We start from the raw sequence: 57,671 nt of genomic DNA, 5'->3' as shown, positions 1-57,671 counted from the left end.
CGCTGACCATTTCGATAAATAGCGCTACCAATATACAACTCAAATATCGCTGTTACAGTGCTAAAACGAGTTAACAAGCATGGCTAGCAAACTCGTTACACTGGCTGAAGGGCTCACTATAGCCAAAAGTTATTTGAATCGCGCCAGAAAGCACATTAAAACGCTGACCATTTCGATAAATAGCGCTACAATACGCCCAATATTGTTTTTTTAAGGTTTATCATGAGAGTTTGTGGCGTAGAGTTAAAAGGTGGCGAAGCCATCATCAGTTTATTAAGTTATGAAGGCGAAACTTATAACGTGCCGGATTGCCGTCAAAAGTCGTTCGCGATTTCAAACTCTGAAAGCACCGAAACTATGCGTGATTTTCACTTCGCATTCGGTAAGCTGATTGAAGACTACCGCGTTGATGAGATTGTTATTATCCAACGTGATCAAAAAGGTAAAGGCGCAGGTAGCGTAACAAGCTTTAAACTAGAAGCATTGATCCAAATCTTACCTGTTGCGGTATCAATTGTGTCGCCAGTTGCAATTAAAGAGCAGCTAAAGCGTAATCCTCCACAAGTAGATTTTGAAGGTCTAGATCTTAAGCGTTTCCAAAAGAGCGCATTTGAAGCAGCTTATGCCTTCCACAACATTACTATCTACAAGACTGACGAAGAGTAACTTTATCAGCAACGAGTAGAGATTAATGGGCGCACTTTGAGCGCCCTTTTTATATCTTTAAATCTATATTCGAAAGCTATCTATTTGGAAGCTATCTATTAGAAGAAATAGCTATCTATTAGAAAGCGGTCTATTGGAAGCGAATTCTAAAAGTTAATTATTGAATAAGTTAGCTTAAAGACAATATTCTAGAACCAATACCTTAAAATAAGTACAGCATGCAACCACTCAAATACCTCGCCGGCTATTCAAGCGATATCCAAGACCAAGTACAAAGCCTAATAGCTCAAGACCAGCTCGGACAATTCCTGCTTAAACGTCACCCGCAGATCCACTCAGTTCGCACAGATAAAGCGCTTTACGACTACACCATTGAGATAAAAAATCAGTATTTACGTAAATCACAACCACTGTCTAAAGTGATCTTTGATGACAAAATATCCCTAAGTCATCAAGCACTAGGCCTGCATTCTTATGTTGCTCGTAAACAAGGGGCAAAAATCAAAGCTAAGAATGAAATCCGCATCTCTTCACGGCTTAAAAAAGTACCTGAAGGCCTACTGCGAATGGTGGTGGTGCACGAACTAGCTCATTTAAAAGAGAAAGATCATAACAAAGCCTTTTATCAGCTTTGCTGCCATATGGACGGTGATTACCATCAACTGGAATTCGAATTAAGGTTACTACTGACCTTAATTGATGCGGGTAAGAATCCCTATAGTTAATTCGAACAGCCAGCATAGATAATCAGCTAACGCTGCCCGCACTTAAAATCTAAATACTTGCATCAAATGCTAACGATAATGATTTTCATTAGCCTTATTTTAGATTACACTCTAAGCCATTGAACAAATAGGCACTAGCGCAACTTTCGAGTATTCGATGATGAGTGAAGACTAATGAGCGAAGAGTTAACTAAGAAGCAGCAGAAATGTCGCCGAAAGCTGGCTAAATACCAGCAAAAACTTAATCATTACACTCAGCTAAAAGAGTGCGAAATATCCCTCAAAAAGCGTGCAGCAAAGCTGTGTAAATATCGTTTGAAAATCATCAAACGCCAGCTAAAGCTTAAGCAGATTGAAGCCAAGATTAATCAATTTTCGGCTTATACTCAACTCACTCCCGCGAATGATGCTGTCGCGAATGCGCCTATATTTGTAAGCCGCAGTGGCAAAGCCCGCTCACCAATTCCAGCAAACTTATATCGCCCCCATAAGAGTAAGCCCTGTAAAAGTTGCCCTGCTCTTCGTGGTAAAGCTTGTTTATGTGCGATGAAAGTCCAGCAACGTAAACAAGCTTAGATTCAGCCTTTGAATGAAGGCGGGTTACATTCTTTTTAACTAAGACACCCAAAATTATTCACTGCACTGGCAGCTTTAACTCGACATTGAGCTCGGTCGTTTCCGTCTCATCGAGACAGCCCATAGCTGTCGCATAATCACGCTAGCACGAGCAGAACATGGTTGACGAGGAAACTATCGGTAACTAAAGTGAATTTCATACAGCAGAAATGCCAAACATATGTTTGGTCATGAAAAAATGAGGGAGAGTTTAAGTAGGCTAACTACAATCTAGCCAGCGGTGACAATTGGCGGCGCCTTGTCGTCGCTTACGATCAAGATGTTCACAATAAGCTGTTAACTCTTGTGTGTTACCAACAGGACCTTTGAAGATTGTTGTGAACTCAGCAGTCATTTTAAGCCAGTTTTCAACAGGAATATTCAAACGATGCAGCAGTTGCCTTGAGGACTGACTGATAACCCCTCTTTTATCATGCCGTTGAATATGGCCCGTATCATCAATCAGTTGAAGGTAATCTTTAGCATTAAACATCAACCCTTTGGGCATGTCTTGATGTTCATTTCCCACAAAAGGCAGTAACGGTTCGGGTTGCTTCCCCTTCACCGCTGCTTTTATACGTAATTGAATACTCGTAAAATCTGAGGTTGCTGCTGAATCAGCCATCTTTACTCGAATAGGGTTCAAGTCAACATAGGCCATACAGGCCAAAACTGCGGCCTCATCAAGCAGTGCTTGAGACTTAAACCTGCCTTCCCAAAAGCGCCCTTTACACTTATCTTCCGCATTAGCCTTTCGGGCTATGGGTTCGTTCAACGCTCGCATAAACCACGAGATGTCCATCAACCTTATACGATACTCTTTTACCCGTTTATTGATGATGGCTTGCTGGTAGGTCTCAAGTGGCTGACCTTTAACAAAACTATGATTCAGGCTGTCACCTTTGAACAGTTTTTGCCATTGCGCAACAACCTCTATATCTGACCAAGACTTCGCTAATTCTGCATCTATACGCAAGACAAGATGCAGATGATTGCTCATTACCGCAAACGCACAGATATCAATGGCAAACACTTTTGCAAGCTGCAGCAATCGCAGCTCAACCCAGTCACGCCTATGCTCATAGGATTGACCTGTATGCTTATCAACACCACATAAAAAAGCCTTTCGAACACAGCGAGATATACAATGATAAAACGGCGTATCTTCTAAGCTAACTAATGCTTTTCTTGGGGTTGGCATAACAAACTCCTCTATTCAGCCATAACTAAAGCCTAGTAAAGGAACCGTGCATTCACAATTCTGGGTGTCGTAGTTATTTATTTTACCCATTAACAGGGCGTTATGTGATTTATAGACATTTCCGACTAAAAACCGCTAGAATGCGCTCTCGCGGCTGCACATGAATTTCAGTCAACTTTAGAGAAAATACGATGATTGTAGAAAATGTGCTTCCTGAAAATTACGCAGAAATGCTTAATGTTTGGGAAAATTCAGTCCGAGCAACTCATGACTTCATCACAGAAGAAGATATCGAGTTTTTTAAACCCATTATCATTGAGCAGGCTTTTCCTGCTGTCACGTTAAGATGTGTGAAAAATGAAAGTGATTCAATTTTAGGTTTCGTGGGTATCTACGACTCGAAGGTTGAAATGCTGTTTATCTTAGACGAGGCTAGAGGGCAAGGTGTTGGTAAGGTACTGCTGCAATACGCAATTGAGCAGTTAGGTGCAACCAAAGTCGATGTAAACGAACAAACCCCACAGGCAGTAGGCTTCTACGAGCATATGGGTTTCAAAGTCGTTTATCGCTCACCACTTGATGATATGGGAAAACCTTTTCCAATTCTGCATATGACACTTTAAAGCTCGGTTTGTCGTAACCAGTTTGTCAGAAGAAACGCCCAAGGCTAATAACTTTGGGCGTTTCCGTATCTGTGGAACAACATGCAAAAGTCAGCTACTGTATACTCCTAAAGGGGCTTTAATTGTTCATCTCGATGAATAGAAAGCTTAAGCAATGCCCATCATCATCTTTCTGACTTTCACAATCTGGCTAAACTCCGCCATCTCTTTTGAAGAAAGTTTACTCGCCATAGGTATTTTGGCTTTCATCGAATCTACTGGGCGACCATTGATATGAAATTCGTAATGTAAATGCGGCCCTGTAACACGCCCCGTATTACCCGATAGCGCGATAACTTGGCCGCGCGAGACTCGCTGGCCTTTATGGACAAGAAACTTAGATAGATGTAAGTAACGAGTGCGGTACTTGTTACCGTGCTCTATCACCACATACTTACCCGCAAAACGATGATTGGTAACCAAAGACACGATACCATCACCTGGCGCAACAATCTTCGTGCCTATTGGCAGGGCAAAGTCGGTACCGTTATGAGGTGAGTTTCTTCCCGTGACAGGATGGTGGCGATTAGGATTAAATCGAGAGCTTATACGATAGTTCTTAGTTAATGGAATGCGCTGGAAGGCGCGCGCTAAGCTCTGCCCTTTCTCATCATAGAAATTACCATCGCTATGCTGATAGGCGTTGATGCTACTCGAGCCCCTATCTATGGTCACTCCGAGCACATGGCTATTACCCGTGGCTTCCCCGTCTATAAACTGATCGTTCATCAATACCGAGAACTTATCACCGGCACGAAGGTCGCGAGCGAAATTAAGTTTCTCTTTTAATAATGACTCTACACGCTGGATCTCCGCCGCATTAAGGCCCATTTTCTTTGCCGAAACATAGAAAGAACCGTGAATTTGACCTGAGATAGCGCGGTCTCGCCAAATCCCGTCGATATTAATTTCATCAACGTTAAATGAACCATCATCAAAGCGCGTAAAAATAACCTGCCTTGCAGCGTTAAAGTAGAGCGTGAGCTTTTGCAGATCACCAGCATCATTAAGCCAAAACTGGATTTTGTTGCCCGGCCTTAGTGTATCTAATGCCAACACATTTAAGTCTGCTTCGAGCACGCGGTACATGGTTTGTTGATCCACGCCGCCTTGCTCAAATAAGCCACTCAAAGTATCGCCTTTGACGATCTCTTTTTGAAATGCGGGTTTTGGCTCTAGCAATTCAGCGCTGGAGATCTCAACACTATGAGAAAGAATGGAGTCAATATCGAGCTGAACTGGGATCCTTTGCGGCAGCAACTCTTGATGACTTGGGAATAAACTAGCAGCACCAATAATGAGTACTGAGCCTAAAAGCACTTTCCGATGAAAAGAAGGCAATCCCGCAAAACGGTTTTTAGACATATTTGAAAAAGAAAATTTACTTGCGCGCAACCTATGCCTCAACTTTCATTATTATGATTATCTATTTGACCGAAAAACCCCTTTAAATCGAGGTTTGATGCCAAGTTATATCAAAAATAATTCAATTTACAAACCGATCTACTGCACAAATTACTGACCTAGCCTAGATAGCTTCAAGACTCAAAAAATTATCCCACTGTATTTGTTCGATAAACACACAGATACAATGGGATAAATTAGTTTTACCGTAAAAAGGGATTAAGGCAGTACTATGCTTACTTCACTCCCCACTGCAGTCTTACTAATATCGATACGGGTACCTATCTGTTCCTTCATCTCAGATACATGAGAGATCACGCCTATCATACGACCGGAAGACTGCAGATCCATCAAGGTTCTTACCGCTAAGTCCAGTGAGTCTTGATCTAGACTGCCAAAGCCCTCATCAATAAATAGCGTGTCGAGCTTTATGCCACCAGCATAGGCCTGCACCACATCAGATAAACCCAGAGCCATAGATAAAGCCGCCATAAAGCTCTCACCACCACTTAAGGTCGCTACAGGTCGAACCTTTGAGGTGTAAGCATCTTCGACTTCTAACTCAAGCCCTGATGCCTTATTGCCCTTGGCCCGCTCCTCTTTACGTAACAAACGGTAACGGCCTTTACTCATCAACTGTAGACGATGACTCGCCTCAAGCAGCACGTCATCAAGCAGTACACTGAGTACAAACCGCTGCAAGCTGATTTTATTGCCGGTTTGACCATTAGCGACCTCTGATAAAGTGCCAATCACCGCATACTCATCTTCAAGTTTCTTCGCTTTGGCATCTGCCTCTTTTAACTGCAGCTGAGTTTGGGTTAACTGAGTCACTCGGCTCTGTATAATTTGCCACTCATTCTCAGCCGTTTGCCGCTGCGCTTGAGTACTCGTCAAATGCGCTTCAAGTTCTTCAAGCTGTGGCTTTACCTGCTCTGATAGCTTTTCATTCAGCTGCGTTAATCTTGTCTGGTTAACGATGCACTCTTGCTGATAGCGGCCTATCTCATCGGCTATAGTTTTAAGTGCCTCAGCTGACAACAAAGCTTGAGTTAATGCCTGTTTGTCACTAAAACCAGAGCTTGATAGCTGCTCTGTTAACTCCAACGTCGCTTTCTCACTCTGCAGCTTGGCCTGTTTCAGGCTTGACTCCGCACTAGCTAAAGCCGCTGTTTGCGAGGCGTCTTGCGCCAGTGCTTGGCTATGAGACTCACGAATGCGGTTTATGGCTTGCTGCAACACAGAGACATGGGCCTTAGCCTGCTCAATTGCCTCATTGAGCGCATTTAAGCTGCGATATTGCTCAGGAATAGCATGAGATGCTTGCTCCAATTGCCCTTGAAGACTCGCAGCCTTACTTTGTAGTTCGACAAAAGCTTCTCGTTCGGCATCTAGATTTGTTTGCAGCTGTTTTTCTTTAGCTTGCCAAGCTTGTATTTGGCTTCTAAGTTGAGCTAATTGCTGAGCAGCACTATTGGCTTGGTTAAGCTGCTGTTGCAGCTGCTGTAATTGCAACTGCATGCTCTCTATGGATTGAGCACTGCTGTCACCAAGGCGCTGAAGCAGCTCATCTACTCGCTTCAACTGCTCTTGATGCTTAGTATTTTGCCCTGAGTATTCAGCTCTGGCCTGATTAAGCGCTTCACTTGCCAACTCCTCATTACGCTGAGCTTGTTGCAACTCCTCTTCCGTTGGCAGTTGCTCTGCACTTTGAGCAGGATTTGGATGCTCGCCGCTACCACATACCGGGCATGGTTGCCCAGGATTAAGCTGTAAAGCTAAACTCGCGGCCTGACCACGGTGCCAAACGAGCTGAAGTTGTTTGTGGTTAGTTTGTGCTTCAATAAACTGAGCGCGAAGCTGCTGACCTTTATCTTTAGCGACTGCTAACGCCTGCTCTGTATGACTGGCGTCAACGCTTGCCTGTTGCCACAGCAAATGTCGTTCTATCAGATCATTTTGAACACTAACGGCTTGTTGGGCATTAGTTTGCTCACTGGCAAACTGTTCTAGTTGTGGGATAAGTTGCTCTGCGGCAGCTTTTTCTGCCGATATAGCTTCTAAGGCTTGCTTCTCTTGCAGGCCTTTTTCTTTGGCTTGGTCACGTTCATTCGTTGCCTGAGTCAACTCATTGTGTAGCGCCTCTAACCCTTGCAGTTTTGGCACTAATTGAGTGAGATTTTGCTCTGCATGTTGAGCTTTTTGGAGCTGAGCGTCTTGCTCTGGCAAGGTGTCAAATTGGTTCTGACTGCTAGCTAATGCCTGCTCACTGCCCTGCTTTGCTGCTTGCACCTGGGCAAAATGTTGTTGCGCTTGAGCCACCTCTGTATCCCGGGCAAGCGATACATCTAATACTGGTTTTAATTGCTGCGCCTTTTGACCATTATCGAGTTGGTATTGTCGCTGCTCGATAGCTAGTTTTTGCTCACTTAAGTCCACGGCAGTTTGTTTAAGTTTGTCCAGCGCATCAAAATCGCTGACTAAAACCTTAGCCGATTCAACCTGTTTATTGGCATTAATCAGTTCTAGCTGAGTCTGCTCTTTATGCGCTAAAGCTTGGGTCAGTTTTGGAGTAAGCTCTACAAGCTCATGGTTTAACGCCTCATCAGACTCAAGCTCGACATTTTGCATAATGCCATCTCGTCTTGCCCGCTGCTCTTTGACATCGTTTCTAATACTGGATGCTTGAAACTTTAGTTTATCTTCAATTTTACGATAGATTTGCGTCTGAAATAGCTGACTAAAAATCTTCTCTCTATCTTTAGAGTCCGCCATTAACAGTTCACGGAACTTGCCCTGTGGCAACACCATTACCTGACGAAACTGATCCGCATCAAGACCTGTAAGGCTTTCAATTTCAGCGGTGGCTTCTGAGACTTTACTCGCCACCAGCAAATGTTCACTGCCATCACTATCGATACGATAAAGCTGTGCTTCTGGCTTTTGCACCGTATAACCATCGCCACTTTTCTTAGCGCGTTGCTGCTCTGGTACTCGGCGAATACGGTATTGCTTATCCCCCAGCGCAAAACTAAAGGTCACTTCAGTTAACAGGCTGTCTGGTGCTAAGTCGCAGCGCATCTGGCTGCCTTCACGCTCATCTCCTGTGGTCTTGCCATACAGGGCAAAACAGATGGCGTCTAACAGCGTAGTCTTACCCGCACCAGTTGGGCCGTTGATCAAAAACAGGGGGTTAGAACCTAATGCCGAAAAGTCGGTCATTTGCGTCGATGCAAATGGGCCAAACGCTGACATTTCTAGAATAAGCGGTCTCATGATGTGCGCTCCACTTTATGTAACTCATCAATAGCGGTGATCATGGCTTGTTGCTGCGCCACTGTCATTGGCTCGCCGGATACCTGAGCAAAGAAGTCGGTAAACATATCTAACTCGCCCTTCTTAATATGGTCTCGGCTTAGCTCAACCTTACTATTGTCACTCATCAACCCTGTACGCTCTAGATGCAGCACATTTGGATATACACTTCTTAGTTTACCCATAGCATCTAAGATGGCGCACTTATCACTCAATCTCACCATCAGGTAATCTTCACGATTCACATCGGTTTTGCCCTGTTCGAGTAACTCGGCTAACTCACCTTCGATGATCCGTACATCCCGCATTGCATTTAACGGCAATAACTCAAAGCTCGCTTTACCGTCATGGTCTAATTCAACCAAGGTAACTGACTTGTTTTGATGCTGTTCACTAAAAGAATATTTCAGCAGCGAACCCGAGTATCTTACATGTTCAGCGCCCTTATATTGCGGGCCGTGTAAATGCCCTAACGCCGTATAGTTAAAAGGAGTGAACAATTTTGGCGAGATCTTATCGGCGCCGCCAATACTCAGTGGACGCTCAGATTCAGACTCACTGCCGCCATCGAGAAAACAATGACTGACCACGACTTTAGGTAAGCCTTTACTATCGTGCTGTTCAACCTGCTCAAGCAGTTTCGCCATCGCTTCTTCGTGAGTGCTCGCCTCACAATCAAACACCTGACGTACAGTGGCGGGATCGGCATAAGGCAGGCCATAGAACATAGCACTACCCTGCTTACCTTTAAGTTCAATAGCCCTCACCTCTTGAGTTAACGGGCCGATAATATGCAGGCCGCTGTCATTCATCTGTCTAGAAGCAAAACCTAGGCGCTCGTGACCGTCATGATTACCGGCGATCATGATAAGTGGGATCTTTAACTCATTCACCAAACGGTTAACCACGTCATCTAATAAGGCGACCGCATTGGCTGGCGGAACCGATCTGTCGTAGATATCGCCAGCGACAACCACCGCATCGACGCTATGCTCAGTCGCGAGTTCGATAATTTGATTGAGAACAAAGCACTGATCATCGAGCAGGCTCTGGTTATGAAGCTGTCTGCCGATATGCCAGTCAGATGTATGGATAAATTTCATGCTTTCTCGTTTAACAATGAGGAGGGAATACGCGAGAGTGCCAAAAAAGACTTTCCGTTTTGATACTTTTCATTTAAGCAATAGTAAGAAAACTCTGCCGATTTAACAATAGTGTCGAACAGTACAGACACACTAACTGAGGTTAAAGCCACTAACGGTAAACAAACGTCTGTTTGCACAATGTTCAAAACTGAATAATTGAACAAATAATTTACGATTTACTTAATAAAACATGATGTGTACCAAATTAGTCACTAAAAATCGAAAAAATGGGTGCGTTTTCCACTGAGTATTGTTACTACAGGCATACTTAAGCAATTGTGGTACTAGATAGCATGCAGTTTTCAAAGTTTGGTGAAAAATTTAATCGTTATTCCGGCATTACCCAGTTAATGGATGATCTCAATGAAGGATTGCGCACTCCTGGTGCAATTATGCTTGGCGGAGGCAACCCCGCTGCTATTCCGGCCATGCAAGATTACTTTCATCAGGCGACGGCGGATATGCTAGCCAATGGCGAACTCGTCGCTGCATTAGGCAACTATGACGGCCCTCAAGGAAAAGATGCATTCTTAACGGCTCTAGCCAGTTTACTGCGTGAAACTTATGGCTGGGAGATCAGCGAGAAAAACATTAGCCTAAGCAATGGCAGCCAGAGCGCTTTCTTCAACTTGTTCAATCTACTCGCCGGTGAACAAATCGATGGTAGCCAAAAGAAAATCTTGCTGCCCCTAGCCCCCGAATACATTGGCTATAACGATGCGGGCCTAGATGATGACCTTTTTGTCTCTTATCGTCCCGATATTGAAATGCTAGATAATCGCATGTTTAAGTACCATGTGGATTTTGAACAATTGCAAATCGATGACTCGATTGCCGCGATATGTGTGTCTCGCCCAACGAACCCAACGGGTAACGTACTCACAGATGCAGAAGTCAGCAAACTCGATGAGATTGCACGGGCAAAGGGCGTCCCTCTAATCATAGATAACGCCTACGGCACACCCTTTCCAAATATCATTTTTGAACAAGTGACACCATTTTGGAACAGCAACACCATCTTATGTATGAGCCTTTCTAAACTTGGCCTACCAGGTGTGCGCTGCGGCATAGTCATTGCGAGTGAAGAAATAACCCAAGCCCTGTCTAACCTCAATGCTATCATCAGCCTAGCGCCTGGAGGGTTCGGCCCAGCCATCGCCAAGCATATGATTGAATCGGGTGATTTACTGGACTTAAGCGAAAACGTTATCAAGCCTTTCTATCAGCAAAAGTCTGAATTTGCGGTGTCATTACTGCAGCAATCGATTACCGATAGCCGATTTAGAATTCACAAACCCGAAGGCGCGATGTTCCTTTGGCTTTGGTTCGATAAATTACCTATCACCACCATGGAGCTTTATAACAGACTGAAAGCTCGTGGCGTGTTGATTGTACCCGGCGAGTATTTCTTCTTTGGATTAGAGGAAGATTGGGATCATGCGCATCAGTGTCTGCGAATGAATTACGTACAAGATGAAGCAAAAATGCGCGCTGGCATTGCGATTATTAGCGAAGAAGTAGCAAGAGCCTACACCGAGCTTTAAAAGCTAATACTGTTATACGTATTCAGCATAGATAAGCGATTGAGCAAAGTGCTAGCCTAATCTAGACTAGCCTAATCGCTTATCTCTCTTCAGTTAAATTTCATACAACTATAACTCCTATTAATTAGCCACTTACCTTAATTATAATTATGTGTTTTACATTTTTATTGAGATAATAGTCGGCTTATTTTGCATGGATATCGACTCCCTCGCTTAACTCTTTAACTTTCCTGTCGCCTTTATAGTTAACCAATGGCGCTATTTAATAACCTTAAAAACCTACTGTTAACGCCCGAGCAAAACGCAAACCATCTTCTCTAAGATCTAACTCCGGATAGATTTTAGAGAAAGCAACTTTGCTTTTTGTCATGAGATCATAAAATGAAAAAACTAATACTTGCTGTAGTCATCAGCAATTTATTGACAGGCTGTGGCGATTACACTGATGCACCATCGACACCAGTAGAACCTAGCATACCGCCAACAGACCTTACCCCTGCTATAAAAACCTATCAGGGCAGTTTATTGTTAAGTGGCAAAAAGTTGTCAGGCCATATCAGTTGTAACGGCGAAGCATTAGGTCATAGTGGAAGCTTTACTTTTAAGGATGGGGAAAACGTCACCTGTACCTACGGCTCTTTAGAGCTGTTGAACAAAGATATACCACTGCCTGAAGGTTGGACTCGCGACAGCCATAACGCCATGGCATTAGACATGAAAGATGATTGGGAATATGCGATTAGCCTTGAAGATGGCACCAAAGTCATGGCAAAGGTCAGCACTTGTCCAGCGCTTATCAATGAAATCTGTTTAGATGAAATAGACAGCTTCGATATTGCCCCACTATTTTCTAATGGTGATAATGCCGAAATTGATGCCTTTCTAAACCCACCAGCTGCAGAAGAAACTGATGAAGTCGATAAAGCGCCTAGCTCACACGTTGACAATACATTAACCCCAGTTGTCTCTGAAGGCGCAAAGCCTGATCTCAATGCCGACTTTGTCACCGCCGCCGCTGAAGACGCCTACAGCTACAAACCTAGCCAAGATGTACGCATATTCACAGACAGTATATTGAGCAACAGTGCAGGCACGCCTTTGGCTGGTGTCAATTATTACACCAAGTCTTCACGGGGTATTACCGATGCAACAGGCATCATCTCCTACGTCTGGGGCGAAACCATTACATTTGGCTTAGATACCTTTACCTTTGGCTCAATTAAAGGCAATCAAGTTGAATATCAGCTATCGGATGTTTCTGAAAATGAAATCGTTAAACAAAACATTGATGCATTGATTGCTCGTTATGCAACAGACTCGGGGGATACTGTAACCTTTAGTGAGAATGTTCATCAGGTTTTTGCCCAATACCCTAACGCCATTAATGAAATCATTAATATCAACCTTCCCAACGGCGCGGAAATCGAAAACAGTGGTTACTATGTGCCTAATGAATTTAAAGCACAATTTAGTACTGGCTTAGCTCAAATTATTGATATTGAATTAAACTCAGCTTCTTCAACATATAGCCATCAAGCCACACCGTTATTACAGAAAAGTGGCTATGTAACTGAGACCTTAAAGCAATTGTATTCAGGGGTTGACCAGTTCCACGTATTCCACGATAACACTGCATTTTACGGTGAAGTCGGTTATGCGCGTTTTATGCGTTCAATAAACACATCAAACACGGCTTTCCCTGTTTTAATGCCACGTAACGACGTGAATTATTGGTTACCATTTGGTTCAGAGCAGGCTTACCGACGTGATGATGGCTTCCCGTACGTAACAGATGCAACAATCATTACTGCCGATTCTGACGTGACACTTAAGCGTCCGGAAAAAGTGGGCAAAGACACAGCTACATACAATTTACCAGTTATTACAGCGGGTGAAATTGGTGCCGGTAACGTGGTCTTTATGGGTAACAGCCTGTACCCAAATATTTTAAGCAAACCTGATAGCTATTGGGCAGGTGGCGAAGATGCTGGACAAGATAATGGCAGCATGGCGCAGTTCTTTATGAACATGTTCACTTGGTTTGCTCCAGAATATAACAATGGCACCACCACAGTGACCGTGGGCTCAAACATTGGTAAAGTTTGGCAGTCCAATGTTAACTCAAATAAATTGTATGACTTCTCTATCGACCCATCATTTAAGCTAAATATGGAGCCTATTTCGTCAGGTGGATACAGCGGACTCGACCCACAGACGATGCCATTTTTAATCTTACAAGCTTATGAAACAGGTGTATTTGGTGATGGTATGAGCGGCAAGGTGCTCGCTGATATTGAGCAACCAAAGCTAACCTCCGCAGACATTACGGCATTGATCGAGTATATCAATGCTGGCGGTAATGTTTTATTTATGGATGGTATTGAGCAATTAAACCCTGAACCAATCGCGCGTTTAGCTGATACAGCTGGTATATCATTGGGCGGGGCTAACCTTGCACGTACCCGTCAAGCATACTGTGGTGAAAGCTATTATTGCCAAGCCCCTTACCCTAACGCACGTGCAAGCTTTACTGATATGTTGGTGACTTACGAAAAGTTCGATGATATGTCTAAATTCATTGTTAACCAAGATGGTACAGTGACTTTTCCATCACCTATCGACAAACCTGAGTTTGGTGTTGCCCAATACAAAACTATTGCTGCTGACGGTATTGAACACAATAACTTTGCCTTCTTCAGTGCCAAAACAGAAGTTGAGCGCTTAGCTGCAGTAGCCAAAATTAAAGCGGCATTCCCTAAGGTTAAAGAGTGTAGCGACGACAGCTATGATTATGAAATTGGCTGTATTGAAACCCGTAAAGGCCATGGTTATACCACTGGTGAGCGATACTATCGCCCTAGATTTACTCGTTATGAAATGAGTCCAGAGGTTGTTTCTACTATGGTTAAAGCCGCTAACTTAGGCGCAAATGTTGAAAAACTATATCAACATGAAATCTATTACCGTAGTAAAGGCAAAGAAGGAACACGTTTATCGCTTAACGTGCTAAACCAAACCTACGATAACTTATCTATCTGGCTGTGGAATGATGAGCAATATCGCTATAATGCTAACGTACAAGATGAGCTGGGCTTTAAAAAAGCCACTGAGTTCTTAAACTGCTATACCTCTGATTTGCACCAACCCGATAATGCTTGTCACCCAGAGACCCGAGCCAAACTGCACAGCTACAACATGCTGACAGAAAACGAAGAGTTGAACCCAAGCTACCCGTTAAACTATCAAGAAAAGCCGCTCACCCGGATCATGCTTGGCCGCTCTTACTGGGATAACGACATCAGTGTCGACACCAGTATCTACCCTGGCAATACCGCGGTCACTGGCACAAATGCCAGCGTGCAAGTTGAAACATTCAACAATGCTGTAGTCGGTACGGCAAACAACATGCAGTCAACGGGGTTATGGGCAGTAAAACGCAGCACAGTGACTGTGACCGGTAATCATGATGCCACTATTACCGTTGCACTGGTTGATGATGTGACAGGTAAACACCAACATGAATTGGCGCTAAAGCGTCCTTCTCGTGTGCAAAAGTCTTGGACCCACAAAGCGGGATCGTCTACTGAGATTATCGCACCATATGGCGGCCTAATTTACATCAAGCCAACGAGTACTGATGAACTCAATACCGTTGAATTTAGCTTTACAGGCGTATTGGAAGCATCGCTTTGGAGAAACGGAAAATGGCTAACCCCTGTTAACCTCGAAGTGCCATTAGCCGAAATAAATACAGGCCATTTTGTTTATACAACCCCGGTCAAAAATGTTGCTAATACTGATATCCAGCAGTTTGCCGATGGTATGAATGACTTTGCTAACAAGGCCAGTGATTTCCATGCAAGAGACAATACCTACGGCAATATGCGCTTTACGGGCAGCTTGTTGCCAGAGCACAGCCATAGATTTGTCAATGACGTACAAATATCAATTGGTGCAGCGCATTCTGGTTACCCTGTGATGAGCACAACCTATAACCGCGACGCCAATACCATTCCAACTAACCCTGTAAATGATTGGTTATTATGGCATGAAGTCGGCCATAACCTTGCAGCTGCCCCCTTTAACGTAAAAGGGGCTACCGAAGTAGCAAATAACTTGTTAGCGCTTTATATGCAAGAACAGCGTGACAACGGCAAAGGTGAAATGGAACGTATCAAAACTGATATTCAAAAGGCACCTATGATGATCAGCCGTGATGAGGGCCATGTTTGGAGCCATGGTGACGCAGGCTCACGCTTAGTCATGTTCGCTCAACTGAAAGTTTGGGCTGAAGATCACTTCAAAATTGCAGACCACTTTAAAGGCGAAACTATCCCCTCTTACTATGGTGCAGATGAAGGTTGGAACATGTTCAAACTGATGCATCATCAAGCGAGAAATAACAAGAATCCATCTTGTTCAGCTCAAAATGCTAACGGTCTTAGCGAGGGCGATCTGCTTATGGCCTGTGCTTCAGCTGTTTCAAAATATGACCTAACTAGTTTCTTTGAAGCATGGAATCCAAGTGAAGTCTCAGTAGTCACAGCAGATGGCAGCCGTGACTATCAAGGCGGGATAACCCAAAAAGGCACTGGCTATGTACAGTCTTTAGACCTACAAGTACCAGCATTGAAACCTGAAGCCATTGATTCTATAAATTAATCAAAAGTGTTATCTAATAGCTAAACACTGAAGCTTAATAAAAAGTCCCTTAGCAAGTGCTAAGGGACTTTTTTTTATGGTGTCTGACCACACTATAGTGAGCTTAATTACATACAAAGTATTTGTTATTGCTCTGCAGGTAGAGCATCAATGGACTGCAGTACACCTCTAACAATTGCTTGGCGTTTATAGAGATCTTTCATCCTGTTTGGCGTATCGATATTAAGTGCAAAAAACACCGGTCCTGTTGGCCACTCAACCCAACCGATCCACCAGCCATATTGCCCCTGCCAGCCTGTTTTTGCCCGTAAAATCCAACCTCCTCCCGCTTCAACAATCATAATATCTTTGACTAAAAGCTGATCTGCCAACTCAAACGGCAATTGATTTCGATAAAGCTTTTGTAGGAAGTCAACTTGCTCAACTGCAGAAATCGCAAGTTCTCCGTCTATCCAGTAACTGCCACCATCAGCACTTGAATGCTCAAAACTAGGAACTGCATTACCGTAATCTATTAGCGATACATAATGCTGCGCTTTTTTCTCACCTAATTGCTCGGCAAAATCATCATAGACCCAAACAGCAGAATTACCCATGGCAGAGTGTAGGTTTTGATCTTGGTTATGAGGTGCAAAACTGCGTTCAATACCGTCCCACTTAAAGACTTGAAACTCGTCTTTAACCAGATTCGAATCTAGAGCAAACAGACTATGGGGGATTTTAAATGTTGATGCTGGCGAAAAACGATGATTAGCTCTATCAGCGTTATAAACCCAACCCTGTGGCTGGCCAGCGCGCTGATCGACCACCACTATAGTGCCGTTGACATCATATCGTTTAAAGTAGCTTTGCCAATCAGCACGTTCAACAGGCTTTGCGATTGCAATAGATGGCTGCTGCATAAAACATATCAACACGACAGCGAGCTGCCATAGTAAATATCTATACGATGTTTTATTTTTTGTTTTATTTGTCGATAAATTGAAAAATGTTAACAAAGGGTCTTCCTTAAAATAATAAAAATAGTCAGCCCAACCTTTCTTTGTTCGCTATCTTTTCGTTGCCCCAACAAACTATAAGGTAAAAGAATATGGGAGGAAATGTCGCTGTTGAAGAAAACGCTTTTCACCCCACTCAGTTAGTAAGAAGGAGTAACCGACTTAGTTTCTCACCAGTCCTTTACGACACAGTTCCGTGACTTCTTGACTCCTTGAACTAAATTGTGAACAAAAAAACAACACGTTTAGAGAAGTGCTCAGGAAACGAAGCCGTTCTAGTTGCTAAAAGAGACCTTAATAGCATTATCTTCATACAAATCTCCGTTAAAAATGGGATGCCCGTACTTTATATACTTTTTTTGTGACAAAGCTCACCACCCATGCCGCAGGCTTGGTTAACAATTGTATCAATGTTTTACGCTGGTTTTAGGTTCATATAAGGATGTAGAGCAAAAGGTTATTTTCGATTCATGTGCTACTTTTTAAATAGTAAGTTTGTACTTAATAAAGCAGCAGAGACTGAAATAAACAAAAATTACATTACAACGGCTAAATCATTTGTCTGGCTAAACAATGGTAATCAGCGCTAAGCAGCAATCAGTTTAGAATGAGTTAATACATTTTTGAGAGAAAAATATGAAACAAACAGAAAAGAAAGGCATCAGCATATTTGCCTTAGCAATGCTAAATGTTGTTGCTGTGGTGAGTTTACGAGGCTTACCCGCTGAAGCAGAGTATGGTTTGAGCTCAATATTTTACTATATTTTTGCTGCCATTGTTTTTTTAGTCCCAGTTTCTTTAGTCGCAGCCGAACTCGCAACAGGTTGGTCTGAAAAAGGAGGCATATTTCGCTGGGTAGGTGAGGCATTTGGCCCTAAGTTAGCCCTTATCGCTATCTTTATGCTTTGGATAGAAGTGACAGTTTGGTTCCCTACCGCACTGACTTTTGGTTCCGTATCTCTTGCGTTTATGGGGCCAAATCAAACTTGGGATCAATCCTTATCTGAAAATAAATTCTTTGTGCTTGCCATTGTGCTTGCCATATATTGGCTGGCAACATTTGTTGCTCTACGAGGCACTGAAGCCTTCTCAAAACTCGCTAAATGGGGTGGTTTGATAGGTACTGTTATTCCAGGTGTGATTCTTATAATACTCGGTTTCTCTTATCTTTTTGCTGGTAATACTCCACAGATCCAACTAGCTTGGAAAGATGTCATTCCCGATTTTTCAAACTTTAATAATGTTGTTCTTGCAGCCAGTATTTTCCTCTTCTATGCCGGTATGGAAATGAACGCCATCCATGTGAAAGAAGTTGATAATGCCCCTAGAAATTACCCTATTGCCATTGGTATTGCCGCATTAGGTACTGTGCTCGTTTTCGTCCTTGGTACTCTAGCGATTGCGTTTGTTATTCCTCAGTCAGAAATTAACCTGACGCAAAGCTTATTAGTGGCCTATCACGACATGTTTGTTTGGGCCGGAATTGGCTGGGCAGCTCCTGTGATGGCTGCCTGTTTGGCGCTTGGAGTGTTAGCCGGGGTTGTCGGCTGGGTTGCAGGTCCCTCCTCAGCATTGTTAGTGGTCGCAAAAGGGGGATACCTTCCTCGCTTTTGGCAGCAAACTAATAAACATGGTATGGCAACGCACATCATGCTGGCACAGGCTCTCTTAGTAACCTTAATTTCAACGGTTTTTGTAGTTCTTCCATCCGTGCAGGCGGCTTATCAAATTTTAAGCCAGCTAACCATTGTACTGTATCTCATTATGTATTTAATGATGTTTGCTGCAGCCATTTATTTACGCTATAGCCAGCCTAATCGCCCTCGTCCTTATCAAATCCCAGGTGGGAGTATTGGTATGTGGTTGATTGCAGGCCTAGGTTTTATTGGCTCATTAACTGCTTTCCTATTTTCGTTTATTCCACCCTCACAAATATCGGTCGGCAGTCCTGAGACCTTTGTTGCTATATTAGTCATTCTGACTCTCGTCTTTGTCTCTATCCCTTTGCTGATCTATAAAGCTCGTAAGCCTCATTGGCGCGATCCTGAAGTCACTGACTTCGCACCTTTTACTTGGGAAATTGAAGGTAAGCACCCAGGTGTTATTAATTCGTCTGATAAAGTTACCCATACTTTGCATCAGCCTAAGTAAGTCGCATACCAGCAGTGATACTTTTACAGACAAGGATCAATAATGGCCTTATTAACCGATGTGATGCAACAAGCATTTGACAAGTATAAAGACAAGCATGGTGGGAAAAATGCCTCTTATATTCCGTATTTAGCACAAGTGCCTTCAGAGTTAACTGGGATCGCTTTTGTATCAGTTGACGGTGAAGTGACCTCCTTTGGTGACAGCAGCTACCACTTTGCAATTGAGTCTATTTCAAAAGTGATTACTTTAGCTCTAGCACTAGAAGAATCAGGAAGTGAAGCTGTCCATAGTAAAATTGGTGCCGACCCGACAGGGTTACCTTTCAACTCAGTTCTTGCATTAGAAATGCACAATGGTAAACCGCTCACCCCACTAGTTAATGCCGGAGCGATTGCAACAGTGAGTTTGATCAAGGCGGATGACAAAGAGCAGCGCTGGAAAAAAATCCTAGACTGCCAGTCACGCTTCGCTAACAGCGCGATTCAATTATCGGAAGAAGTGAATCAATCTGAGCAGACAACGAATACCCACAATCAGGCGATCTCTTTATTATTAAAGGCTGGCGGAAACATGTATAGCGACCCGCTTGAAGCCTGTGATGTATATACTCGTCAATGCTCAACATTAATTAACTGTGTTGAACTAGCTACAATAGGGGCGACGCTTGCGAATGGTGGATTTAATCCATGTAGCAAGCAAACGGTCATCCACACAAAAAACGTGTCCCATGTACTTGCTGATATGATGATGGAGGGGCTATACGAACGCTCAGGGGACTGGGCCTATGATGTTGGAGTGCCCGGTAAGAGCGGCGTCGGGGGAGGCCTTGTTGCTGTTATCCCAAATGTTGGCGCGCTTGCCGCCTTCTCTCCACCGTTAGATCCAGCCGGAAATAGCGTAAAAGGGCAGCTGATGATAAAACATATCTGCCATTTAATGGGCTGGAATATGTTTAACACTCGGATTCCACAATAACTATCTGGAAGCTATTTCATATTAAACAATATGAAATCATGACTCAGAGAGTGCCTATTCACCACTCTCTGTTCTCCTTAGTTTGCAACGTCGTTACGGCCTCAAAATTAAACTTTAGGTAATCGATTATTCATAGTCGAGCCGACACAGTTAAGCATCAAGCAAACCAGCCGTATTGTGCCGATAACAGTTTAATACTCATCACGACCGACATCACCACCACTAACGGCTTGATAATTTTAGTCCCCTTGGTTAGCACTAATCTTGAACCTAGCGTAGCGCCTATCGCCTGCCCTATCAACATCACCCCACCAAGCATCCAAAATACTTTTCCACCAATGGCAAAGAAAATAAGCGACGCAATATTGGTCGAGAAATTCAAAATTTTGGCATGTGCGGTGGCTTTTGCTAAACCGTAACCCGCTAAAGAAACAAAGGCTAAGGCAAAGAAACTTCCGGTACCTGGACCAAAGAAGCCATCATAAAAGCCCACGGCCAAAGCGGCAGTAAAAGCAAACGCAGTTGGAGCTAGTACTTGTTGTTTATCATTTTCGCTGATGCTTTTAGAAAATAAAAAGTAACCACCTATGCCTAACATTAAAAAAGGCAGAAAAACCTCTAAAAAGGCGGTATCTATCATCTGCACCGCCATCGTCCCTAGTGCTGCACCAACAAAAGCACACGCAATACTCAGTTTCATATCACTGAGTTTCACCATGCCTTTACGTACAAAGTAAAAGCTCGCAAAAAAGCTACCACCACAGGCTTGTAGCTTATTGGTCGCTAGAGCAACCGTTGGCGGCAATCCTGCCCACATTAATGCCGGTATAGTGAGCAAACCGCCACCGCCTGCAATCGCGTCGATAAAGCCTGCCAGCATGGCAACAAAAAACAGCAGAGCGATTAGCTCAAAAGTCAGATCTAGAGTCATGATTCAATAACAAATAATTTAAGTGCCGCTATTAAACGTTGTTTGCAGTTAAAACACAAAGGAGTTATCGTTCATCTTAAGTGAGTTTATCTCACACAAGAAAAGAATAAGGTTAGACTAATGTACCCACATCTCCCGCCATTAAATGCGCTTAGAGCATTTGAGGCTGCAGCTCGATTAATGAGTTTTACGCTTGCAGGAAAAGAGCTGTTTGTTACTCATGGGGCTATCAGCAAGCAGGTTAAACAATTAGAAGACTTTGTCGGTATGGCATTGTTTATTCGGCAACATCGAAGCCTGAAACTCACTGATGAGGGCGAGCGCTACTTTGTTCATGCACAGGCTGCGCTGCAGACCATTAACAATGCGACGAGCGATTTAATTACTCAGCCACTTCGAACCCAAACTTTAGCAATTAATGTGCTGCCAAGTTTAACGATTAGCTGGCTTATACCAAGAATGGAAGAGTTTAAGTCTCGCTACCCTCACCTCTATGTCGACTTATCCATTGGCGACTTTGAAGTGGACTTCAATCAGGTCAATTACGATATCGCCATTCGGAGCAGTACTTCGGTCCCCAAGGCAGCCAATGTGATGACTTTAATGGATGAAGATCTCTGCCTAGTGTGCTCGCCTGAGATTGCTTGTGAGCTTAATAAGCTTGAAGACGTTAACGCCATGACATTATTGCAGCACACCACAAGGCCGGGGCTATGGCAGTTATGGGCCGAGAGTGTCGGGCTTGAGCTAACAACAGAAAAGAAATTTGGTGTGGAGCATTTTTACATGCTGAGTCAGGCTGCAGTGAGCGGAATGGGCGTAGCCCTTATCCCACGTTTCTTTATTGAAGATGAGCTGAAAACGGCTAGGCTAGTGATCCCATTTGAAACCCACGTTGATGCGCAGTTTACTAGCCCCTATCGCTATTACTTATTGACGCCAAAATCGAGTAACCTGCCGCTAAAAGTACAATCTTTTATCGACTGGCTACTCGAACTTTTTAGCCCATATCGGCAGCAATAGTGTTATTGACGGTTCGCTCGATTTTGAAGCTGTTAAATAACATCATTTTCAGCTAAGTCGAACATCTCTAAGTAGTTCATCCCAGAGTGGACACTTAAATCAAAGTTAAGCACTTTATGGCAAACATCATAAAGCTTTTCACCGAACCACTGCCTATCAAACGCTTCAAGCGCATTGATAATACCCGCTTGGCATAAGTTACCTTTTAAGCTCTCTGGGGCCATCGCATCGATAAAGCTGGCGACTAAACCGTATAGGTCTCTTTCGGCGTCGCCTTCAACTTCCCAAAGTGTAGGATCGGCATATTGGCAAGCATAATGACTGGCAGCAATATCAAGCCCAATACCAAAATTCACCAGTATGGCTTTGTTGTCATTACAAATAATATTCTTGGGGCAAATTGCACCATGATAAATATCCATCTGATGCATATACTGCAAACCCGTCAACAACTGAGTAAACCACATTAACGGCTGCCCCATTTTGATATTGGTGACTTCGTCAATCGACTCGCCATATTCCCACGCACGGGCAATAAATAGGTTTTCACTTTGGGGTAACTGACCAAAAGCCAGTACCTTTTCAATATGAGGATGGTACACCTTTGCAAGTGTGCGATAGATGCTACTTAATGTAGGCCAGTTAGCCTCTACTTTGCTGTAAATTGACACCCCGCACTGATACTGTCCCTGCAGATGCGTCGCACGCCAGAACTGACTGGTTTCTTTCGCGGCAATAAACTGCTCAAGTTTAAAATGGTGATCGATAATAGCGCCAGCAGTGATCTCTATTTTTTCAGGCACTGCGTCACATACTCCGTGGTCAATCAGTGCCGATAAATCACTGCGCAGCGCATCTAGATCTGTTGTCGTTCCGGCAGCCGCCTCTCGGTACCACTGATAAACCCGCGGCTGATTAGTTTGCTCGGCAATGGCTAAAAAGCCCTCGGCGTATGCCTTAATATCTTCGCTATTAGTGACGTTATCTTTAATATCGATAAACTCAACATCACCCATGTCAGAGACAAAAATACAGTTGCTGGTCCAGCCTCCAACGGTAAAGCCACGGCGATGAATTTGTTGAAGACCGGTTACACTGCGGCGTAATATCTCCAGCAACTGGTAAGTGGTCATTTGCTCGGATTCGAGCACATTTAGTGGTACGCCCCGAGGCATACGGATAGGAAGTACTAACTGTTCGCCGTCTTGAATCAATGGCGCGCAATAAGGTACACCACAGCAACCTGATAGTGACTGCAGTCTTTGGAATTCACTTCTCAGTTGGATTTCATGGGTTTCTGATTGATCACTATCGGCAAATTGAGTAGGAATAAGTACTTTTAAAAGCCAAGGCGCAGTCCATTCACCTGGATTATATTCCGCTTGCCAGACTTCAAGGCCGCTTTGAATAAACAAACAGCGCAACTTGGTAAAGTCTTGGATTTGATTATTGCGTTTTTCAACAATTGCCACTTGACCAATAGTTTCTAACACCAACTCTTTTTGAGTATCTGTGACTTGATGCTTTTTAGGCGCGGTAAGGCCCCACTCGGTGGTCAGCGCTTCGACAATTTGCTTAGGGGTATAAATGCTGAGTGAGCCTTGTTGCTTCTCAAGCTCAATCTCCTCGCCTTTACGCCCTGTCACAAACACCATGCCTTGGCACCAAGGCGCATAAACCCCTACAGGAATTTTATGCTTGACGTTACCGGCTAATACGCGAGCAACATAATTAGCTTTAGCAAGACTGTTATCGACTTCACGTCCATCCAGAGACCAGGCATGCATGCCAGCGTCTAAACGACCTATGTAACCTTTTACATCGACAACGTATACGCCCCACTCGCCTATGACGAGGGCGTCGACTTCCATGGCTTGTCCCGATTTTGTTGGGATCTCGACATTTGTCAGTAGGATATAATCCTCTGGAAGTTCATCAGCTAACAGGGAGAATGCCCAACGTTCGGCATCGTTAACCGGTGTTCCAAAGCTTATCATTCTTGCCATTCTTTTCTCCTTTAGTGGCAATTATTTTATTTTTCTATTAGCTTCATTCTCATCTGTCAGGCACAAAAAAGCCACTAATATAAGTGGCTTATTTAAAATTTGATTTCGCGACTTGTTTTAGTGTTTACAACCGTCGCCACACTCATGTGCATCATCGGCAAAATCATCATCGCCTTCTTGATGCTGCATCACACCCCAGCCGTCGGTAACACCGCCGAACTCTTGGGCAAATTCATGTAGAGAGATCTCTTGCTCAACGATAGTGTCGTATTCAGGCACCATGTTTAAACAAACGATTAATTCCCACTTACCTGACTCATCATTTAGAAGGAGTTCAATTTCGCCTTCAAGATCTGATTTACCCAGTTCTTCAAGTGCTGATTCAGCATCGCGTTGATCTTCAAAAACTAAGAAGAAGTCGACATCAAGAGCCACTGATAAGTCGATACCGGCATCAGCCATCGCTTCAAGCATTTTGCCATTGTCATCATCTGGAAACTGCATGTTTATCCTCTCTTCCTAGTTATTCAGCAATAATTTTAACGCTTTCGCCATTAAAACTAACCACTTCACCAGCAATCACTTTCTTGCGCTTGCGGGTTTCAACTTCACCATTAACGGTAACTTGCCCTTCAGAAATAACGTGCTTGGCTTCGCCGCCTGCACTCATCATTCCTTGGACCTTCAATACTTTATATAACTCGATGTATTCTTCGCCTGACTTTAATGTCAGCGTTGGAGTATCTGAACTCACAGTATTTCGCCTTAAATAACTAAAACTGACGGCATTATAGCACTCAATTAATCATGCGAGTGCATGCTTTCTAACACCTTTGTGCTGCAAGCAGTCCGTAAAGGTAATCATCAAACCATTGTTCGCCAATTTTACAGTTCTCTTTCAATATGCCTTCACGCACAAAGCCGCACTTTTCTAGCACTTTTGCTGAAGCAATATTTTGCGCAATACAGTAGGCAATAAATTTATGTGGCTTATTAGATAAACAAGCCCAATCAATAATAGCCTTTAAGCTTTCGCTGGCAAATCCTTGCCCGTGAGCCTTAGGGTGGATCATATAGCCCACTTGCATTTGCTGCATTTCGGTATCGCTATTTTGCAAACCAACAAAGCCAATAAAATCCTGCGTGTGGGCATCCTCAATGATAGTGAGTAACCACTCGCCTTCAGCAAACTCTTGGTTTTTTAAAACACGCTCGAACTTTTGTCGTATAACAGCTTCGGCCTGAGGTTTACGAACATACTCATTTAGCTCTTCACTTGAATGAGTATATAAAAAGTTATCCCAGTCTCCTGGCGACACAGTTCTTAATCTCAGCCTATCGGTATACAGTTCGAGCATGTTAATTCCTCTAAAACAAGCTAAGTAGGATTTATCCTCTGCTTGTTACTTCTAGAAGGTGGTAACCAAACTGCGTCTTAACTGGACCTTGAACTTCATTCAATGGTGCACTGAAAACAACTTCATCAAACTCTTTAACCATCATGCCTGGGCCAAATGAACCAAGATCGCCGCCTTGAGCTGAAGATGGGCAAGAAGAGTTAGCTTTTGCTACATCACCAAAATCAGCACCATCGATGATCTGTTGCTTAAGTTCTTGACACTGTGCTTCAGTGTCTACTAATAGGTGTCTTGCAGTTGCTTGTACCATGGTTTAACTCCCAAAAATTAAATGTTATTGCCTTCTTTAGGCAAAATAAAACCCAGCCAGTATATACCAAAAATTACGGCACATCCCAGCTGGGTTATTACAGATTGATTAAGTTACTTTTGCGAAGCAATCCAATCGTTCACTTTTAACTCCATCACTTCCATCGGCAGCGAACCTGAAGTTAAAATTTGGTCGTGATAGGCCTTTAAGTCAAACTTATCGCCAAGCTCTTGCTCTGCTTGTGCACGCAGTGACAAGATCTTTAACTGACCAACCTTGTAGCTTAACGCTTGACCTGGAATAGCCATATAGCGCTCAACTTCTGCAATAATGTCAGACTCAGCCATTGGCGAGTTATCTTTCATATATTGAATCGCTTGCTCACGAGTCCAGCCTTTAGCATGCAGGCCAGTGTCTACCACTAAACGCATGGCACGTAACATCTCGTCAGACAATTTACCAAAGTATTGGTATGGGTCGTTAAATAGTCCCATCTCAATCCCTAAGTATTCAGCATAAAGTCCCCAGCCTTCTTCAAAAGCCGTGTAACCACCAAAGCGTTGAAACTCTGGGACACCGGTTAACTCTTGTTTAATCGCAATCTGGAAATGATGCCCTGGTGCCGCTTCATGCAATGATAACGTCGTCATGCCCCATTTAGGTTGCGCTTTAAGGTTATAGGTATTGATATAGAACACACCAGGACGTGAACCATCTACCGCTGGTGCATCATAAGATGCGCCAGCCGCCGATTGCTCTCTGAAGCTCTCAACAGGCTTAACCACATAATCGGCTTTAGGCATTACGTTGAAATACTTTGGCATTTCAAGGTTAATTCTATCTTTAAGCTCCATATAACCATCAATCAAGCCTTGGCGTTCAGTAAAAAAGTACTGAGGCTCTGATGATAATGATGCAAAAAATGCGCTTAGGTCGCCTTCAAAACCTACTTGAACTCGCACTTTATCCATTTCAGATAAAATTCGAGCAACTTCATCTAAACCGACCTTATGGATTTCATCTACAGGCATAGTCGTTGTCGTATGCGAGTTCGCAAGATGTTGATACCAGACTTTACCGTTAGGTAGTCCCCACCAACCGTCTGATGCACGAGACGACTTGATATAAGTATCCTGAAAGTAATCACGTAATGACGTCAGCTCGGGGAGTAGCTGCTCACCAATCAGCTTAGTATATTCTTCTGTAATAGCTTGCTTGTCGGCGTCCGAAAAAGTCTCTGGCATTAGCGTGATCGGGGTATAAAACATACTGTCATCAACGTTATCAACAAGCTGGGCGCTAAGCTGAGGAATAATTCGTTCAACTAACACTCTTGGCAATACAACTTTGCTCTCGATGCCTTCATTCATTCGAACCTGAGCAAGCTTAAGCCACTCAATGAATCCCAATAAACGCTTTTCCCAGTTACGATAGTCTTCTACCGTGTTAAACGGCTGAGCACTTTCACCACTGCCTAGCTGGACCATGCTAATCACAGTGCTATAGAACTGGTTCATCGGCATAAAATGATTAGGGAATGTCTCATCAGCCAAGGCTACGTTGCGATCGTAATTAAACATGTCATAGCTAAGCTTTAGCTCGTTTGACAGCTGACTACGATCTATTTTTTTTACTTCTTTTAAGTATCGCGTATTAAGTTGATGACGCTCAGTTAAATAAGCATGTGATAAGCCATCACCAAACTGATCGTTATAGTCATTAACGCCAACAAAAGTCGCGTAGATTGGTTCTAGTTTTAATAAGTCATTAAAGTAGTTATCCACTAGCAACAAGTAAGCCTGCTCTGCAGACTGTAATTGGCCAGTCTGCCCATCTGTTTGTTGTTTAGCTGTTTCTGTTTGCTGTGCTTGCTTGTTATCTTCGCCGCAGCCAGCTAACCCTAAAATTGCGCCAATTGACAACGCAAGAACCGCCTTCCTCATTTTATTATTCCTTTTCTTTATTGTTAGTCTTGTATCTTTTCTATACTTAAACCAAATAAGGAGCCTTTAATGATCTATTCATTCAGCAACTCTGGGTTTAGGGATCCTGAAACAGGCGTATATAACCAAACCTATTTTATGGAAGTATTTAATCGTGAATGGCATCGCCACATGCGCGACCATCAGAGTCTGGCCTTATTGTATCTATGCCCACACATTCATGAAACTATTTCTCAACCACAATTGTTAGAATTATTCATGAAGCATGTACAACAAGCACTATTGCGATCTACAGATCTACTTGCAAGACTCGATAATCAGGCATTCGCATTGGGTATTTTTGAAGTTGATGACACTGGCGCTCATGTGGTTATCGATAGATTAGAGCAAACTATCAACGAGTTTAATCATAACCTTAAAAAGCAACATCACGGCGAAATAAAGTATGAACTTGGCGGCTGTGTTTGTAGCCCTCATAGAGACCTTTATCTTGAAGCACTATTTGAGGCCGTAGAACAGCACACAGATCTAATGCGCTTACCGCAAACAGTTGAACATCGCCTTATCCATCTCTAGTGCATTATTTCCCTGCCAAATTTATGGCATAAAAAAGCCCCTTAAAAGGGGCTTTTAATCTGTCTATTAAATTAAAGTGTCACGTTATGTACGCGAGCCTTTTCTTTAATATAACCAATATAGCTCTTAGCTGAACGAGCTGTTTTCTTATCATTAGCAGCAAGTTTGGCATACTTATATGCTGACTTGTATTGCTTAAGGTTAAGATAAGCTAATGCCAGTTCAAACTGTGCTTCACCAGGGTTTTTAACACCAGCATCCAAAGACTTCTTCAGCGCAGTAATGGCAGACTTATGCTGTCCATCCAACGCCAAGATACGTCCTTGTCTTAGGTATAATTTACCACTGTTATTTAGCGCAGCAGCTTTACCGTATGTCTGAGCAGCTTGTTTCATCTCCTTAGCATTTTGGTAAAAACCAGCCAGTGTGGTCAGTGTTTTCTCGTCTTCTTTAATCAAGCCAGATTTCATATTCTTAGACATGATTTTAGCAGCGTAATATGGCGAACCATCAGCCGCTAGAAGCTGTGACAAACGAGTAACATTACCCGCAGTCTCTAAAAACCCATTCTTATAAGCTAAGTCGTATGTTGCAAGCGACTTGCTATTATCACCGGTCAAAAGATAGAACTGAGCTAACTGAACCCAAAGACGCTTATCTTCTGGAAATAATGGCACCATTATTTCTAAGACTTTAACTGAGTCTTTGTATTTCTTCTGGTTGTAGTACGCTGTTAGCTTCACCTGATATAAAGTTTTATCAGGCTTTTCAGAAATGGCCAGGCCTTTATCTGCAACAGCAAGTACCTTGTCCCATTCTTTTTGCTCAGAATGTGCAATAGCTATACGCTTATAGACTTGTGCATCTTCTTTACAGGTAAACTCCATTCACTTGTAATACATCGGGATAGACTCTTTAAACTTCTTCTCTCCAATCAGGAGGTCAGCGTAGAGTCGTAGAGTTTGTGCGTGGTCTACACCACCAAGAATATCAGCATCAACCGCAGACTTCAGGTACTTAGTCGCAGTAGCCATTTGTCCTTTTTCCGCATAAAAGTTACCTAACATGCGGGCGATATAAGCTTTATCGAAATCACTCTTAGCATTCGCTTCTAAAAGAATCGAAATTGCTTCGTCAAGATTTCCCTCGGTATAAGCCTCGAAAGATCTTTGCACTTTTTTAGAAGCACTCTGACCAACTGCTTTCGACTTACGCTTCTCAATCGGGCACTTCTCTGCTGCATAAGCGACTGGCGCTACCGCAACGCTTCCACCTAAACAAAGTATTAGAGCTGCAGCAATTGTATTGATTTTAGTCATAACTATCTGCCTCCTTTGTCTAGAGTGAAATCAAGTTGAACTGTCATGCCAGGTTGTTTAAGGGCTTTACCGTCAACAATCTTTGGCTTGTACTTCCACTTTTTAAGTGCGCGACGAGCTTCTTTGTCAAATAAACGCTTAGGTTCAGCCTTGATGACTTTAACTTCTTCAACACCACCTAGCTCGTTAATCGTAAAGCTAAGCTGTACCCAACCCTCTTTACCATCACGTGCCGCTTTAATTGGATACTGAGGCTCAATTCGAACGATAGGTGTAGCATCACCGTCTCGAGTCATCATGTTGCCTAGTTTAAATCCAGTGTTTGCACCACCGGCTTCAACTCCACCCATGTTAAATGACATATTTGTATCAATGTCAGATGAACTATCTGGTGGCGTAGTATCCGGCTTTGGCGGCTGCTCTGGGGGTGTAGGCGGTTTAGGCTTAACCCTTGGCTTTTTCTGCGCTGATGCATCATCTTTGTTCATGGTGATTTCAATGACAGGTGTTTCTGTCGAGGAATCGTGGCGGGTTGGACCGCCACCTACCAAAAATGCCATGAAGACAAACAAAGCAAAAGTCACAGCAGCACCAATTATCAGTGATACTATTCCTCTCAGCATATTATTCGTTCCCCGCCGATACAGATATCTTATCAATACCTGCAGCTTTAACGTTATCAAGAACCTTAACCACTAAACCGTGTCTAGCTTCTTGGTCTGCTTGAATCAATACTGCAGCCTCTGGTGCTTCTGCAAGCATACGTTCTACGTTTGCAGTTACACGCTCGATATCAACTTGACGGTTTTCCATCATGATGACACCGGTCTTGCTCACACCAATAAAGATGTTAGCTGAAGGCTTCTTCGTCGCTTGTGAGGCTTCAGGCTTGTTATAGTCAAGGCCTGATGGCTTTACAAACGATGTTGTTACAATAAAGAAGATAAGCATAATGAACACGATGTCGAGCATCGGTGTCATATCAATCTCAGCTTCTTCTTCTACGCTTGAATGCTTTCTACGTGCCATGTTCAATCTCTCTCTAGTGGTGCGGCATGCTGTCTTTTAGCTTCGCTAAACTGATTTTCATTTTTGCATCTAGGCGCGTACTAAAGAATACGCCCGATAATGCTGCAACCATTCCCGCCATTGTCGGCATGGTCGCCATTGAAATACCAGCTGCCATCATACGAGCATTACTCGTTCCATGAACTGCCATCACATCGAATACTGAAATCATACCGGTTACGGTACCTAGTAGACCAATCATTGGACAGATAGCTACTAAAGTTTTGATAATCAGCATACGTGCCGTTAAATCTTGCTTCGCTTGGGATACCCAAGCTTCACGGATGCGGTGTGCGTACCAAGAGGTTGAATCCTCTCGTGCTTCCCATGCGCTTATGATTGCTTTGTGCTCTTTTGGTGATATCCAATTTAGATACCAGTAGCGTTCAAGCATCAATACCCACATAACAAACAATACACCAGCCACTAACCAGAGGACGTCGCCTCCGGAGGCCATGAAGCCCCTGACGGAATCCCAGATATCCATCAGGAATAACATTAGGCTTTCCTCTTCTCAGCGTGTGAAGCAACGATACCAGCACTTTGTTCTTCAAGTACTTGTACAATTGACTTGCTACGTGCGATTACAATCGCATGCATAAGCATTAGCGGTAGTGCAGCAACTAGACCTTGAACCGTAGTCATAAGTGCCATAGAGATACCACCAGCCATAAGCTTAGGATCGCCCGTACCGAACAACTGGATGCTTTGGAAGGTTGCAATCATACCGGTTACTGTACCAAGTAGACCCATCATAGGTGCGATAGCGGCAAGAACCTTAATGATTGAGATACGAGACTCAAGAGCAGGTGTTTCTTTCAGAATTGCTTCATCAAGTTTCAGCTCTAGTGTTTCAACATCAACATCTTTATTGTCTTGGTAAGCTTTAAGTACACGACCTAGTGCGTTATTACCTGGGTTATCAAGGTTCTTACGCTGCGCCTTAACTTTAGCACCAACAACACCTAGTGTGATTAGACGCTCGATAGAGATTAGCGCACCAAGAACTAGTAGACCGATGATGATATAACCGATAGTACCACCCGCTTCGATACGCTCTTCAATGGTTGCTTTACCAGTGAAGATATTAAGCAGCGTACCTCTGATAGGATCGATATAAAGCTTTGATACACCCGATGTTGCAGCTTCAAAACCAGCAATAGGCTTTGTTTGGTAACCGTCAGGCTGCTGTGAAAGCTCCTGTACTAGGCCAAGCTCTGCGTTGTAAACAACATACTTGCCATCAGCTAATAAGTTAAACGGACCAACACGAGTAATAGTTGTGTTATTTACACTTCCATCGATACCCGTAACAGCACCTTCAAACTTAACAACTTTTCCAGACTCAGCCATTTCAAACAGTGCTTCTTCCCAGAAACGCTCTAGCTCATCGATTTTTGGAAGTTGCTTACGTGCACCAAGATCTGCAATAAATACATCACGACCAGGATACTGTGCAGAGATGTTTGAGCTTGCTAGCTTGCCAGCGAAATCGCCCGCGTCACCTTTAACAACACCAAACATCTCACCCAAGTCACCTTGAGCAGTTTTTAAGTCTTCTTCTAACTGACCGATTTTACGCTCGTTATCCAAAAACGCTTGGTTTAAGTCTTTTCCGCGTTGACGCTCTGCTGCTAAAGCATTTTTCTCACGCTTTAGTAATGCAGCTTTATCGCCACGTTCATTTTTAAACTCTTGCTCACGCTTTGCATTTGTCTTAGATGCATTAGCACGATCAACTTTTACTTGGTTAAGTAGTTGGTCGATTGTTTTGGGTGCATCTGCAGCGCTAGCAATACCGGCCGATAATGACAGGGTCGCAGCAACGATTGCTGTAGTGATAAACTTCTTCATTATTGTGCAGCCTCCGCAGCAGGGATTGGTAACGAGAATAGATCCGGTGCGCCTTGTTTACGAGCGATACGGATACCTTTAGTTAGTTCGCGTAGGTAGCTATCATCTAGCGGATCCCAGCCTTTAGTTTCATCGTTATACATCCAAGCAGACTTACCGTCTAAGCTTTGTGCATATAGTGCAACACGACCTAAGTTAAAGAAGTCTACAAGTACTTCTTTACCGTTAAGCTCTAGCTGACCCGTTTTAACTGCAACGAAGCTGCCGTATTCACGCTCAATTGAGTAAGCATCTAGAATTAGACGATACTTTTCAGCAAGGGTTACTTCAGCACTATTAAGAAGGTTCTTAAGATTGTTAACACGCTCAACACGTGTTTCAGTGTTAAATGGAAGATCAAGAGCGACAAATTGCTCTAATGCATCAACCATTTTAAACATCAATGGCACTACGCCTTGACGTAATGCATCAACGCCGTTGATGTCACCTTGAATAGATTTCATTGTAGCTTCTTGATCTGCAACCAGACCTGCTACGTAGTCGTTATAAGATTTTAGTGATTCACGTTCATCAGCAACTGACCCATACTCGAACAACATGTCCTGAGCTTGGTCAAAATACTTATCAACTTTCTTCTGAGACGATGCAGCTTCAGCGTGAATTTTAGCGTCAGCTTTCTGAGCGTCAGAAAGAGGATCGGCAATCACTAAGTTGCTGCCTGCTAAGGCTAGTGCGCCAATGAGCGCTGTAGCGATTTTTGTTTTATTGCTTACCTTGGACATAGTTCCCAACCAATTTGAAGTGATTAAAAAAGCTTTAACTTATCGACAACAGGGTGCATGCGCTTATTTTGCTTTAGTTCCCTATTGCCTAAGCCTGTCTTTCTATTGTGATTGTTAATTATTATCTTCCCTTTTCTACACCTTCGAGGATGTAGACCCGCTGGCATCATTTCACAAAATGTTGACCTGTGTCAACATTTGGGAACACCAAAAACTAGTAGAAAACTCCCTTAAAGGGGGTAAAACAACCAAAAGCGGCATTTCCAAATAATCCGTGTTAATAAGCGTGGAACAGGAAATAGCATCACCACAAAACCATAACCATAAGCGCTTGATTAAAATAAGTTTAATTCGCGCCCCCACTAAATTGACATTTAACATATCATTAACACGATCTGGTAAAACCAGTTTCTTATATACTTTTTAACGGTGCTTTTTTCGCCTGCAAATAAGGGGAAGCTGATAAAAACACTAAGCTGATAGCTATTTTACTGACTGTATACTCAGGGACAGGTTTTAACTTAACTGAACAAGAATATATGCTTATTGTATAAAATTTACCTATAAGAAATTGTTATATCTCACTGCCGCTTAAAGCAAGTTTCAGGACTATAAAGAGCATTGGTTTAGCGAATATCGCACATACTTTACGTGGGCGAAGCAAATCAAATTTTGCACAAAAAAAAAGCCACCTTAAAGGTGGCTTTTAAACACTATTTTATTAATTAAATTTAGAACTAAGTATTAAAGCTAAACATTAGAACTTAAGGTTAACACTTACGTGCATGAAACGACCAAGCGTGTCATAGAAACCTGCGATAGTATTCGCGTTAGTTGAAAGTGAGTTACCTACCATTGGTGGCTCTTTATCGAACAAGTTGTTCATACCCGCAGTTACAGACATGTAGTCGGTAAATACATAAGTACCATTTAGGTCAAAGTAGTTATAAGCATCAATTCCACCTTGCTCTGCTAAACGCGTATCTGCAGTGCCTTCGTAATCAATTGCACCAAAGTAACGCCACTTAGCTGCTAACACCCAATCTGCTGCAGAGTACTTAGCTGTAAATGTGTGTCTCCACTCTGGAGTCGCAAAACAATCTGAACTAATAGTACCGGCACAATCATATGATAGTGCGTCATTACCTTTAATTGGTTGAATTTCTTTCTTCATTGCATAAGAACCAATGATGTCGAAAGAAAGGTCGCCACTTCCAAGTTCAATGTTGTATTGAGCCGCAGCATCAATACCTTCCCAAGAGCGACCACCAATATTGTCACTTAGGTTAACAACATAGCCGCTTTGGCCTAACCATAGGCTACCAGAAGCACTACGCTGAACATTTTGACAGAATGCATCATCACCTGTTTCTGCACAGATATTTAGGATTCGCTCAGCACCAACAGTACTGATCACGTTTTCCATTTCAATGTTGAAGTAATCTAGAGAGAAACTAAAGTTATCTAATGGGTTAGCAACTAAACCTAAAGTAATAGTTTCTGCTTCTTCAGGGTCTAGCTCAGGGTTACCACCCGCAAATTCGTTGTACTGACCTGCTGGCGAAGAACCAATATTGCCATACTGATCCATAGAGACACCAGTATTAGCACATTGAGCTGCACTGAATGCAATATTACCATCTTCATCGGTTGCACAGCCATCAGCACCAGACCATAGACCAATGCTTTGTGAGTCAAATAACTCGGCAACATTTGGTGCACGAACTGCGCGGTTAAAGCTTGCACGGAACATATATGCATCAGCCAATGTATAATCAGCACCTACTTTGTATGTCCAGTTGCCACCTGAAGTTGAGTAATCAGAGTAACGAGCACCAAAGTCAAATCCTAAGTTGTCTAGTACAGGGATTTGGAATTCGGTATATAGTTCGTTTACGTCAATTTCACCGTTAAGACTAGTGTTTGGACCACCTTGACCGAGTAGTTGACCTTCTTCATATACTGTATCTGAGATTCTTTCGTAATCTTGCTCACGACGCTCAAAACCAAATACCATCGCAATTGGATCAGATGCAGAAGGAATGGTCACACCGATATCACCAGTAACATAACCACTATAAATAGTTTGCGTTACTAGACCAGTCTGGATACCCACACCAGCAAGCTGCGCTGCTTGCTCGGCTGTTACTCCGCCTGGTTCAAATACGTTGTAATATAAACAACCATCAGCCTCTACACACTCAGTATCAACGGCGCCAACTCTTGGTGCGATTTTTGGTGCAAGTAGGTCATTCTGATACACAGATGAAGATGAAGTTGCCGAGTAATTAAAGTTTACATCGTATGACCAGTTATCATTGATGTCACCTTCCATACCAGTAAGGATTCGGTATGAGTTGTGCTCTAGGTTGTTCGAACGAGCACCGCCTTCTACATTACGCTTACCAATATAAGCTACGAATTGATCATCGCCAGTCTGATTAAATTCTGCTTGTAACTGCTGCTTTTGAAGCTCAGTTAGCAGAGGGTTGTTATAGTCCATCAAATACTCTTCATTAAAGAAAGTACCTGACTCAGCAATCTGACCTGCAGTACGGTTCTGCATGAAAGATAGCTCAACATATGGACGTGCATGGTCGTTAATTTCGTAGTTCATAAATGAACCTAGAGAAATACGCTCATTTGGACGCATAAAGTGGTTTACTGGCGCATAGTTATAACGGTAACCATCATCTGGCTTGAAACCGTTACCATTTGGATCCGTGTAACCCCAAAAGTTTTGCTTGTAATCAACTTCACCGTCAACTACAGGGTAAATATCAAAGTGTGCTAGAGGTGTGTTAGCTGAACCACCACAAGCAGACTGTGAACCATTTAGTGCACAAGAAGAGTAATCACGCTCACCTTGAAGTAGCTCATCGTTACGACGCCAAACAGCATAAGCTACAGCGTGACCTTTACCATCGGCAAAATCACTACCAATTGCTAAATCGATATTATAAGACTTACCATCAATATCAGTATTGCCTGACGGATATTCAAAACCCTTCTCATCCATTAGGCCCTGAATAAAGCCATTGTCATTATTATGCTGATAACCAGAGGCACCAACATTGATTGAAATGCCATCGAAGTCATTGTCCATGATGAAGTTAACAACACCAGCTACTGCATCAGCACCGTAAACGGCTGCTGCACCACCAGTCATCACTTCAACACGCTTAATAAGCGCTGCTGGGATTTGGTTAATATCGGCACTCTGTGAGGTAATACTACCTGCTTGCATTCTACGGCCGTTGATAAGTACTAATGTACGATTACTACCTAGACCACGTAAATCAAGCGAAGCTGTACCTGAGGCGCCGTTAGCTTGGAAAGCGTTACTTGCAGTTTCTAGTTGTGGAAGTTGGTTTAGAATGTCTTCGACATTGGTAAAACCACTCATTTTTATCTGCTCAGCATCCATTACATGAATTGGAGAAGAAGTCTCCATATCAGTTCGCTTAATGCGTGAACCCGTTACTTCAATACGCTCTACTTCTTCATCGGCTGCATACACTGCTGGTGCGGTAAAAGCAGCAGTCATAGCGCCACTAACAAGTGCTAGACGCACTGAGTTTGTTAGACAGTTATTCTTATACATTGTAAATCTCCCTGGACTCTCTTTTATTTTTTTAGCAACACACTCATTAACAAAAAGTTGCATAAGTGAGAATTTGCACACAAATAAAAACACACCAGAAACATATTTACAACATTTGAAACACATAAGGCTTTAACTGATACATATAGACACAAATACACGCAAGTTCAGCCAACGGCTAAATTAGTCTTTAACGATGTTTATTGGCTATATCTAAGGGAATAGGAATAAAAGTCAGTAAATGAAGATGAAGTTACGCGATAAGTGCCATCCATAAAAAACGACATAAGACCATGAAAAAGCATATAATTTTATACGATAACATATCTCATAACTTTAAAGCTAAAGCTCTACAATATGAAACCTACTAACCCAGCCAGACCCGAATAACACAAAAGACTTCCCCCTAATCTCTTGTCAACAACGATAGAATTGCCGGCTAATTTGTATCAAAGAGCCCTTTAATTAATCAGCACTGAAAATCTGCTGTAAATGATTAATTCCATCCGCCATAGGCCAAAAACCATAAAGCGATAGCGGCAAGCAACTGATTTAAAAAGAAATGTTAAATTAGTCATCACTTCAAGATTGTGAAGTATAAAAAAAATTAAAAAAACGCACTGAACGCGCAATTTTCAATCAAACTGATGATTCATATGTGTGGATGTTACAATTTAAGTACTCTTAGTTAGAGAAAACTTAGTCTAAATCTATGCTGGGTTTCACCTGACAAATACAATTTTCCATTCATTTATAACTAGATTGAATAACCAGATTAATTGCCAAAAAAACAACAAGCAAAAAAAAGCGCCTTAATAGGCGCTTTAATCACTTTAAAATTGCAAAATTAAAGTGTGTAACGGATACCAATTGCGATACCGTCATCTTCAGAAACTTCCATCGCTGCTTGCTGTACTTTATCAACGCTAGTGAAATCACTGAAATCTTTACGACCTTCTAGGTAAAGAACTGTGCTTGAGTCCCATACATAGTGAACACCAGCAACTGCAAACTGACGCTTGAATACATCACCATTGTAAGCCGCTTCGTATTCGTCGCCAGCTTCTAAGATGTTGTAAGAAACGAATGTACGAATACCGTTATCGAACTTGTAAGAAGCGATTGATTCTAGACCCCATGCATCTTGGATCATACGTCCCAAGTTATCGGTATCGTGGAATTCTTGCTTGTTTACGTTAAATGCTGCGTAAACACCTTCACCACCCCAGTTACCCCAGCTCGCACCTAGACCGTAGATAGAGTCAGTTTCAGTTAAACGCTTACCTACTGAAGTCGTTCCTTCAAACTCACCAAAGTTAAAACCAGCAGTAACTACTAGGTTTTCAGTTACGTTGTAAGTCGCAGAACCACCGTAAGTATAGTTGTACTCAACAGTTGTTACAGCATCTGCAGTGGTAGCCATTGCAGTTGTCGGGAACACAGCGCTAGCACCTGTAGCCGTTTCATTTACATTGAACTCGTCCTGCTTTAACTGAGCTTGTAGTGCGAAGCTAAAGTCACCGAATGCATTACGATATTGAACTGTTTTGTCACCGCGACCAGTACCGTTTACGGCGCCGTCTGCTTTGTTATATGTGTAAGTACCTGACGCGTTACCATCCCATACGAAACCGTAGTTAGTGTTGTAAACTACGTCGTACCATGCGCCCCATTGCTTACCAATTGTAATAGAACCATATGTGTCGTGTGCAAGACCTACATAACCAAGACGGTTATTTAAGAAGTCGCCACTTTGAGACTCTAATGTACTGTCGCTATTGTAAACGATGTCAGTGTTACCGAATGGGTTAACGCCCCACTCTAGTTTAGTGAATGCTTTCCAGCCATCGGTCATCTGGCGAGTAAAACCGAAATTAATACGTGAAGCGCCGTTAACCACTTCTGTAGCACCTTGAGTATTGATGATGCGAGCATCAACATAACCACCAATTTCTACTGCGTTTTTGTCATCTTTATAAATTTCAATTGCTGATGCTGTTGGTACAAATATCACTGCGGCTAAAGCCGATGCTACTAGAGTCTTTTTCATTTATTTGCCTAACCTTAATGTTGTTCAGTCTGCTTCATTCTATTTGTCTTCCATTCCGTTGTTTTCTTTCTATCCTGATAGAATTTGAGATTAACAAAAGATTAGTAACCACTCAAAGACGAACATCACACTATTTGCTAGATTTTGCACCTAATTAACTAGCAAACACAGAACTGACAAAGGATTAAACCATTTGTTAACATTTAATTAGCGGGAAATTAATGAAGCTCAACCTAAATTAACGACATCTGATTCGTCGCAACCTCACTGAAACTAGTTTTCATTATTGAAAGGACCGGTTCGGCAATCGGTTCTAATTGGCGTGAAAGATAATAATCGTAATCCATTAAACTCGACATATATTCAGCTGGTTCAGCGCCATTTAAGGTCATGACATATTCGATCCGTGTCCCACGCTTAGCAAAGCGTTGATCTTGAGTGATGTCACATAATGCACGGGCTACTTTTAAATGCGGCGCAGATTTAGCCGTATAATCTTCAAGGTTACGTCGCAAATGCTTAGTAAAGATAAGTTCATCGTCAAGCTCACCGCTGTGCAGGCTATCGATAATTTCTCTAAGGTACGTTTTTACATCCAAATGCTGGAATAAGCGCTCATAAAGTTCATATTGAATTCGCCGCGCCAAGGGCGACCAATCACTACGCACTTGCTCCATCCCCTTGAACACTAACCCTAACTCACCTGTAGCTTGGCGCTTTGTACCTACATAACGTTTTTTAGACCCCTCTACTGACCCCCTTAGTGTCGGCATAAAGAATTGCTCAAAATGCGTTTCGAACTCTAACTCTAAAAAGCTTTCTAACTTAAACTCTTTAGTCAGTTTGTCGCGCCATAGCTGGTTTACTTTGGCAGCTAAAGATTTGCCCGTATGTGCAACCTCATCTTGCTTAAAGTCATCGCCTAACCAGACGAAGGTGGAGTCAGTGTCACCATAAATAACCTTGAAGCCTTCTGCCTCGATCCAACTCCGGGTTTGCTTCATGATTTCATGACCACGCATGGTAATCGAACTCGCGAGTCTTGCATCATGAAACACACAGCCCCGAGAACCTAGCACACCATAGAGGGAGTTCATGATGATTTTTATCGCTTGCGATAAAGGGCCATCATTATGTGCCTTAGCCAGCTCTCTTTGTTCAGACAAGTTTTTGATCAGCATGGGGAGAATTGGCTTTTCACGACTAAACTGAGCGCCAAGAAAGCCGCTAACAGTTTGCTCTTCTGCTTGCGTTAACCCTTCTACCAAGCCCTTAGGATCGATTAAGAATGTGCGGATAATAGAAGGATACAGACTCTTAAAATCCAATACTAAAATATGTTGATATAAGCCCGGAACCGAGTCCATCACATATCCACCAGGGCTCTCTATGCCGTCGCTGGCGGGTTTACTCGGAGCGACATAACCCGCGCGGTGCAAGTGAGGCAGATACAAGTTATTAAATGCTGCTACCGAGGCACCTACTCGTCCGAGTTCAAGCCCTGTTAATTTTGCTCGTTCAATCGCAAAATCAAATAGGTGTGTTTTTTCAAAAATATCCCACACCAGTCGACAATCAGTAAGGTTATAGTGCGCCAGTGCAGGCTTATTATTTAAGAAAAGTTCGTTGATCTCATCCATACGGTTATCAACATTGTGAATAGCCTTGCCTTCATCTAGCAGTGCTTGTGAGACGAACTCTAATGAATAGCGGTCGAATTGATAGAAGGCCGCTTTAAGCCAATCAATTCCATCTAAAACCACTCGTCCTGGTAACGAAAGCGTTTCAGGCCGATATTTATCTTCTACCTTCCAACCCAGAGGATGATTATCACGCCCTATCGTTAATGCAATACCATGGTGTTTAGCTCGGCGATAAAGCAGTGCGAGATCGAAAGTGACCACTGACCAGCCAATAATGATGTCGGGATCGTACTCCTGAAACCAGCTAATAAGACGCTTGATTAGTGCCGCTTCGTTCTCCACCCACTCAATGTAGTTTTCCTCAGTGGCTTCAACCTCGCCAACCATAATAACCTTTTGATAGACGCAAGCATCTGTCGTTTGGCCATATAGCCCAACGGAGTACAGCTCCCCAGAGAAGCTACACTCAAAATCTAAAGAGATGGCATTGAGCTTTATCGACGAAACAGCCTGACGCGCTCGGCTTGCGATAAATAGTGGCTGTTTTTGAGGTAAAGACTGCCCTGCTGTTTCAACAAAATAACCATAAAACTCTGCATCCAGTGCGATAAAACGTTCGACCAGAAAACGATGCTCCACTTTGATATCAGACTCGAAAAGCTCTATATCGAGATCTTTCGCTGCTCGATTCAAATTCCGCTGCTGGCGACCATCAACACAATAGAGAGCCTCAACGGGCGTGTTCGCAAAACTATTAAGCGCGACCGAGCTTCGGCGAACGCCTCTAAGATCAGGGCTAGCCAATAATGAAGCCGCATCAGCCTCATGCACAAAACACACGTGTTCTTGGTTAGGTATTTCAACTGTCACTGGCCCCTTGTCAGTCTGAACAAAATACTGCAAGTTCAGGCTACCTTGACGGTTAATCCCGTGGCGGGTTAGCACTCGCCCCTTGATAAGTTGTGGCTCAGTCTCAGCTGGTTTCATACTTTATACTCAATTAAATACACTATTAATCACTAAACGCTTCTTAGGCTAAGTAATCACTGTTATTATGTACAGCACTATTTATTAGCTTAGTGCATTCATGTTATCCGCAGACGTTAAAACTCAAATTCGTACTATATATAAAGGCATCTCAACATCTCTGCCTAACTTTCGCCCTCGCCGAGAGCAGAACTATATTGTTGCGGAAATATCAAAAACGCTTGCGGGTGAGTACGACAAAAATCGCCGTATTATTGTGGTTGAAGCCGGCACAGGTATTGGTAAGTCATTGGCTTATATTCTTGGCACCATACCACTTGCACTAGCGAGTAAGAAAAAAGTTTGTATCGCCACCGCGACTGTTGCCCTGCAAGAACAGTTACTACATAAAGATCTGCCATTCTTCCTACAGCAATCAGGACTCGACTTTACCTTTGGCTTAGTTAAAGGGCGTCAACGTTATGTCTGCTTATCTAAACTAGAGATGCTCGTAGGCCCAGATAACAGCACCCAAATGGCAATGTGGCAGACCAAGCCTGATCAAAGCCAAGTGGATATGCTCGAAGCTCTGCTTAAGGATTACCAGACAGGTGCATGGAATGGCGAGCGCGACACGCTAACTAAGCCGATCCCAGATCATTTGTGGCAACAAATTGCCTGCGATAAGCACAGCTGCCATCGTCAACTTGCAAGCCACCGTAACTGCCCTTTCCACAAAGCACGAGAAGATCTCGATACTTGGGATGTACTGATTGCTAACCATAGTTTGCTTTTTGCCGACTTGGAGTTAGGCGGTGGCGTGATTTTACCGGATCCAGAAGATCTGTTTTACGTTATAGATGAGGCCCATCATCTGCCTATTGTGGCTAGAGACTTTAGTAGCGCACAGGCAACAGTGCGTGGTGCAAACGACTGGCTTGAAAAGCTCAGCAAAACCACCAGCAAATTACAAAACCAAATCAAGAGCAATAACATTATTGCACCAGCACAAGCCATGCTGGATCATATAGGCGATATCACAGGTCTATTAAACCAAGTGGCTCAGTTTTGTGATACCCAAGCTGCTCGGTTTGATAATCCAGAAAATCGGTTTAGGTTCGAGCACGGCAAGTTACCGTCAGCATTATTAGTGCAAGCCGAGAACCTTGCTACTGCATCAAATGTTGCGCTAAAGCAATTTAATAAGATGCTGAGCTTACTCAACGAAGCAATAAAAGACGGTGATATTCCAAAGCATCAGTCGGAAGCCTTGCTATCTGAAACTGGCTTTATGCTGCAACGATTAGAAAATCTGCAAAAGCTTTGGAAGATGATGGCCAAAGAGGATAGCCCCAAGGGTGCGCCTATGGCCCGTTGGATTGAGCAACTTACCGGTAAACAATCCGATTATCTGTTTAATGCATCCCCCATCGAAGTCGGCTTTATGCTAGAAAACCTGCTATGGGACAAAGCGGCAGGCGTAGTACTGTGTAGTGCGACATTAAGAGCGCTCAATAATTTTAACCATTTCACCCATCAGGTTGGCCTCTCTATCAATGACGGTAGTCGTTACTTAGCTTTAGACTCGCCATTCGATTTTGAACAGAATGCGACACTATTCTTACCTAAAATGGACAGTGAGCCAACGGATGATAAATATACCGATGAGCTAGCTAAGCATATTATCGTTCTGGTTGAAGATGAGATGGCGAGCTTAGTATTATTCGCGTCATACTGGCAGATGGAAAAAGTGGCCGATCTAGTCGAAAGCAAAATTAAGACAGGTCTGCTAATTCAGGGAACGTCGCCAAGACAAGAAATATTAAAGCAGCATAAAGCTCGCTGCGATGAGGGCAAGCCGAGTATTATTTTTGGTACCGGCAGCTTCTCAGAAGGACTCGACTTGCCAGGTGACTATCTAACAAACTTGATTATCACTAAGTTACCTTTTGCTGTTCCGACTTCTCCGGTTGAACAGGCGCACTCGGAATACATCAAAATAAAAGGTGGAAACCCATTTTTACAGCTTACTATTCCCGATGCTTCACGCAAACTGGTGCAAAGCTGTGGTAGATTATTACGTAAAGAACAGGATTACGGTCGGATTTCAATTTTAGATCGACGTTTAGTGACTAAACGTTACGGTAAGTCTCTACTAGATGCCCTACCGCCTTTTCGCCGTGTGATTGAATAGGACAAGTTTTGGATTTACTTCTAGACCCTAGTAGCTGGGCCATACTCGCATTAGTGGGATTTATTGCTGGATTTATCGATGCCGTATCAGGCGGCGGTGGATTGCTGTCGATCCCTGCTTTACTCACAATGGGCGTACCGCCCCATCTAGCGCTAGGAACCAATAAGCTTGCAGCTAGCTTTGGCTCTTCGATGGCAGCTTACACCTATTACAAGCAGCGACTCTTTTCCCCCTCTTTGTGGTACCACACCTTTATTGCCACCTTTATTGGCGCGGTGATGGGTACCTTCATCGTTTATCTTATCGATAATCAATGGCTAGAAAAGTGGCTGCCTATCATGATCATCGCCATCGCTCTCTATACCTTGTTTCAACCCAATGCCATGGGCGATAGCAACCATAAATCTCCGCAAAAGCCAAAAAGTAAAATTAAGCAGTGGTTACAGGGTTTACCTCTAGGTTTTTACGACGGCTTTGCAGGCCCTGGGATCGGCGCATTCTGGACAGTATCAAGTACTGGGCTACACAAGCTGCCTTTGCTATATAGCTGTGGACTCGCTAGAGCCATGACCTTTACCAGTAACTTAACCTCCTTGATTATTTTTATCGCGGTAGGCAAGGTGAATTTTGCCATAGGTTTATCCATGGGAATTTGTATGATGGCAGGCTCCTATATCGGTGCTCATTCGGCAATAAAGTTTGGTTTGCCCTTTATTCGCCCAATCTTCATTACCGTTATACTATTAATAGCAGCGCAGTTAGTTTGGAGTGCTTGGTTATGACAACCGACCAATTAGTTCAAAAGCTCAAGTTACAACTCAAGCAATTAGAGCAGGAAGTGTTGCAACACGACTCTCGACTCCCACCTGGGCAGCGCAAGATGATGCAGGACGTTGAACGTTTCAATAATGAGCTATTTATTCAAGTTGGCGGCCAACTCCAGCCATGTATTGACCAACTTTCTAAAAATATTACCCAGCTAGAGCAACTGCTCAAGGCAAAGCGCTCGCCTTACACCATAGTGTCTAGCTGCGAAAAAATACAAGATAGATTCAGTGCTCTCAGACGCGCCCTTTCAACCACAGGCATTAACATTAAGTCGATTGAGCAAGAAAAGCGAAGCCGCAGATCCTATGCAATTAAGCGTGGCATTAAATCTCATAACGACAGTGGCTTCAGTTGGATCGCCTCAAATGTGATGCAAAATAGCCATCAACTCTATGAAGAACTTAATAAACATTTGAACTGGGCTAAGATTATTGAACAAAAAATTGAAAATTTGCAATCTTCACTTGAAAACTGTCATAGTGCTGACAAAATCAAGCTGCAGAATGAAATACTTTCGCTGCACAGTCGTCTAGGTAAGTGTCGGCAAGCTACCAGCTATATTGAAGATCGCATCCAACTATTCGAGCGACCTTTTAAGAGTCAAAATCGTTAAGGAACAATAATGAAACCACGTTTAACCGTTACCGCACTTCTTGCTCTATGTGGTTCTTCAGCAGCCTTTGCCGCTGACTTCAACATCCCAATGTCTTTCGAATACATCGCAGTTGATGGCCAAGAAGTTAAGACGAGCCTTTTCAATCATAAATCTGAGATTGAGCTTGAAAAAGGCACTCATAAAATCGCCATCCGCTATAACGACCTCGTTGAAGATGATTTTAGCGACAGCGAAACCAATGTAAAGTCTAACGCCTTTATTGTGACTATCGATGTCGATGGTGATTATAGCTACCAGCTAAAGCCAGCCGATGGCGAGTTTGTAAAAAACCCTAAAAGCTTTGCTAAGTCACCACAAGTTGTGATTACTCGTGAAGACAAAGGGACTGTTAATTACAAAGTCACGCAGACTAACATTACTGAAGAGTCTTTCGTGTCACGCTTATTCAGCGGTAATGATGCCACTGACGTCGATGCTGCAGCCGCAGTTGCTACAGGCGCAGCTGTTGCATCAGTGCCTACTGCACCAGTAAGCAAGCCATCACCAGCTGCCGCTGCGACCATGCCAGCTGTTGCTGCTACAAGTCCAACAGCACCTGCGACTTCAGCTGAAGATGCAGCCAAAGCCGAGCAGATGCTGCAATATTGGTGGTTACACGCCGATGAGCAGACTCGAAAAGAATTCATGAGCTGGGCAATTAAACAGCTGTAGTTAGCAGCAGCTCTACTCTAGATTTGAGTATGATCCCTCTAATCTATCACGCCAGCTACTCTAAGCTGGCGTTACCTTCTACCCATCGCTTTCCTATTACCAAATACCAGGCTCTATATGATTACCTTCTTGAGCAAGGTATTGCAGAGCCATCGCAATTTATCGCCCCAGAAAATACCTCAACTCAAAACCTTAAGCAGTTACACCAAGCCAGTTATGTCGATGATTTCATTAATGGCACCATTAACAGTAAAGACTTACGCCGAATTGGTTTTCCGTGGAGCAAAGCGTTAATTGAACGAACATTATATTCGGTAGCTGGCACCGCACTCACCTGTGAGCAAGCGATAACCCATGGCTGCGCTATTCATTTAAGCGGCGGTTACCATCACGCCCACCATCAGTTTGGTAGTGGCTACTGTATTTTTAACGATCTTGCTTTAGCAGCTAATGCTAGCTTGCAACTAGACCATATTGAGACCGTGTTGATTTTCGACTGTGACGTGCACCAAGGTGACGGCACTGCCACGATTGCACAATCATTAGAACAAGTCATTACTTGCTCTATTCATTGCCAACAAAACTTTCCCGCACGAAAGCAAGTCTCCGATTATGACGTAGAACTCCCCCGCGGCACCCAAGATAAACACTACTTAGAAACAGTCAGCCAAACACTTGCTTACCTTATACGCCTGCATAAGCCCGATCTGATCATCTACGATGCAGGAGTGGATATTCATAGTGATGACAACTTAGGGTATTTAAATATCAGCACAGATGGGATCTACGCGCGAGACTTAGAAGTCATTCATCAAGCTAAAACAGCACAAATACCCATTGCGTGTGTCATTGGAGGGGGCTACAGTAAAGAATCGATACCGCTAAGTGAGCGCCATAGCCAACTGTTTATTGCGGCCAATAATATCTGGCAGTCGACAAGTTAAACGTCAGTTCGTGGCTTTATCGCCATCAAACAAGGAGCGTTATATGCAATTAGAGATAAGAAACTACTACGAAGTGCTACTACTCGAACTGCTTTCTGATGAAGGCTTGTTAGATGAACTTCCAGAAGATTATTTAGCCGATCTATGTTGTGTCACCCTCAACCAGCTGCCCGTGCGCTATATCAGGCATTTAGTCGACACCTACTTCTTTGAAGACTACAACGAACTGCAACAGATGAAAGATGAGATCCAAACGGCACTGGAAAAATCTAGGGCGTTTTTGAAAACAAGCATTAAATAGGTTGCAAATTATCAGTAGAAGAACTTTTAAATAGACACCATATTTAAAAGAATAAATATATGTGCCTAGAAAAACATTTAAATAACACTTCATACAAATAGAAACATTATAATTTTAGAAAAAACTACAGTGTAATAGCATAGTACCTATTAATAAATATTTTAACCTAGAAAAAGTCCCCACTTATAACTCCACAATCAAATTAGATATAAACACGTGCAATAAAAATATAAAAAAATAAGCACTATATATTTAACAACAAAAAAAATCTGCCCAATAACACAACAACACAACTCACTCCAACCCTATGAAATTGATTAAAAAAAACAAATCAAATAAATAGCTAAAATTAGGGTTGAATGAGTCAATTAAAAACATTTAAACCTAAAATCAATCAACACTCTTATATATACCTCTAAATATACAGGCAGAAAAAAACAAATTTACAACTTACTCCACATGTATAAAGATAACATTAAAGCTACAAAGCACAATCTAACTTATAAAGACTCCACAATCGAAAAAACAACATAAGGATTAAAAGTATGCGCAAGCCTTTTAAAATGTTTTTATTTACATTCATATCCGTATTTTCAATTGAAAATGTAAATAGCGCAGCATGGGAAACTATAGACGAGCAAGCTGGACCATTGAGCTTCTCTGAAAAACTAATAACAAACTCTGAGTTTACGGAATCATTAGAACAATACTTATCTACTTATCTATTTAACAATTCAGATAGCAAACTAGTTGAAAACAAAAGATTAAAACTATCCAACGGCACGACAAAAATTAGATTTCATCAAGAATATATGGGTATACCTATCATAGGTAGCTCTGTCATCCTCGACTATACCCCCTCCGATACTATTTCTCCAAAAGCTAAATATAACCTTAATAATGGAAAGTATCTAAACAACTTAAGTATCGATTCAACAACTACTAATAAAATAATAAGCCAAAAAGAAGCAGTTAATATTCTAAACAACACTTTTAATATTGAATCTGAAGGAGATTTTAGTGAGGCAAAACTTTATATAAAATTAGACATAGACCATGAACAACCCAAACTAGTATACTTGACATCGTCTTTATTACTTAAAGATAAGCCTACACGTCCTTTCGCTTTAATCGACGCAATTTCTGGTGACATTTTAAAAAAGTGGGATGGCATTAACAATATCGTTTACAAATATGGCCCAGGAATTCACAAATATGGTACAGGGCCTGGTGGAAATGTAAAAACCAAAAAGTACACCTTCGGTATAGACTATGAAAAGTTATTAGTTACTTCCGCAGCTAACAACCTTTGCACTTTGAAAAATGATTATGTTTATACTGTGAATCTCAATAACGCAGTAAAAGGCGATACTCCATTTAGCTATATATGCCCTAATAATACTGTCAAAGATATAAACGGCGCTTTTTCACCACTTAATGACGCACATTTCTATGCAACTAAAACCTTTGAGATGTTCGACAGATGGTACAAGACAAGGCCTATCCCTACACCATATAAGCTACCTGTAAAGGTACATTACGGTGTTGACTTTAATAACGCATCGTGGACAGGTAAGGAGGTTGTTTTTGGTGATGGTAACTATAATCATTACCCAACGACTGTTCTTGACGTCATCGCGCACGAAATTGCTCATGCTTTTACAAGTAATAACTCAAGGCTATTTAGCAAAGGTGAAGCAGGCGCTATTGGAGAAGCTTTTTCGGATATGGCTGGTGAAACAGCTGAATACTTTGTTAAAGGCAAAAATGACTGGATGGTTGGTTATGAGTACACAAAAGGGTATAAGCCACTCCGTTATTTTGAAGACCGAGGGCAAAATAATTTAACAATAAAACACTACAAACACTATAAGCCTGGCATGCAAATACATAAAGCAGCCGGTATTTTTAATCATGCGTTTTATTTACTTGCCAACAAACCTGGTTGGGATATTCGAAAAGCTTTCGGTGTAATGCTTCATGCAAACGAATTGTATTGGCAAATGAACACAAACTTTGAAGATGCCGTATGTGGTATAGCCACAGCAGCTTCAGGGCAGGGTCTAAGCCCCATTGATGTTGCCGTAGCCTTTTCAAAAGTTGGGGTTGAATGTAAAAAAGGTATTGCAATAGAACCAGGAATGCCAATTCCTAAGATGTCAGGATCAAAAAAGAGTAAATACATCTTTTATCTTAATGTTCCAAATGGAGCCTCCAATCTCAAATTTCAAACAAGCAAAGGCAAAGGCGACGTTGATATATTCATAAGTCAAACTCCCTCATTTTCACATCAAGAATGTGGTTCTTACAAGATTGGAAATGAAGAAACATGTGTCATAACAACTCCACGCCGCTCACGCTACTATTTCACAATGTATGGTGTTAGCGATTATAGCGGGGTCACTATGAATATCACCTACGATAAAAATGGAGGTGTTTACCGAAACCAAAAAAGCTATCTAATTCCTGATTATAATCCCAAGGGGATTGAGATTCCAATGTGGGTATCATCAACTCAAAGATTTAAAAAAGCCAGTGTTTTTGTTGATATTGAGCATAATGATACCTCTGAGTTAGTAATTGATCTCATTGACCCGTATGGTAAAAGCTATAGATTACACAATAAAATGTTTTACGTTCCGAGCAAAATAAAACGCAGTTATCAAGTGAACATTAACAATATCAAGATCCAGGGAGTTTGGGCGCTACGAGTCGTAGACCAACGCATTTTTAATCAAGGGAAAATTAACCCCTGGAGCATCAGCTTTAAATAGCGGTTAATGTATTCTAAAAAATATAGGATAAAAACAAGTAGTGAGTCACAGCGCATAGCTTGCAAGCAGTTTGCTTAAAGTGTGATGCCAATTTTAAAATCAGATACTTACTATAATATGTACATATAAGCTGAGGAGTTTTGAAAGCCGCCAATAGCCACACATTGATTATATAAGCCACATGATGAGTCGCTTGCTGCGGGGGCTCCCTTCCGCACCAAGTTTCCTGTTAAATCATTAAAGCTATATTGTGCAAGCAAAGCCAGTCGTTTCAGATGAGGTGGTACACACGAATTGTACAAGTAGGCCGATTTACAGGTTAAAACTGAAAAGGTCAGTTAAAATATTATGTAAAATCAGAGAGTTATTTCTAAACGGGGGAGTTTTGGAGGCTCCCCTAGAGCCGCACTCCGGCACATGAGTCACTTGCTGCGGTTGCTCCCTTCCAGGCCTGGCCGAGTTCACAAGTTATCATTGCGGGGGGATGCGAGGTAAGCATCCATTAACTAGTTCAGAAATGACCCAAGTTGGGTTAAGTCGTTAATGTTTCACTATATGTACCACTAATAAAGGGCGACAGCAACCTGCATAACTCTCTAAAATATAACTTTATATACTCAAATTGCCTAGCTTTAGCTAGATTTAGATCCAAACACTTCGTCCATTAAACTATGTCCACTTTGCTCATACTGTTTGACAAAATGATCATGCAAGAAAGTCACTAAATCTATAAACTCTGCTAATTTTTCTTCATTAAAGTGGTTAGTCCTAAAGAAAACTGGGACAATTGAAGGGCAATACTCTTTGATAGGGTCTTCAATTGCAAATAGCTCATGAGTAAAGTCATCAGTACTATCAATATGCGCCATTAATTTATGTCTTAATCTCTCGATATTATTATGTATATCCAACTGTTGATGAGAGTAGAGCTTATTGGCGTCGACTTTTACCGACATCCCATGGCCATGTGTAAAAAATTTAAAATATGTAATACATGCTGATGTGAAGTAAGCCCTCGAAAGCCTTGCTATTGCTTCAGACTCGACTGTTTTAGATGCTACATTTTGAGGTGTTTCCATTGTTAGTTTCTGTAACTCTTGCAGCCAGTGTATAACATCCGCTAATTCAGTATAAATCAACGCACATTCCTTTACTCTGCGTGCTCTCACGGAGTCCAGTTTACGGCTATTAAGGATTCGGCCGCCTTTTGAAAACCTATAATCACCCTCTTCATCTATTAATGTTTTCAACTCATTCATTTGCTTTAAGCTCTTAAATTATAATAAAAATGTGTGAGGCTTCTTAAGGTTAAGTCTTTCAGAACTATCCCCCTCCCCCCCCTAAAAAAACAATAACGACCTCTACTGCTAATTGACTTAACCTTTCTTGATCAACTCAACTAATTCAGCAAATTGCTTAAGGAGACTTTGTTGGTTGTCTACTTGAACTTTATTATTTTCACCAGTGAATATACTCGTAACTAGTTCAATCTTAGTATTCCGCTTGTAATCCCTAATCTCTTCATCCGACATTCCTTGCTTAGGTAATGAGCCTGTAATTTGCTCGGCTAATATAGAAGCTTTAAGCATCTTCATCTTTCCATCATTCACTGAAATAATGTTATTCACTAAATAAAAAAGTAAGGCAGAGAGAGTGCCAATGATTAGGGTTGTCGCAGTAACAAGAGGCAATCGACTAAGTAGGATATTCCAAACAGAAACATTAGGAGCATCTTTTATTAAATCGATAAGACTTTGAGCATTAGTATATAAATGTATAAATACTGACGCTAAGAAGAATATAGCTACCATAGTAAGTTTGAAGTAAATGCTTAACTGACTTTTAGTCTCATTAGAAAAACCTTTCATGTCTAAAGTCGTAACATTTATGTCTGCCTTAACACTAGCAAGCTCATCTCGAAGAGCACTTAATTCATCTCTTCCCTCATCAAGTAAACTAACCACTCCATGATACTCTTCTTTGCTTGTATTTATCTGATTTTTACGAGCTTCAACTTCTAAAACTAGCTGTTCATAAGACCCTAATAAATTATCTCTTTGAGTAAGTTTTGTCTCATACTCATTAGTTACTTTCTCAATATCAGACTTAATTCGTGCAAGAGTATCTTTACTTGTGCCGATGCTATTTTCAACCCTATCTTGTTCTTTTAGTATTGCCTCCATATTTTCCGTATGAGATTTATAAACAAGCATCTGCTCCTCAAGGAACTCATTTACTTCATTTACTTTAGTAGTTAGAGTTTTAGTTAAAATATTAGCTTCTAAAGCAACTTCTTTATTAGCTTCAATAATAGAGTTGGCTCTTTGCTCATCACCAAAGTATGTCTCGAATTCGATAGCAAATGCGTAATCCAAATGGAGATTCTTAGGGAGAATTAATCCATAAATAGTTTCATTAATGTCATATATCGGAAAACGCCCCAGCCCGCCACTTCTCCATTCATCCTTAGTCGACGTTGCTACTTTCCTTTCAACAAAGCGACTCGAAATGATTCTTAACGCATTGCCCTTACTGGTTGGACGAAGAAGCTCATTACAGACCACTTTTGATACAAAATATGGCGATTTGAAAAGGATAATAAACTCACCTTTCAATGCCGCTATTTCATAATTTGTTCGTTGTAGTTTTTCCGCCAACATTGAAGTATCTTCATTAGGGTCAACAACGCCTTGATGCACTATGAACTTTGAGTCACGATCTATCTTGAAGTACTGCCTATTAATAGTTATTTCCAGTTCAGCTATAGCTTTGTCGTAGCTATTTGTAACAGCTGCTTCAGGTTTAAAGGCCGGAACATCTTTAACAACACTTTCTTGCAAACTCATATCACTTATCCACTCTTTAGTTATCGACTCAAAGTAGCATGAGGCTAATGAATCACAAAGCGTCTTCTTTATTACGGTATTAAAGAATACTATTGATTTTAAAGAAGTAGTAGCAACAAACCATCGTTAGATGACACCATCATAAGTGACCGCCAGCAGGTATCAACAAATTACCCGTTGACATTAATGACACTCAAGATTATTGTTGACACCGTTTATGACACCACCCACTGAGACTAACCTAATGAGAACCTTTGCATACTGTCGTGTATCTACCGTTGAGCAGAACGCTGAAACACAAGCCCACCAGCTTAAGGAGAGAGTCGCTGACCTACTGGATACTCGCATCATAAGTGAATCTATATCTGGTGGTGTCGCAGCTATGGCTCGTCCAGCCTTTAAGGAACTAGTCGACCACAAGCTTGAGGCTGGTGACAGACTGGTAGTCTTGAAGCTTGACCGCTTAGGACGAGACGCTATTGATGTGCTTCAAACCATTAAGATGCTGACAGAGAAAGGGGTCTCAGTACAATCGTTAGACCTGCCTGTATCAGACCTAAGCACTCCAGAGGGAAAGCTCATGCTTAGCCTTATGACTGCCTTTGCTGAGTTCGAGAAGTCTAGGATTATCGAGAGAACACAAGAGGGTCTTGCGAGAGCTAAAGCCGAGGGTAAAACCTTAGGCCGCCCAGTAGCAAAAGGTACGACTCAATCAGTGCTCAAAGCTAGAGCCGATGGTCTATCCCAAGCCAAGGCAGCTCAAGTGCTAGGTCTATCATTAGCAACCATCAAGAGGCACTGGAATAAGGAACTACAAGCCCTCTAAATGATCCGTAGAGGCACGTTAGACCTCGCTTAGTACAATGGTAGCCATAAGGCATAATGAGCCACTCAAGATCCTTTAAGATCTTTAAATGCTTATCTGTCTGTGGCTACCTGTTTTAGTCGTGTCTACAGCAATAATAAGCCTCTAAAGTTCAGTATTTTGTAGATGTTTACGGACTATAGATAGAACTAAAAGCACACCTCCAGTACGACTATAGGTAGAAGAATATAAACCAGCTAACAGACTTGTCCCAGTTAGATGAGTCTACATATCTAATAACCAATGTCTTAAGTCTAGCTAAGTGAAATACTATCCTAAGCAATTTTATTATTTCCTTTTCCTGAGTCACCTTAACTTAAGTCCATTACTTAGTGGTCTTTAGCCTTGTATGCTGCTTTATTGCGACAACCAGCATAACGACTTCGTAAGTGACTGTTTGTAAATAACTAAAAGTAGGTCTCCGTTAAGAAACTTGAAACTTTGGTCTGACAACTAAAGGATATTACTTAGCGGTGCGGCCAATATCAGCAACACCTAATTAACCTGTACTCTAATGGTGCTCTTTCCTAGATAGCCATAGAGATTGCGAAACGAAAATACACCCTCAAAGCGGACTAAAGGACAAGAGTCGCTCTGTCTTACCAGAGTCAATTTAATCCCTGTTGTCGTGCCTTCAAATCACGGCAACCTCAACCAACACCAAGGTAACCCAAGACCTATAACCCAAACAGCATTTAATTAAGCGCATTCACTCGAGACCACACTTAGGAAGTATCCTTTGCTGTTTGGCCTTTGTGTGGATGGGACTTGATGAGTGCCCTTACTTAAACTTAATGGATACAACCATATGAAAACTAATACCACGCAACATACAGTCAATTTAAAAGTCGTAGATGCGATGATGGGCGCAGGAAAGAGCACTGCCATTCAGCAATACATGAAGGACAACGCACTAGCCTCAAAGTTTGTGTATGTCTCCCCTCTTCTATCTGAACTCGAACGCTTTCAACAAGACTGCCCAGAGCTAAACTTTAAACAACCAACATCTATGGGTCGAAGCAAAAAGGACTCGTTCATGGATCTAATACTCAATGGATATAATGTGGTCACTACACATGCAACACTCCAAAATCTCAGTCACTCTGATGCTGACGAGATTAATGCTGCGGGCTACATCCTTGTCATAGATGAAGCAGTGGAGGCAATCAAAGTTCCTCCGCCTCTTGGACGCCATCGACTTAGAACCTTGATAGAGTCGGAAGCCTTATCTGTAGCGGCTGACGGCCTTATAACTTGGAACTGTGCGAGCTTCCCTATTGCTGCTATTGATGACGCAAGAGAGAAAGCACTTGCAGAGGACTGTTGTAACCAAAGCTTGTACTTGATCGGTGGTGAAACCCTCATACACCAGTATCCAATCAGTATCCTATCTTCCTTTGAAGAAGTTATCTGTATGACCTACCTATGGGATGGCACCATTTTTGCCCACTATTGTCATATTCATAACATCAAGCCAAAGAATATTACCCATGAGCTTGCTTTAATGCGCAATGAAAGTGAACTCAAACAGATAGCCCGTGACAACATCAAGCTATTTGAACCCCAAAAGGATACTCGAGCCTCTCTAACTCAAACATGGTGGAGTAAAGCACGACCGGCAGTCATCAAGCCTCTTTCCGCTATGGTTACAAGCTTTGTGACCAACAGAAAGCTAACGTCTGAAAATATTCTCATTACTTGCCCAAAGGCAAACTGGGATTATAAGGATAAAAATGGTCAACATATCAAGTCAGGAAAAGCACAAGCCAAAGGAGCAAAGTACACCAAAGCACTTTGGGTCGCTTCAACTTGCAGAGCGACTAACGATTATGCTGACAAGACAGCTGTAATCTATGCACTGAGCAAATTTGAAAACCCTGCTATTTATAACCACTGTAAAAACAAAGGAGTTGCTTTCGACAAAGACAGATATGCCTTAGCAGAAATGCTCCAGCTCATATGGCGTGGTTGTATACGAAAAGGTGAACCTATGCACTTGTTTATTGTATGCCCTCGCATGCGAAAGTTGTTTAAGTGTTGGTTAAATGAGTCTGATATTAAAGTGCTGGCTTAAATAGACTAGTAACCTTAAATCAATACTCAAACCTTTCTTTACTCCCAATCCAACGCCTTAACCAACTTCAACATGTTCTCTATCTTGTACTCTTTGCCATAGCGGTCAAAAGTAATCGAGCCATGAGAATGACCAAGCAAACCTGCGACCATATCAGAGCTAAACTCTTTATGTTTGAGCTGAGTAGCCACAGCATGACGAATGCCGTGTAAGGTGTCTCGCTCACCCCAACCTAACTTAGGCTTAAAGGTGTAGAACCATTTAGAGACCTGATGTGAATAACCACGAGTCGATATCTTCCTGAGTTCTGGGAATAGTCGCTCGTGGCCGCTAGCCTGTTGCTTATCAACAAACTGAAGGAAGCCCATAGCGATTAGCTTAGGGTGAATAGGGATGACACGTTCACTGGTCGCAGTCTTAATGGACTGATCTGAATGTGTCGCTCTAATGTGAATGCAGGGATAACCATCAATAACACTAAAGTCATCTATATATAGTTGAGCTAACTCCCCTAGCCTCGCGCCAGTATAAGCAGCAAGCCTTGGTAACCATGCACGATAAGGCATCTTATGCTCAGTAGTCGATGGGATTTCCCTAAATAGCTGTTTGATTTTGGTCTCGCTCAAGGCATCTCGAGCCTTAGAGGCTTTAACCTTTGCCGACACTTTAATACTTAGGCCTACCATCGGATTGTTAATGCCGTAATGAAGAGCTGCCCACTGTAATAGTGCCGAGACTCGAGTCAGCCGCTTATTGACCGTAGATACTGCAAGGTCAGCTTTAGATGAGAAGTGTCGTTTGTATTCTAATGCCTTAGCCAGTGTGAACTTTTCAAGACTTATATCGCCTAGAAGACCAATCATATCTTTATAGGTCTGACGGTTAACCTGCTCACTGTGTGGTGACCATGCGCCTTGCTTACGTTTCTCTTGGCAAAACTCTTCTACAACTTGACTAAGTCTTGGGAGCTTAGAATGACTGTTGTTTCTTTGAGTAGTAATAGTGGGAGCAGCAACCTTGGCAGGTCTTAAGACTTCTTGCGTACAGGCTTGAGTATCAACCGTCTCAGTAGTGCCTTGAGTATTACCATCAGCAACACTACGTAACTGACTTAACACTTGCCAAGACTTACGAACGGCTTCAAGACGGTCTCTAGTCGCTAACGACTTTCTGATTTCACGTTTACCAAGGGAGCTTTGTTGAGCTTCGGGTACGACTATTCGCGCATACCAAATGCCATGACGAGATTGAAACAAATATGGGGGAGTTTTAGCTAAACTATTTCTCATCGAGTGTACCACCAAGTGTATCACCTGAGGTCTTTCTGAGATAAGCCTTTGATTAGACTTTAGTTTGGAGGTTCCCCTAGAGCCGCACTCCGGCACATGAGTCACTTGCTGCGGTTGCTCCCTTCCAGGCCTGGCCGAGTTCACAAGTTATCATTGCGGAGGGACCCTAGGGTCACCATAAATTTCTTAAGGAGTGTTACTCCAAAGAACGGCTGCATTATCTATCATGCATCCCCAGCAATCAAGTGATTATCACCTAAGTTTAGTAAGATATGGTTCAATCGACGATTCTATAAACAAAAGCCCTTAAAAAAGGGCCTTTACGACGAGAGTTTACTCGTTTTTACAGACTTAATTGGCTTCTATTTTTCTCTATCAACTTTTCACCAATCCCTTTTACGTCAGCTAATTGCTCGACTGAGCTAAAATTACCATGAGTTTGGCGGTATTCGACAATTGCCGTAGCCTTAGCTTCTCCTATGCCATTAAGCATAGAGAGTTCTTCAGCCGTAGCACTATTGATCTTAATTAGCTCTGATTGCTTAGATTGAGGCTGGTTAGCTAGCTGCTGCGAGGGTGATTTCTCTGCGGCTTTACTTTCTGCTGCGGGGAACATTAATAAACTAAAAGCACATAAAACAGACAAAAAAACTTTATACATAGGGATCTCCTTTTATTTATCCTTAAATGTATGGCCGCAATCCTTTTTCCATGGCCACAGGCTTAATGT

General features: G+C 42.4%; 43 protein-coding genes, 2 other RNA genes and 1 pseudogene. 19 read left to right on the top strand and 27 right to left on the bottom strand.

All coding sequences use genetic code 11. The annotated features are described in order from the left end of the window. The first annotated feature begins 222 nt into the window (after positions 1-222). From K5Q73_RS12595 to K5Q73_RS12585, 3 genes are all read left to right on the top strand, one after another. A complete protein-coding gene (locus K5Q73_RS12595) occupies positions 223-666 on the top strand; it encodes a DUF3010 family protein (protein ID WP_220759466.1) in 444 nt (147 codons plus the stop codon). A gap of 218 nt (positions 667-884) precedes the next feature. Next, positions 885-1,391: a M48 family metallopeptidase gene (locus tag K5Q73_RS12590; RefSeq protein ID WP_220759465.1), complete on the top strand. Its 507-nt coding sequence runs from the start codon at positions 885-887 to the stop codon at positions 1,389-1,391. A 174-nt stretch (positions 1,392-1,565) separates the two neighbouring features. Beyond that, positions 1,566-1,967, top strand: coding sequence for a hypothetical protein (locus K5Q73_RS12585; RefSeq protein WP_220759464.1), 402 nt, complete (start codon positions 1,566-1,568; stop codon positions 1,965-1,967). Between the two features lie 259 nt (positions 1,968-2,226). On the opposite strand, the gene K5Q73_RS12580 is transcribed toward K5Q73_RS12585, so the two are convergent. Then, positions 2,227-3,207 carry a transposase gene (locus K5Q73_RS12580; protein ID WP_220759463.1) on the bottom strand — a complete coding sequence of 327 codons (981 nt, stop codon included), beginning with the start codon at positions 3,205-3,207 and terminating at the stop codon, positions 2,227-2,229. Between the two features lie 191 nt (positions 3,208-3,398). Here K5Q73_RS12580 and K5Q73_RS12575 point away from each other — a divergent pair, with 191 nt between their 5' ends. Further along, entirely contained in the window at positions 3,399-3,830 is a 432-nt protein-coding gene (locus tag K5Q73_RS12575) for a GNAT family N-acetyltransferase (RefSeq protein WP_220759462.1), read from the top strand. Between the two features lie 147 nt (positions 3,831-3,977). Here the strand turns inward: K5Q73_RS12575 and K5Q73_RS12570 are convergent, their stop codons facing one another. The 3 genes from K5Q73_RS12570 to K5Q73_RS12560 all read right to left on the bottom strand — a co-directional run bounded on the left by K5Q73_RS12570 (position 3,978) and on the right by K5Q73_RS12560 (position 9,691). Continuing rightward, positions 3,978-5,234 (bottom strand): peptidoglycan DD-metalloendopeptidase family protein, encoded by a 1,257-nt coding sequence (locus K5Q73_RS12570; RefSeq protein WP_220759647.1) that lies wholly within the window; start codon positions 5,232-5,234, stop codon positions 3,978-3,980. Between the two features lie 258 nt (positions 5,235-5,492). Continuing rightward, positions 5,493-8,549, bottom strand: coding sequence for an AAA family ATPase (locus K5Q73_RS12565; protein WP_220759461.1), 3,057 nt, complete (start codon positions 8,547-8,549; stop codon positions 5,493-5,495). After that, a complete protein-coding gene (locus K5Q73_RS12560; protein WP_220759460.1) occupies positions 8,546-9,691 on the bottom strand; it encodes an exonuclease SbcCD subunit D in 1,146 nt (381 codons plus the stop codon). Before K5Q73_RS12560 ends, K5Q73_RS12565 begins: the two co-directional genes overlap by 4 nt. Positions 9,692-10,026: 335 nt before the next feature. Between K5Q73_RS12560 and K5Q73_RS12555 the strand changes: the two genes are divergently transcribed. Together K5Q73_RS12555 and K5Q73_RS12550 are read left to right on the top strand one after the other, a co-directional pair. Next, positions 10,027-11,277, top strand: coding sequence for a valine--pyruvate transaminase (locus tag K5Q73_RS12555; RefSeq protein WP_220759459.1), 1,251 nt, complete (start codon positions 10,027-10,029; stop codon positions 11,275-11,277). A gap of 381 nt (positions 11,278-11,658) precedes the next feature. Beyond that, the gene (locus K5Q73_RS12550; protein ID WP_220759458.1) at positions 11,659-15,939 is read left to right on the top strand and encodes an SslE/AcfD family lipoprotein zinc metalloprotease; all 4,281 of its coding nucleotides are present in this window, start codon (positions 11,659-11,661) and stop codon (positions 15,937-15,939) included. Positions 15,940-16,064: 125 nt separating this feature from the next. On the opposite strand, the gene blaOXA is transcribed toward K5Q73_RS12550, so the two are convergent. Then, a complete protein-coding gene (blaOXA, locus tag K5Q73_RS12545; RefSeq protein ID WP_220759457.1) occupies positions 16,065-16,841 on the bottom strand; it encodes a class D beta-lactamase in 777 nt (258 codons plus the stop codon). Positions 16,842-17,573: 732 nt separating this feature from the next. Here blaOXA and gadC point away from each other — a divergent pair. Further along, entirely contained in the window at positions 17,574-19,088 is a 1,515-nt protein-coding gene (gadC, locus tag K5Q73_RS12540; RefSeq protein WP_220759456.1) for a putative glutamine/gamma-aminobutyrate antiporter GadC, read from the top strand. Between the two features lie 42 nt (positions 19,089-19,130). Continuing rightward, positions 19,131-20,066 carry a glutaminase A gene (glsA, locus tag K5Q73_RS12535; RefSeq protein WP_220759455.1) on the top strand — a complete coding sequence of 312 codons (936 nt, stop codon included), beginning with the start codon at positions 19,131-19,133 and terminating at the stop codon, positions 20,064-20,066. Positions 20,067-20,223: 157 nt separating this feature from the next. On the opposite strand, the gene K5Q73_RS12530 is transcribed toward glsA, so the two are convergent. After that, positions 20,224-20,997, bottom strand: coding sequence for a TSUP family transporter (locus tag K5Q73_RS12530; protein ID WP_220759454.1), 774 nt, complete (start codon positions 20,995-20,997; stop codon positions 20,224-20,226). Between the two features lie 120 nt (positions 20,998-21,117). Between K5Q73_RS12530 and K5Q73_RS12525 the strand changes: the two genes are divergently transcribed. Continuing rightward, positions 21,118-22,020: a LysR substrate-binding domain-containing protein gene (locus tag K5Q73_RS12525; protein ID WP_220759453.1), complete on the top strand. Its 903-nt coding sequence runs from the start codon at positions 21,118-21,120 to the stop codon at positions 22,018-22,020. Positions 22,021-22,052: 32 nt separating this feature from the next. On the opposite strand, the gene K5Q73_RS12520 is transcribed toward K5Q73_RS12525, so the two are convergent. From K5Q73_RS12520 to K5Q73_RS12495, 6 genes are all read right to left on the bottom strand, one after another. Then, the gene (locus tag K5Q73_RS12520; RefSeq protein ID WP_220759452.1) at positions 22,053-24,026 is read right to left on the bottom strand and encodes an NERD domain-containing protein kinase family protein; all 1,974 of its coding nucleotides are present in this window, start codon (positions 24,024-24,026) and stop codon (positions 22,053-22,055) included. Positions 24,027-24,143: 117 nt separating this feature from the next. After that, the gene (locus K5Q73_RS12515; RefSeq protein ID WP_220759451.1) at positions 24,144-24,530 is read right to left on the bottom strand and encodes a ribonuclease E inhibitor RraB; all 387 of its coding nucleotides are present in this window, start codon (positions 24,528-24,530) and stop codon (positions 24,144-24,146) included. 19 nt (positions 24,531-24,549) lie between these two features. Continuing rightward, entirely contained in the window at positions 24,550-24,780 is a 231-nt protein-coding gene (locus K5Q73_RS12510) for an RNA-binding S4 domain-containing protein (protein WP_220759450.1), read from the bottom strand. A 70-nt stretch (positions 24,781-24,850) separates the two neighbouring features. Continuing rightward, positions 24,851-25,384: a GNAT family N-acetyltransferase gene (locus K5Q73_RS12505; protein ID WP_220759449.1), complete on the bottom strand. Its 534-nt coding sequence runs from the start codon at positions 25,382-25,384 to the stop codon at positions 24,851-24,853. A gap of 31 nt (positions 25,385-25,415) precedes the next feature. Beyond that, on the bottom strand, positions 25,416-25,694 hold the full coding sequence (locus K5Q73_RS12500) for a peptidylprolyl isomerase (protein WP_220759448.1): 279 nt from the start codon (positions 25,692-25,694) through the stop codon (positions 25,416-25,418). A 113-nt stretch (positions 25,695-25,807) separates the two neighbouring features. Then, the gene (locus K5Q73_RS12495; protein ID WP_220759447.1) at positions 25,808-27,637 is read right to left on the bottom strand and encodes a DUF885 family protein; all 1,830 of its coding nucleotides are present in this window, start codon (positions 27,635-27,637) and stop codon (positions 25,808-25,810) included. Positions 27,638-27,706: 69 nt separating this feature from the next. On the opposite strand from K5Q73_RS12495, the gene K5Q73_RS12490 reads away from it, so the two are divergent. Continuing rightward, positions 27,707-28,213 carry a diguanylate cyclase domain-containing protein gene (locus tag K5Q73_RS12490; protein ID WP_220759446.1) on the top strand — a complete coding sequence of 169 codons (507 nt, stop codon included), beginning with the start codon at positions 27,707-27,709 and terminating at the stop codon, positions 28,211-28,213. A gap of 71 nt (positions 28,214-28,284) precedes the next feature. Here K5Q73_RS12490 and K5Q73_RS12485 read toward each other — a convergent pair. The 9 genes and pseudogenes from K5Q73_RS12485 to K5Q73_RS12445 form a co-directional block, all read right to left on the bottom strand. Then, positions 28,285-29,532 (bottom strand): annotated as a pseudogene (locus K5Q73_RS12485) (hypothetical protein). Between the two features lie 2 nt (positions 29,533-29,534). Next, complete coding sequence (locus tag K5Q73_RS12480) at positions 29,535-30,155, bottom strand: energy transducer TonB (RefSeq protein ID WP_220759444.1); 621 nt, start codon at positions 30,153-30,155, stop codon at positions 29,535-29,537. Position 30,156: 1 nt separating this feature from the next. Next, positions 30,157-30,561, bottom strand: coding sequence for a biopolymer transporter ExbD (locus K5Q73_RS12475; RefSeq protein ID WP_220759443.1), 405 nt, complete (start codon positions 30,559-30,561; stop codon positions 30,157-30,159). A 13-nt stretch (positions 30,562-30,574) separates the two neighbouring features. Beyond that, positions 30,575-31,099 carry a MotA/TolQ/ExbB proton channel family protein gene (locus K5Q73_RS12470; RefSeq protein WP_220759442.1) on the bottom strand — a complete coding sequence of 175 codons (525 nt, stop codon included), beginning with the start codon at positions 31,097-31,099 and terminating at the stop codon, positions 30,575-30,577. Next, entirely contained in the window at positions 31,099-32,454 is a 1,356-nt protein-coding gene (locus K5Q73_RS12465; protein WP_220759441.1) for a MotA/TolQ/ExbB proton channel family protein, read from the bottom strand. Before K5Q73_RS12465 ends, K5Q73_RS12470 begins: the two co-directional genes overlap by 1 nt. Next, on the bottom strand, positions 32,454-33,236 hold the full coding sequence (locus K5Q73_RS12460; protein ID WP_220759440.1) for a DUF3450 domain-containing protein: 783 nt from the start codon (positions 33,234-33,236) through the stop codon (positions 32,454-32,456). Before K5Q73_RS12460 ends, K5Q73_RS12465 begins: the two co-directional genes overlap by 1 nt. 757 nt (positions 33,237-33,993) lie before the next feature. Beyond that, positions 33,994-36,840: a TonB-dependent receptor domain-containing protein gene (locus tag K5Q73_RS12455; RefSeq protein WP_220759439.1), complete on the bottom strand. Its 2,847-nt coding sequence runs from the start codon at positions 36,838-36,840 to the stop codon at positions 33,994-33,996. A gap of 847 nt (positions 36,841-37,687) precedes the next feature. Beyond that, the gene (locus K5Q73_RS12450) at positions 37,688-38,890 is read right to left on the bottom strand and encodes a porin (protein WP_220759438.1); all 1,203 of its coding nucleotides are present in this window, start codon (positions 38,888-38,890) and stop codon (positions 37,688-37,690) included. Positions 38,891-39,123: 233 nt separating this feature from the next. Continuing rightward, positions 39,124-41,520 (bottom strand): DNA polymerase II, encoded by a 2,397-nt coding sequence (locus K5Q73_RS12445; protein WP_220759437.1) that lies wholly within the window; start codon positions 41,518-41,520, stop codon positions 39,124-39,126. A gap of 100 nt (positions 41,521-41,620) precedes the next feature. Here K5Q73_RS12445 and dinG point away from each other — a divergent pair, with 100 nt between their 5' ends. From dinG to K5Q73_RS12410, 7 genes are all read left to right on the top strand, one after another. Further along, entirely contained in the window at positions 41,621-43,693 is a 2,073-nt protein-coding gene (gene dinG, locus K5Q73_RS12440) for an ATP-dependent DNA helicase DinG (protein WP_220759436.1), read from the top strand. 8 nt (positions 43,694-43,701) lie between these two features. Beyond that, positions 43,702-44,475, top strand: coding sequence for a TSUP family transporter (locus K5Q73_RS12435; protein ID WP_220759435.1), 774 nt, complete (start codon positions 43,702-43,704; stop codon positions 44,473-44,475). Next, positions 44,472-45,134, top strand: a complete 663-nt coding sequence (locus tag K5Q73_RS12430) for a primosomal replication protein (protein WP_220759434.1) — start codon at positions 44,472-44,474, stop codon at positions 45,132-45,134. The genes K5Q73_RS12435 and K5Q73_RS12430 overlap by 4 nt, the downstream gene beginning before the upstream one ends. A gap of 9 nt (positions 45,135-45,143) precedes the next feature. Beyond that, positions 45,144-45,848, top strand: a complete 705-nt coding sequence (locus K5Q73_RS12425; RefSeq protein ID WP_220759433.1) for a DUF2057 domain-containing protein — start codon at positions 45,144-45,146, stop codon at positions 45,846-45,848. 29 nt (positions 45,849-45,877) lie between these two features. Then, positions 45,878-46,792, top strand: coding sequence for a histone deacetylase (locus K5Q73_RS12420; protein ID WP_220759432.1), 915 nt, complete (start codon positions 45,878-45,880; stop codon positions 46,790-46,792). 43 nt (positions 46,793-46,835) lie between these two features. Then, entirely contained in the window at positions 46,836-47,093 is a 258-nt protein-coding gene (locus tag K5Q73_RS12415) for a late competence development ComFB family protein (RefSeq protein ID WP_220759431.1), read from the top strand. A gap of 545 nt (positions 47,094-47,638) precedes the next feature. Beyond that, on the top strand, positions 47,639-49,867 hold the full coding sequence (locus K5Q73_RS12410) for a M4 family metallopeptidase (RefSeq protein WP_220759430.1): 2,229 nt from the start codon (positions 47,639-47,641) through the stop codon (positions 49,865-49,867). Between the two features lie 396 nt (positions 49,868-50,263). On the opposite strand, the gene ffs (K5Q73_RS12405) is transcribed toward K5Q73_RS12410, so the two are convergent. The 3 genes from ffs (K5Q73_RS12405) to K5Q73_RS12395 all read right to left on the bottom strand — a co-directional run bounded on the left by ffs (K5Q73_RS12405) (position 50,264) and on the right by K5Q73_RS12395 (position 52,713). Then, an RNA gene (ffs, locus tag K5Q73_RS12405) (signal recognition particle sRNA small type) lies at positions 50,264-50,358 on the bottom strand. A 141-nt stretch (positions 50,359-50,499) separates the two neighbouring features. Then, entirely contained in the window at positions 50,500-51,126 is a 627-nt protein-coding gene (locus tag K5Q73_RS12400) for a hypothetical protein (RefSeq protein ID WP_220766148.1), read from the bottom strand. 117 nt (positions 51,127-51,243) lie between these two features. Further along, complete coding sequence (locus K5Q73_RS12395) at positions 51,244-52,713, bottom strand: hypothetical protein (protein WP_220760463.1); 1,470 nt, start codon at positions 52,711-52,713, stop codon at positions 51,244-51,246. A gap of 217 nt (positions 52,714-52,930) precedes the next feature. On the opposite strand from K5Q73_RS12395, the gene K5Q73_RS12390 reads away from it, so the two are divergent. Then, positions 52,931-53,539 (top strand): recombinase family protein, encoded by a 609-nt coding sequence (locus K5Q73_RS12390; protein ID WP_308443290.1) that lies wholly within the window; start codon positions 52,931-52,933, stop codon positions 53,537-53,539. A gap of 847 nt (positions 53,540-54,386) precedes the next feature. After that, positions 54,387-55,652 (top strand): DEAD/DEAH box helicase family protein, encoded by a 1,266-nt coding sequence (locus tag K5Q73_RS12385; protein WP_202721506.1) that lies wholly within the window; start codon positions 54,387-54,389, stop codon positions 55,650-55,652. 38 nt (positions 55,653-55,690) lie between these two features. On the opposite strand, the gene K5Q73_RS12380 is transcribed toward K5Q73_RS12385, so the two are convergent. The 3 genes from K5Q73_RS12380 to K5Q73_RS12370 all read right to left on the bottom strand — a co-directional run bounded on the left by K5Q73_RS12380 (position 55,691) and on the right by K5Q73_RS12370 (position 57,602). After that, positions 55,691-56,941 (bottom strand): site-specific integrase, encoded by a 1,251-nt coding sequence (locus tag K5Q73_RS12380; protein ID WP_220760461.1) that lies wholly within the window; start codon positions 56,939-56,941, stop codon positions 55,691-55,693. A gap of 73 nt (positions 56,942-57,014) precedes the next feature. After that, positions 57,015-57,111: signal recognition particle sRNA small type (gene ffs / locus K5Q73_RS12375), an RNA gene on the bottom strand. 173 nt (positions 57,112-57,284) lie between these two features. Beyond that, positions 57,285-57,602, bottom strand: a complete 318-nt coding sequence (locus K5Q73_RS12370) for a ComEA family DNA-binding protein (protein ID WP_220760459.1) — start codon at positions 57,600-57,602, stop codon at positions 57,285-57,287. Positions 57,603-57,671: the final 69 nt, after the last annotated feature.

Source organism: Shewanella sp. MBTL60-112-B2 (assembly GCF_019655055.1).
Lineage (GTDB): Bacteria > Pseudomonadota > Gammaproteobacteria > Enterobacterales > Shewanellaceae > Shewanella.
This window is presented reverse-complemented; position numbering and strand designations above follow the sequence as displayed.

What these genes read in the sequence shown, in the direction of transcription:
- K5Q73_RS12400 (WP_220766148.1), bottom strand. Translation starts at nt 51,126, where the DNA reads ATGAATGAGTTGAAAACATTAATAGATGAAGAGGGTGATTATAGGTTT.
- K5Q73_RS12370 (WP_220760459.1), bottom strand. Translation starts at nt 57,602, where the DNA reads ATGTATAAAGTTTTTTTGTCTGTTTTATGTGCTTTTAGTTTATTAATG.
- dinG (WP_220759436.1), top strand. Translation starts at nt 41,621, where the DNA reads ATGTTATCCGCAGACGTTAAAACTCAAATTCGTACTATATATAAAGGC.
- K5Q73_RS12410 (WP_220759430.1), top strand. Translation starts at nt 47,639, where the DNA reads ATGCGCAAGCCTTTTAAAATGTTTTTATTTACATTCATATCCGTATTT.
- K5Q73_RS12430 (WP_220759434.1), top strand. Translation starts at nt 44,472, where the DNA reads ATGACAACCGACCAATTAGTTCAAAAGCTCAAGTTACAACTCAAGCAA.
- K5Q73_RS12425 (WP_220759433.1), top strand. Translation starts at nt 45,144, where the DNA reads ATGAAACCACGTTTAACCGTTACCGCACTTCTTGCTCTATGTGGTTCT.
- K5Q73_RS12445 (WP_220759437.1), bottom strand. Translation starts at nt 41,520, where the DNA reads ATGAAACCAGCTGAGACTGAGCCACAACTTATCAAGGGGCGAGTGCTA.
- K5Q73_RS12470 (WP_220759442.1), bottom strand. Translation starts at nt 31,099, where the DNA reads ATGTTATTCCTGATGGATATCTGGGATTCCGTCAGGGGCTTCATGGCC.
- K5Q73_RS12495 (WP_220759447.1), bottom strand. Translation starts at nt 27,637, where the DNA reads ATGAGGAAGGCGGTTCTTGCGTTGTCAATTGGCGCAATTTTAGGGTTA.
- K5Q73_RS12390 (WP_308443290.1), top strand. Translation starts at nt 52,931, where the DNA reads ATGACACCACCCACTGAGACTAACCTAATGAGAACCTTTGCATACTGT.
- K5Q73_RS12565 (WP_220759461.1), bottom strand. Translation starts at nt 8,549, where the DNA reads ATGAGACCGCTTATTCTAGAAATGTCAGCGTTTGGCCCATTTGCATCG.
- K5Q73_RS12525 (WP_220759453.1), top strand. Translation starts at nt 21,118, where the DNA reads ATGTACCCACATCTCCCGCCATTAAATGCGCTTAGAGCATTTGAGGCT.
- K5Q73_RS12585 (WP_220759464.1), top strand. Translation starts at nt 1,566, where the DNA reads ATGAGCGAAGAGTTAACTAAGAAGCAGCAGAAATGTCGCCGAAAGCTG.
- K5Q73_RS12380 (WP_220760461.1), bottom strand. Translation starts at nt 56,941, where the DNA reads ATGAGAAATAGTTTAGCTAAAACTCCCCCATATTTGTTTCAATCTCGT.
- K5Q73_RS12395 (WP_220760463.1), bottom strand. Translation starts at nt 52,713, where the DNA reads ATGAGTTTGCAAGAAAGTGTTGTTAAAGATGTTCCGGCCTTTAAACCT.
- K5Q73_RS12415 (WP_220759431.1), top strand. Translation starts at nt 46,836, where the DNA reads ATGCAATTAGAGATAAGAAACTACTACGAAGTGCTACTACTCGAACTG.
- K5Q73_RS12480 (WP_220759444.1), bottom strand. Translation starts at nt 30,155, where the DNA reads ATGCTGAGAGGAATAGTATCACTGATAATTGGTGCTGCTGTGACTTTT.
- K5Q73_RS12530 (WP_220759454.1), bottom strand. Translation starts at nt 20,997, where the DNA reads ATGACTCTAGATCTGACTTTTGAGCTAATCGCTCTGCTGTTTTTTGTT.
- K5Q73_RS12500 (WP_220759448.1), bottom strand. Translation starts at nt 25,694, where the DNA reads ATGGTACAAGCAACTGCAAGACACCTATTAGTAGACACTGAAGCACAG.
- K5Q73_RS12475 (WP_220759443.1), bottom strand. Translation starts at nt 30,561, where the DNA reads ATGGCACGTAGAAAGCATTCAAGCGTAGAAGAAGAAGCTGAGATTGAT.
- K5Q73_RS12580 (WP_220759463.1), bottom strand. Translation starts at nt 3,207, where the DNA reads ATGCCAACCCCAAGAAAAGCATTAGTTAGCTTAGAAGATACGCCGTTT.
- K5Q73_RS12450 (WP_220759438.1), bottom strand. Translation starts at nt 38,890, where the DNA reads ATGAAAAAGACTCTAGTAGCATCGGCTTTAGCCGCAGTGATATTTGTA.
- K5Q73_RS12570 (WP_220759647.1), bottom strand. Translation starts at nt 5,234, where the DNA reads ATGTCTAAAAACCGTTTTGCGGGATTGCCTTCTTTTCATCGGAAAGTG.
- K5Q73_RS12590 (WP_220759465.1), top strand. Translation starts at nt 885, where the DNA reads ATGCAACCACTCAAATACCTCGCCGGCTATTCAAGCGATATCCAAGAC.
- K5Q73_RS12420 (WP_220759432.1), top strand. Translation starts at nt 45,878, where the DNA reads ATGATCCCTCTAATCTATCACGCCAGCTACTCTAAGCTGGCGTTACCT.
- K5Q73_RS12575 (WP_220759462.1), top strand. Translation starts at nt 3,399, where the DNA reads ATGATTGTAGAAAATGTGCTTCCTGAAAATTACGCAGAAATGCTTAAT.
- K5Q73_RS12460 (WP_220759440.1), bottom strand. Translation starts at nt 33,236, where the DNA reads ATGTCCAAGGTAAGCAATAAAACAAAAATCGCTACAGCGCTCATTGGC.
- K5Q73_RS12505 (WP_220759449.1), bottom strand. Translation starts at nt 25,384, where the DNA reads ATGCTCGAACTGTATACCGATAGGCTGAGATTAAGAACTGTGTCGCCA.
- K5Q73_RS12595 (WP_220759466.1), top strand. Translation starts at nt 223, where the DNA reads ATGAGAGTTTGTGGCGTAGAGTTAAAAGGTGGCGAAGCCATCATCAGT.
- K5Q73_RS12490 (WP_220759446.1), top strand. Translation starts at nt 27,707, where the DNA reads ATGATCTATTCATTCAGCAACTCTGGGTTTAGGGATCCTGAAACAGGC.
- K5Q73_RS12465 (WP_220759441.1), bottom strand. Translation starts at nt 32,454, where the DNA reads ATGAAGAAGTTTATCACTACAGCAATCGTTGCTGCGACCCTGTCATTA.
- K5Q73_RS12455 (WP_220759439.1), bottom strand. Translation starts at nt 36,840, where the DNA reads ATGTATAAGAATAACTGTCTAACAAACTCAGTGCGTCTAGCACTTGTT.
- blaOXA (WP_220759457.1), bottom strand. Translation starts at nt 16,841, where the DNA reads ATGCAGCAGCCATCTATTGCAATCGCAAAGCCTGTTGAACGTGCTGAT.
- K5Q73_RS12550 (WP_220759458.1), top strand. Translation starts at nt 11,659, where the DNA reads ATGAAAAAACTAATACTTGCTGTAGTCATCAGCAATTTATTGACAGGC.
- K5Q73_RS12555 (WP_220759459.1), top strand. Translation starts at nt 10,027, where the DNA reads ATGCAGTTTTCAAAGTTTGGTGAAAAATTTAATCGTTATTCCGGCATT.
- glsA (WP_220759455.1), top strand. Translation starts at nt 19,131, where the DNA reads ATGGCCTTATTAACCGATGTGATGCAACAAGCATTTGACAAGTATAAA.
- K5Q73_RS12520 (WP_220759452.1), bottom strand. Translation starts at nt 24,026, where the DNA reads ATGGCAAGAATGATAAGCTTTGGAACACCGGTTAACGATGCCGAACGT.
- K5Q73_RS12385 (WP_202721506.1), top strand. Translation starts at nt 54,387, where the DNA reads ATGAAAACTAATACCACGCAACATACAGTCAATTTAAAAGTCGTAGAT.
- K5Q73_RS12560 (WP_220759460.1), bottom strand. Translation starts at nt 9,691, where the DNA reads ATGAAATTTATCCATACATCTGACTGGCATATCGGCAGACAGCTTCAT.
- gadC (WP_220759456.1), top strand. Translation starts at nt 17,574, where the DNA reads ATGAAACAAACAGAAAAGAAAGGCATCAGCATATTTGCCTTAGCAATG.
- K5Q73_RS12515 (WP_220759451.1), bottom strand. Translation starts at nt 24,530, where the DNA reads ATGCAGTTTCCAGATGATGACAATGGCAAAATGCTTGAAGCGATGGCT.